This is a genomic window from Mucilaginibacter boryungensis (assembly GCF_015221995.1).
GTDB classification, from domain to species: Bacteria; Bacteroidota; Bacteroidia; order Sphingobacteriales; family Sphingobacteriaceae; genus Mucilaginibacter; species Mucilaginibacter boryungensis.
Map to the genome: position 1 here is coordinate 2,768,232 of NZ_JADFFM010000001.1, position 57,671 is coordinate 2,825,902.

The following is a 57,671-nucleotide window of genomic DNA, read 5'->3' on the forward strand; positions in this document are numbered from 1 at the left end:
ATGCCATTTTGCTTTATCTGGCCTTTAAGTAATGGCAATATGGCCAGGTACTCCTGCTGGTCTTTAACAAACAGGTGTATCATATCGTGCCCACCAGTTATCCGATCATCAAATGTCAAATCGCCGGGCAACTCATCAAACAGATCTAAGTATCCCGCTGGCGCATTAACCAGCGCTATATTAAAACCTGACTTAATACCCAGCTTTTTTGCTAATGGCGTACCCGAATATCCTGCAGGGTTCATTTCCATACCTGGTTTAAATGGTGACGCATATGGGCCACATAATCGTTAGCTAAAAACTCAACTGTATTCAAGCTTACACTATCCCGGTTATTATCACATTGTATCTCCCATCTGTCCACAGGATAATTATCAAGCACGCGCTGTATTTGCCTGTTCAGCAATTGCCAAAGTAATAGTATATCATTCGTATCAGCCTGCTGGTATTTTTGTACTTCCACCCATTCATTTTGAAAATAGACCAGCTTAAACCCTTCTTCATAAGTGCAGCGTATAAATCGTTGTAAATTAATCTGGGCACTATCGCATAAATGCCCCATAATTTCCTTAGCCGACCACTTGTCCGGTCCGGGTTTTACTTCCCAGTTCACCTGCTGATCTTTAATCCGTTTCATGAAGTCGTCTACAGTGATAAGTACAGGTATCATGATGTCTGTTTTATAATTAATATTGATATAAATATAAGCCTATCATAAATTTAATGTTCAAATGTTTATCTTTTTCTAAAAAAGGTTAACTTCAAACCCTCTAAAAGCGCTTATGACATTAAACTATATCTGGATATCGTTCTTCATTATTGCCTTTATACTCGGCCTGGTCAAATTGGTGTTTTTAGGTGATACCGAGATATTTAAAACGATGGTTGAAGGAATATTCGATTCTTCTAAATCATCGGTAATGGATATTGCATTGCCGCTTACCGGCGCTATGGCCTTCTGGTTGGGGATAATGAATGTTGGTGAAAAAGCAGGCGCTATCAATTTCCTGTCACGCATTGTCGGCCCTTTCTTTAACCGTCTGTTTCCTGAAGTCCCTAAAAACCACCCGGCTACCGGACAAATGATGATGAACTTTTCTGCTAACCTGTTGGGGTTAGATAATGCCGCGACACCACTCGGCTTAAAAGCCATGGGCAGCTTGCAGGAATTGAACCCTAATAAAGAAACGGCATCCAACGCACAAATTATGTTCCTGGTGTTGCACACATCGGGTTTACAATTGCTACCGGTAACTATTATTGCGCAACGGGCTATTTTAAACGCTACGGATCCTACTGATGTTTTTATCCCCTGTATTATTGCTACCTATGTAGCTACTGTGGTGGGTATGCTTATAGTCGCCATTAAACAAAAGATCAATTTGTTTGATCGGGTTATTATGCTTTGGCTGGGTGGCATGACCACTTTTATTACCCTATTGGTGTGGTACTTTACCGCATACTTAACAAAACAGCAAATTGGCGAATTTTCTAAAGTGGCCAGCAATGTAATGCTATTTGCAATACCCGTAGCATTTATTGTGGGCGCCATGGTAAAAAAAGTAGCCGTGTTTGAAGCCTTTATTGATGGCGCCAAAGGTGGTTTTGAAACATCCGTCAAAATAATCCCCTACCTGGTAGCCATGCTGGTGGCAATTAGTGTATTTAGAAGCTGCGGCGCGCTGGGCTACATTAACGATGGCGTGCGTTGGGTATTTACACAATTACATAGTGATACCCGCTTTATTGATGCAATGCCGGTGGCTTATATGAAGCCCCTGAGTGGCTCAGGATCAAAAGCGATGATGATAGATACCATGAAAACTTTTGGCCCTGATAGTTTTGCCGGGCGCTTAGGTTGTATTTTTAACGGCTCGGCCGATACTACTTTTTATATTGTGGCGCTTTACTTCGGTTCGGTAGGGATCAAAAAATCACGTTATGCTATCCCGGCTGGCTTAATAGCCGACTTTGCCGGGATTATTGCCGCCATATTAGTTGCCTATTTATTTTTTGGATAAAAAACCATGAAAAAACGCATTTTAATACTGCTTACAACAATTGTAATGATAAACGCCGACGCCCAGGTAAAGCAAAACCTTACGCCCGAAACTTTGTGGAAACTTGGTCGCCTGGGCAGCCAAAACATAACACCCGATGGCAAACGCATTTTATTTGGGGTTACGCAATATAACATGAACCAGAATAAATCGGAACTTAATTTTTATACAGTTCCGGTTGCTGGCGGGCCAATGCAGCAAATTACAAACGAGCCGGGCAGTAAATCTATACTCAAAATTGGTGTGGGCGGCCGGGTTACCTATATGTTTGAGGGCCGCATATGGCAAATGAATATCGATGGGGAGAACCTGACCATGCTGAGCGATAAGGCCATGGATGACATCGACAATGTTCGTTTATCACCTGATGGGAAAAAAGTAATATTCACCCGCGAGGTAGCAGCCGCGAAAATATTAGGTAAAGACAAATATAGTGACCTGCCTAAAAGCAACGCTATGGTATTTACCGATTTGAACTACCGTCACTGGGATAAATGGAATACAGGCAAATGCTCGCACGTGTTTGTGGCCGATATTAATGGCGGCAGCATCACCAACGAGAAAGATATTATGCCCGGCGAACCATATGATGTGCCTCAGCAACCAAGTGGAGGGTTAGAGGATATGATCTTTAGTCACGATGGGAAAAGTATCCTATACGTTTGCAAAAAGAAAACCGGCAAGGAATACGCCCAAAGCACCAACACCGATATCTATCAATACGATATAGCATCAGGCAAAACCACTAATTTAACCGAGGGCATGATGGGTTATGATACCAACCCAGCCTTCAGCGGCGATGGCAGTAAACTGGCCTGGCTAAGCATGAAAGAAGATGGTTACGAAGCCGATAAGAACGATATTATCCTGCGTGACAATAAAACCGGGGAAAAAATTAATCTTACCGAAAAATGGGACGAGTCAGTAAACTCATTCCTGTTTAGTAACGATAGTAGCAAGTTGTTTTTCCTGGCGGTGCATAACGGCACCGAGCAATTGTTCCAGATCGACCTGCATGGTACCTTAGGTTCGCCCACTGCCATAAAGCAGGTAACCAGTGGCCAGTGGGATATTACAAGCATAGTTGCACAAGCAGCTAATACCCTAATAGTAAACCGCACAGATATGAACCATGCGGCCGAGATATATGCGGTGAATTTATATGATGGGAGCATGCGCCAAATGACCACCATTAACAACGAAATTTATAACCGCACCCGCTTAAGTAAGATAGACGAACGCCACATTAAAACAACCGATGGCAAGGATATGCTGGCCTGGGTAATTTATCCGCCAAATTTCGACCCGGCTAAAAAATACCCAACCCTACTGTTTTGCCAGGGCGGGCCGCAATCGGCCTTATCGCAGGGCTATTCCTTCCGCTGGAATTTTCAGCTGATGGCGGCACAGGGGTATATTGTTATCGCGCCTAACCGCAGGGGTATGCCAGGCCATGGCGTGGAATGGAACCGCGAGATCAGCGGCGATTGGGGTGGACAGCCGATAAAGGACTATCTATCCGCTATTGATGATATTTGTAAAGAAAGCTATGTAGACAAGAACCGCCTGGGCTGTGTGGGCGCCAGTTACGGCGGCTACTCGGTATATATGCTGGCCGGGGTGCACAACAAACGCTTTAAAACATTCATTGCGCACGATGGATTGTTCGACCTGAAAAGTTGGTATGGCACTACCGAGGAACTTTGGTTTGCCAATAAAGATATTGGCGGTAACTATTGGAATAAAGATAATAAGACCGCAAAAAGATCATACGATAAATTTAACCCCTCAAATTATGTTGATAAATGGGATACCCCGATAATGGTGGTACAGGGCGGTAAAGATTTCCGGGTGCCTATTGAGCAGGGACTGCAAGCCTTCCAGGCGGCACAACTGCGGGGCATCAAATCAAAACTATTATACCTGCCCGAAGAAAACCACTGGGTGCTGAAACCCCAGAACGCCCTGGTATGGCAGCGCGAATTTTTTGACTGGCTGAAAGAGACGTTATAATCAAACCATGTAAGCGATGCGAATATCGCCTACATAGTTTTGACCAATTTAGGTTTATCTTTATATTTCCCTGCCGAACAAACCTTTTGCTTAAAAAGCACGTATAATAACCTGTATACCAAAAGCATACAGGCTGTTAATTATTAGGTAATTTTAGTATCTTCACAGCCCCAAATAACCGGATGATTTGAAATAGAAAAGGCTGCTGATTTGATGAAGTTTTACGCTCGATTTTCCCTTCTTGTACTCCTCTTTTTCAGCTTTATTGCCGTACCTGCTTTTGCGCAAACAATTGCGGTAACCAACAACTTTGATGCAACAATACCCTATTCGCGTGGCTCAAGCATAGCGGTACCCGTATATATAGACAATACCGCGGGTAACTGTGTAACCACTACCAATACTTACCAACTTTATTTATCTGACGCGTTGGGGAATTTTGCGCCGGCCGCTACGCCTATAGCTACTGTTTCCAATAGTTTCTATATTACCTATATTAATGCCGCTATACCGGCAGCAACTCCGGCGGGCACCGGCTATAAGGTAAAGGTGGTAGCTACTTCCAATCCATCGGCTACAATTATACCTTCAGCGTCTTTCACTATTACTACAGGTGCGGCCATCAACCCTGGAATCGATGGTCAAGCCGCGGGTGGTGGTGCCTTTGGTGTATGTAATACCACTGGTAATTTTACTTTTAATTATTTACACACCACAGGGCCTAATAGCGGTACTGTTGCATTTTTTAACGAATTATCCCAAACTACTGAAGCCACAAATAATTCGCTTAGCGGGACATTTAATGTCAGCCAATCCAATTATACCATTTTTGTAAAAGCTACCGATGGTACGAATTACGGCTCGAAAGCGTATACCTTAATTAATAATACTGCCAGCAATAGTATTACATCTACGGGTAGCAACTCTGCATGCTTACCCAACGGCGGAGGAGGGGGCGCAACGTTAACTTACAAAATCACACTTTCTGATTTGGTTAATAATTTCCCGGGTGATGTTTATTCGGTAACGTGGGGCGATAACAATTCAAATAGCTACACCTACTGCGACCTGGTAAAATCAGGAGGTATTATTAGCCATACCTACACTACGGCATCTTGCGGTAATATTACCAACGTAGGCAATAATATTTATGAGATAAATGTGCAGCCTGTAAATCCTTATTGCGGCGCAGTAGGCACACGGGTTACCAGCTACGCCAAAATTACTTTGCCAGCCTACAATAAATTTACGGGTCCATTGCAAAACGGACAGCTTGTGGCCTGTACCAATACCCCGGCAACTTTTATTAACCAGTCTTACCCCGGACAAGATCCCACCAATGGTAATTGCAACAACGCCCGGGCAAGATATACCTGGCTGGTTGATGGCGTACCTGCTAAAATCAACGCCACCTTAGCCGATCAGTTTACCACAACATTTACAACCGCGGGCGTACACCATGTGCGTTTAGAGTTACAAGCCGGAACGTCGGAATGCGGCGCTGTTTATCTTGAACAGGATATTTGCGTGCAGGACAGCCCTACACCGTCGTTCACGGTTCCGGCAGCAGTATGCGCAACCAGTCCTGTAACACCAGTGAATACCTTTGTTTTAGATAATAGTTGTTTTGCCAATACTATTAAATGGACGGTAACCGGTGGCACAGTTAGCTATGCGGGTGGAACAAGTTCGGCAAGTTTAAATCCACAATTTGTATTCAGCACACCTGGCATTTATAAAATAGACCTGGCTATAACCGATGCCTGCGGCGCTGTAAAAACCGCCCCGCAACAGCAAATCGTTGTAAATACAACCCCTGCGGCTTCGCTGTCACCAAATGCCTTTTACTGCGGCCCTCAAATATTAAATTTTAGTACTGCTGCGGGAAAAACACAAACTACATTTAGTGGTACCACTGTAGCACAGCCTACTACATACACGTGGACAGTTACCGGTGGTGCTTATACTTTTACTAACGGTACAACACTTAACAGCCAGTACCCGCAAATCAGCTTTACGAATTATGGCACTTATACAGTTTCGGTAACGCATCAAAATAATTGCGGCACGGTAACCAAATCGCAACAAATAACTATTCAAGATGCTCCATCACCTAATGCGGGTCCGCCTGCTACCATCTGCGTAGCACCCACCTACCAATTAACAGGAACAGTTACAGGAAATACGGCGAGTGTAACATCAACAACATGGACTAAAGTTAGCGGAGGTGATGGCTCCTTAACTAATGCCAATACATTGACACCCACTTATAATTTAGGGCCTAACGACATTTTGCACGGTGGAGCAATTCAATTCAAATTAACTGTCAATACCAGCCTGGGTGCACCGTGCGATGTTGTTAGTTCGTTAGTCACTATCACCATAACCCCGCCAGATGTACGGACATCAGCGGCTACGGGTACTTCGTGCTCAGGAGTCGCGCAAAATTACACCATTACCTCTACCAACTCGCCCACAGCAACATACACGTGGACCGCAACCCTTAGCTCAGGGTCGGCAACAGGTTTTACAGCCAACGGCTCAGGTAATAAGATTACCGATGCAATAGTTAATACCGATGCCAATACTGATGCTGTGATTAAATACACCATTACACCCACTACAAATACATGTGTAAGCGCACCATTTGATTACGTTGTTACCGTTCCTCCTACTCCTGTACTAACCGCCATAGCCGATGCTACAATTTGCAGTGGGTCAGCAACTAATATAGCACTATCAGCTACGCCAGCCGGCACTAAATTCACATGGACGGTTTCGGCTCCAGCCGGTACCGGTGCTACAGCACAAAACACAGCGGTTGCCGGGCCAATTGTTCAAACATTGGCAAATAATACAACACTCCCCGTAACTGTAACTTACAATATTACACCTATTGGAACAGGAGGATGTACTGGTACACCAGTTGCGGCCAAAGTTATCATTCAACCCAACCCAACTGTCGCGGACGCCAATATATCCGACCCTAGCCCTGCTCCGGTTGATGCGATCTGTAGTCAGGGTGCTACCAGCACTTATACTTTCAAAGGGAATGTCCCTACAGTTGGCACCGGCACCTGGGCACTACTTACAGGGCAATCCGGCATTGTAATTACAAACCCCCATCAATCAAACTCAACAGTTACAGGATTAATTGTTGGAGAAGTATATAAGTTCAGATGGTTTATTAATTACGATCCGGCTTGTACAACTACCAGCCAGGATATTACTGTAACAGTTGACCCGCCTTCTGTTGGTGGTACAGCATTATTTACCAACGGCACCGATAAATTGACTATTTGTAAAGGTAGTGGTGGCACTATCAATTTAACAGGTCAGGTTGGCAATGTTATTCGCTGGGAACAATCAGTAAATGGGGGATCAACCTGGACAACTATAGCCGGTGCTAATACCAATACTACCTACGTTTTTAATAATTTATCGCAAAGCACAAGCTACAGGGCTGTGGTATTGAATGGCAATTGCACTACGGCCAATTCCTCGCAGGTGGATGTCACTGTAACAGTCCCCCCGGTGCCAGCTGATGCGGGTGTCGACCAAACTTTGTGTAATGCACCTACCACTACTTTACACGGCAACACACCCCCTGCCGGCACAACAGGTAAATGGACGTTGAAAACTGCCCAAACAGCTGTAACGTTTGATAATGATACCAGTCCAAATGCTGTTGCAAGCGGATTAGCTGGAGGCCAAACCTACGTATTTACATGGACACTGGATAATGCGTCCGCCTGCGGCCCAAATACCGACGATGTAACAATAACCGATCAGCCCACGCTTGTAAATACAATTACCACAAGCAATGCCACGGTATGTCCCGGATCGAATGTTTTGTTAAGTAATGCTTCTGCTTCAGGCGGCGTATCGCCTTATAGTTACAGTTGGGAACAAAGTGTTGATAACGGCGCAACCTGGACTATTATAATTGGAGAAACCGGACCGGATGCGAACGTTAAAGTGAATCAAACATCATTATTCAGGCGGACAGTATACTCGGCGGGGAAATTATGTTCCGTGTTAAGCAACGAAGTTACTGTGACTACCCAACCGCCTGTTACAAACAATACAATAGCAGGTACCACTCCCAGTGTCTGCGGTAACGTTACTCCTGGTAGTATTACAGGCAGTACTCCTACAGGGGGTGACGGAACCGGGGTTTTCTTTTACCAATGGCAGCAAAGTATTGATAATGGGGTTACGTTTAAAGACATTAATGGCGCTACCGGGAAAGATTACCAACCACCAATACTTGCTACTGGTAAGGTTATTTTCCGCAGATTAGTAAGTACAGCCCTGTGCAGCGGCACATTTGGCAACACAAGTAACACTTATGCTATCACTACCAATGCCAATGTAACTGCTAAGTTTACAGCCACAAACCAGATAGGCTGCGCGCCGTTTAATATTACCAGCGCAAATATAGCTACCACTGCCGACCCCAACGCTTCAACCTATTCATGGTTTGCTAATGGCACACCAATTGGTACCGGTTTATCATTCCCGGGTTATAATATCCCAACCGAGGGTTCTACAGTTACCATAAAATTGGTAGTAAGCAGTGCGCTTGGTTGTGCCGATGCCAGCTATTCGTTGGATTTTACCACGCCAAAGGTAAGCTTCACCGTTAGCCCTAACAGCGGTTGCGCGGATGCAGCGACGAACAAACTGACAATAAAATTCACCAATACTTCCACCCCAACAAACGCTACGTATGTGTGGTCGTTCGGCGATGGTTCGGCTGATTATATTGGTTTTACCCCACCTGATCACGTTTTTGCGCCCGATCCGTTTGGGAATGATAAAGCTTATAAGATAACGCTTACCGCGCAGGGCTGTACCGCCTCGGCTATCAATACCACCATCACTGTATACCCCAATAAGCCCCTGGCCGCGCTTGATGTCCCCGCCACGGGATGTTCTCCTTATGCCATCAGGGTAAAAAACTTATCGTTGGGTACCAACAGCAGTTATAAATTTACCCTGCGGGATGAGAACGATAACCTGGTGCAAACTATCATTAAAACAGATAAAAGCGACGCGGTATTCAACCCGGTAAATGCCGATGTAGATATTAAAGTATACCATGTGGCGCTTGAGGCTACTAACCTATGTGGTACGCCAAGTTCAACGGGCGCATTCCCGGTAATTATTGCCCCTACAGGTATCCACCCCGCGTTAACTATAACACCGTTGAATAGCGCGGGTCAGCCAGCTGGCTGCGCGCCATTTTTGGCAAATTTCCATAACCTTTCAACAGGTGGCACCAGTTATGTATATAACGTTTATGATAGCAATTTCGCGCCGCTAAAAAGCATACCGGCTACTGGCGATATCAATTATAACTTTGATACACCCGGTACCTATTATGTTAGTGTAGGTGTATTCAGTAACTGCGCGGCGTTTTCCGAATCAGCAAAAATAAAAGTTGTGGTGTATCCTGTACCTGCGCCAGCTTTTACGTCGGATGCCAATAATACCTCATGTTCGTCACAAACCGTTACTTTCACTAACACTACGGCAGGTACGCCGGCATCGCCTGCGGCAGCAATGATATATACCTGGGATTTCGGCGATGGTACCAAATCAAATGATTTTTCTCCCACCCATACATACGATTATAAAAATTCGCCTTACACGGTTACACTCACCGCGGTAAATAGTAACGGTTGTACAAACACGGTTGTTAAAACAGGCTATGTGATTGTGCACCCACCGCCCGAAACAGAGTTTACGGCTACACCGGGATTGGTAGTAAGCATACCGGTTTATACCCTGCATTTTATTGATAAAACTAAAAACGCCCCCGTAGGCTGGACCTGGAATTTTGGCGATGGTGTAACATCTTCGCAGCAAAACCCATCTCATACCTATGCCGATACCGGGAAATACAGCGTAAAACTAGTGACCAGAACGGCTTTTGGTTGCATGGATAGTGTGACACGGCTTGTACAGGTCACCGGCGTGCCGGGACAGTTATATGTGCCAAATGCTTTTATGCCTACCAGCTTAACGCCAGAATTGCGGGTATTTATGGTAAAAGGTTCAGGGTTGGAAAGTTATACCCTGCGAATATTTAACAACTGGGGGCAGATGATATTCGAAACATCAAAACTAAATAGTAAAGGCGAACCTGTAGAGTTTTGGGATGGTAAATTTAAAGGGGTAGATTCGCCCCAGGGAGTGTACGCCTGGCAAATATCGGCGCATTTTATAAATGGTACCGATTGGGTAGGCATGTCGTACCATGGTTCGGCGCCCAGGAAAGCTGGTACACTTACATTAATACGGTAGTTATATTTAATGAAGCGTTTTAGAATTTTAACAGGGATAATAATGATACTAACAAGCTTGCACCTGCAAGCTCAGGATCATATGTATTCCCAGTTCTTTAATTCGCCGGTTTATCTTAACCCCGCGCTGAATGGTCAGTTTGAAGGCGATTTACGTATGAACCTTATTTACCGTAACCAATGGAGCAGTCTGCCGGGCGGCCCTACATACGTCAGCGGATCGATAGATTATAATATGCCGAGTTTCGGCGGCGGTGTGGGCCTTATTTTCACTCGCGGCAGCGAGGGTACGGCCTATCTTAATAAAACCAATATTTCAGGGATCTATTCCTATAGTGTAGGTTCGCAGGATTATGTGCTGTCGTTCGGTTTGCAGGCCGGTGTTACCAACCGCAGTTTAGATTACGGGAAACTGGTATTCAGCGATCAGATAGACCCGCGGTTAGGTATTGACCCAAGCCTGGTTAGTACTGCCGAATTACCGGCATATAACAATAAATTTTATTTCGATTCTGGTTTGGGTATAAACCTGGTAGCGGGTAACTTTATGCTTGGCGGTGCAGCTCAACATATGAATCATCCAAACGAATCTTTTACCGGTGACAGGGCTGCCTTGCCTATGCGTATTACCGCGCACGCCAGTTATATTTTCGATCTGAATAAATATGATAATTTGTATGATGACGAAAAATCATATATTATCCCGTCAGTAGTCGTTTATAAACAGCAGAATGTTCAATCCATCAGCGCAGGTCTTCAATATAAACGCCGCAGTGTAAATGCCGGCTTATCCTACCGCAGCAATGGCGGCGATGGGCCAAGCGCCGTGGTATTAACTTTAATTTTCGATCTGTTTATTAACCGCGAAGGGGGTGAAAAACTGCGTTTTGGGCTTAGTCACGATGTTCCGGCATCAAAATTAACTTACGGCAATACCAGCGGCACAACCGAAGGGAGCATAGGCTACGAAACAACCCTTCCAAACCGCGCCGATCCCTACAGAAAGTTTGAGGGCGCCCGCCGTTGTTACGATTTCTATTGAAATATTATTTCTATTTAGCATATTTGTTATCGTAAAAATTGACCCTAATGGCCAAAAACTATATTGATAATAAAAAAGGCAAAAAGAAATCGGCCAAAAGAGCGGCATGGGCTATTGTTATCCTTGGCCTCGCATTTATTTACATCGTTATTAAATTTGCATATAATGGCAATATAGGGATTACCGGTGGTGGCTTACCTACCGGCGAACAAGCCTATGAAGTGGCTAAAGGCTTTGTAAAATCAACTGTACGTTCAAGTAATATAGATTTTCCCGGCTCTGGTTTCCAAATGGCTAAGCGCAACGATTCTACCTACGTTATACGTTCGGTTGCAGAAATTACAAGCGATACCGGCGATAAAAGGCAAACCAATTTCAAAGTATTAATGGAATACAAAGGCGGAAAGCAGGACGAGATCAAAAACTGGTCGTTGCTGAATATTAGCGAAGAACAATAATATTCCATACCTTCCCTCCCTATGTCAGACAATCCCGAAGCCCTGGCCACAGTCCGGGCAATTATCACACATACTCAGTATCAAACTATTGTTACCAGCGGTAAACATACCGTTATTGCTGATGAGCCGGAAGATTTAGAAGGTGGCGATACCGGCATGTCGCCTAACGAGCTGCTTTTAGCCAGTTTAAGCAGCTGTACTGCAATAACTTTGCAAATGTATATTAAGCGCAAAATGTGGGTGGTTGATGATATTACCCTCGATCTTTCATTACACCAAACCGAAACAGGCATCCTGATTAAAACCGATATTAAAGTTAAAGGCCAGCTTAACGACGAGCAGATTAAACGCCTTACCTATATTGCCGATGTTTGCCCCGTTCACAAAATGCTGGTTGGCGAAATTGTGATAGCGACCAATCTTGTTAAGGCATAAAAAAACGGACCGGATATAAATCCGGCCCGCCTCAATCACTCTAAAACAATCACCTCTACTTTAGAAGTATTTTAAAACAATTATTCAGTTTTCCACTAATTAATTATTCTGATCAAAATTACTAATTATTCCAGGCTTATACTATGCTTGCATAGCTTTTGACGAAGCAATGACACATCAATTATCAGTATAGGCCACAGGGGTTTATTTAGACAGGCCTTTTACAAAAATCTCTATCAATAACAGGCGCTTATGATATATTTCTTCCAGATGTTCTTTTAGTGGGAAGCCGGTTTTTTTATGCGACATGGAACGCACTCTTACACCATGTAAAGCGTCAAGTATTAGGTCAATCATTGCCGCGGCATCATCAATAGGTTTTATCTCACCCTTTTCTACATCCTTCAATAAAGCAACTGTCAGCTGATCAATTTCAGTTTGATGAATATGCGCTATGATCTCCCATATAGTACCGGGCAGGTTTTGTTCGTTGAGCCTGAAAAAGTCGAAGAAATTATAGTTGCTAACCATAAATTCATGATGGGTATCTATCTGGGCCTTAAAGGCGCTCAGCAAATCGGTGGATTGCGCTACCCTTTCAGATAACATATCGATAAAACCCTGAGCCAGTTTTTGCATTACGGCAACGTATAGCTGACTTTTATCTGGAAAGTAATAATACAACAGAGCTTTCGACATGGAAAGATCGCCGGCTATTTCATTCATGGTTGTTTTTGAATAACCATAATGCAAAAAGCGTTGATAGGATGCCTCTAATATCTTTTCCTTTTTTATATCCTGGTGGTCGTTCCCTGAACTCATTTGTATAGATTCCTGACTTTTTAAACAAATTTATCAAATTTTCTATACAATGGCTGTTTTCAGCTCAGAAGTGACTTTGATGTTACATTTTAACTGTTATTTATACAGTTTCGGCAAGCCCTAAACCAGTACCTAAAACAATAGCATCTTCAATGCTTCCTATAATGGGGTCTATTAAATTAGCATGCTTTACCATTGTTTTACGCAAATAAAAACTACCAAATGTAGCAGCTACCGCTGTAACACTTCCTAAAATAGCCCCGGCATATAAATTCCCCCTGGAAGCCTTATAAATGCTGGCCCCCGCAATTGCGCCACTAATACTTCTGGATATGATTGCGGGTAAGGCAATACGGTCGGGCGCGGACGGCATTTTATCGCCTACAAATTCCCCTAATGCCATCACACTTAAAATATTAGCCGTTTTTGCCGATTGCATAAAATTCAATGACGATCTTTCCAATCGTTTAGAATGGTGATGGCTCAGCATTTTGCTGGTAATAGCCGGGGCGGACATAGAGCGCATACCTGCCAATATACCTAATGTAATAACCTGCCAATGCGGTTTAGTGATAACAATTTTCAAAGCGATGTATCTATTAAATCCCTGCTCAAATCTCATAATAATAACCAGCATCTGCAGGCTGTTGTTTTAGCCGGCTTATTTAATCTTAACGTTATCACTGATCAATTAAAACAAAAAGGCAGCTACGGGAATTGTTTATACAGCAACATCACGGTATATGAAAACACAGGAAAATGCCCTTGGTCAGTTGGGCAACGCCATAGGGAAAGGGTTATTAGCTGGTATTGCCGGCACAGCCGCTATTACGCTTTCTCAAATGATAGAGATGAAAATCACCAAGCGAAAACCCAGTGAAGCGCCGGTAAAAGTAGCCAAAGAGGTTACAGCTATAAAACCGTCAAACGCCGCGGCCAAAGAAAAGGTATCGCAGGAAATACATTGGGCTTATGGCACCGCCTGGGGTATAGCCCGTGGCATTGTAGGTTTAACGGGATTAAGAGGCCTCCCCGCAGCAGCCGTACATTTTGCTGCAGTATGGGGAACATCAATGATTATGCTGCCGAAATTTAAAGCTGCGCCACCGGTTACCGAAGAAGATGTCCAAACTATTGCCATTGATGGCGTGCATCATGCCGTATATGCTTTAGCCGCGGGTTTTGTTTATGACGCTTTAGACAATAGTTACCATGAAACCAAGCTGCACAAAGTAGTGAAGCAATTGAAACTGAAAGGCATACTAAAAAAGTAATTTACGGTTAAGCTATTTCACAATTATATGATATCATATTAATGCCTTTAGGTTTATATTTGAACATATAAACAGCTATCCTATGTCGCCATTAATTGAAATAACCGACCCGAAGGTTTTTGACCCTGAAACTATTATTATTGATGTACGTGCCGGTGCAGGGGGGCATGAGCGTTACCTGGCCGGACATTTACCAAACGCCATATTTGCAACGCTTGATGATGACCTTGCTGCACATCCTGAAGATCCCGCTTTTGGGGGGCGGCATCCCTTACCGGCTGTAAAGGATTTTACCGGCACTTTAACTAAGTGGGGAATTACCCCCGATAGCCATATAGTGATATACGATGATAAAGCTGCCGCTATGGGGGGCGCACGTTTATGGTGGATGTTAAAGGCTATCGGCCATAAAAATGTACAGGTATTAAATGGCGGCCTAAAAGCTGCTACCGACGCGGGGATTGTACTAAGCACTGATGATTATCAGCCTAAAGCTGCCGCAGCACCATACCCTACCCCTGCCGGTTACAACGGCACTGCCGATATTGACGAAGTGGGCGAAGCGGCCAAGAGTGACGATAAGGTGGTGATTGATGTACGCGAAAACGCACGGTACCTGGGCCTTACCGAGCCGCTCGATCTGATAGCGGGTCACATCCCTGGGGCAGAAAACCTGTTCTATGCTAAAAACATGGACGAAAATGGGAAATACCTTGCGCCTGAAAAACTTGCAGAAATGTATAGATCGGCAATAGGAAATGTAAAACCGGAAAATGTAATTGTGCATTGTGGTTCAGGAGTTACGGCCTGCCATACGTTGCTTGGCATGGCCAGTGCAGGAATTACTGAACCGAGGTTATATGTAGGTTCGTGGAGCGAATGGTCAAGGCGCGATTTGCCGATAGCTACAGATATTGTTTAAGATTGCTTAAAGCAGTTCATTTATAATGTTCAGGTCATTCCAGCCGTAGCCGCCATTAAATTCTCCGTTTTTTGTGTAAAGGCGCTTACCACCCATTATTTCGTGAAAATGGCACGAAGGGTTTTTATTATCGCCAAAAAATACCATGGAAGTGATACCCATATCTAAAAACCGGTTTGCTACCTGGCGAACCAGTCTGCGCCCAAGTCCTAAACACTGATATTGGCTTAATAGATATAGTTTGTTTAGTTCGCCTGTATAATCGGGGAAGTCATTGTGCGCATATTTTTGTCCTTTGGCAAACCCAACCAATTCCTTTTCAGGGTTCACTACCACATAACAAAACCAATCTATCTGGGCTTCTTTAAATTGATCGCGCCATTGCCATAAGCGGGTTTCAAGCGTGGGTTTGTATCTTACCATCCAATAAGTTTCATTCCATACCTGTACATGCAGGGCCGCCAAAGCCGGTATATCGCTTTCAACAGCAGCCCTTATCACAAAATCATCAGGCATGTAGCCATGCACGTTAAGCAGCCGCATGTTCTCGCGTTTAGACGACCTGTTCAACGAAAAAATAAGGCGCATAAATGCGGCTGCAGTATTTTTAACAATAGCTTTCACTTTGGTTATAATTGGCAGTATAGGTTAAAACCAATCTAAAGTTACAAATATACCCTGCTAATGTATCAAATGTGTCTATTGCAATTACTGGTATCCTGCTTTAACTATATTTACCTGTCTAAAAACCAATTTTGTAAACCTGGCAGGTGAAATTTATCCCTGTGTACACCATCAAATGAGTTTTATTTAATGAAAAACCGTTTCAAAGTCCTGCTATTTGCAGCAATATTACCAGCTTTTAGCACCTTAAAAGCACAATCTATAGATAATGGCCCGGCCGAGCGCGCCTATCTGGTAACTACGCTTACCAAAATTGCCGATCCGGTGCTGGATGCCTTAAGCAAAAATCAGTTAAAAAAACTGATGCCAGTAGAAGCTAAGGACCCTAAAGAGCGTGCATACAGCACCCATTTGGAAGCGTTTGGGCGGCTGCTGGCGGGTATGGCACCCTGGCTTGAACTTGGCCCGGATAATACGCCGGAAGGTAAACTGCGTAAAAAATATATCGACCTGGCTTTAATAAGCATTCATAATGCTACCGACCCCAAAGGGCCCGATTTTTTAAATTTCAGTCAGGGCCATCAGCCAGTGGTTGATGTCGCATTTTTTGCGCAGGCATTATTACGTTCACCAAACCAATTATGGGGTAAGCTTGATGCCGCTACAAAGGCTAATGTGATAGCAGCTTTAAAATCGTCAAGGGTGATTACCCCATCCTATTCAAACTGGCTTTTATTTAGTGCAACCATTGAGGCCGCATTATTAAAATACGATCATTACGGCGATAGGATGCGTATGGATTACGCCATAAAGCAACACTTAAATGTATGGTATAAAGGCGACGGCGCTTATGGTGACGGCCCTAATTTCCACTGGGATTACTACAACAGTTTTGTTATACAGCCGATGCTGGTTCAGACCCTGAAAACCATTGTTGATGTTGATGTTGATAGCGCCCAAAAAGCCCCTTATAAGTTGGCATTAGCACATATTAAACGCTACGCCGCTGTGCAGGAGCGCATGATATCGCCGGAAGGCACCTACCCTGTTATAGGCCGGTCCCTGGCCTACCGTTGCGGTGCTTTCCAGGCATTGGCGATGGTAGCCTTAATGCACGAATTACCCGAACATATTAAGCCGCAACAAGTGCGCGCGGCCTTGTATACTATAATTAAACGCCAAATGGAAGCACCGCAAACCTTCGACAACAAGGGCTGGCTGCAAATTGGCATTTATGGGCACCAGCCTACTATTGGCGAAACCTATATTTCTACAGGCAGCCTTTATTTATGCTCTGAAGGGTTTTTAACGCTCGGCTTACTGGCAACTGATAAGTTTTGGCAAGGAGCCGACGAAGACTGGACAAGTAAAAAAGTATGGAAAGGCATAGATGTACCTATTGACCATGCTATTGATGACAAAGAAAAATAAGTACAATGAAAAACAGCAAAGCAATTATATTATTATTAGCAGCAACGTTAACTGCACCATTTATAGCCACGGCACAGGTAAAAAATCATTTTAAACCAAAGCCTGAACTGGTAAAACTGATTGATAAAAACTTTATTGATGGGGCAAAACAGTATAAAATACTAATGAAGCATGTACCCGCTGACAGTTTACCTAATACCTATGAAAAAGGTAAATGGGTGATCATCCCATCGAACAATTGGGTGAGCGGTTTTTATCCGGGCACATTATTTCTGCTTTATCAGGCTACTAAAGACACTGCGCTTTATAACGAGGGCATGCGCAAGCTAAAAGTTATGGAGAAAGAGCAAACCATTAACTCGCATGATATTGGTTTTATGATGTACGATAGCTATGGTGTGATCAACCGCCTAAAACCTGATGCTGCTTATAAACAAATTTTGCTGACCAGCGCGGCCACCTTAGCCAAACGGTTTAACCCAACAGTGGGTTGTACCATGTCGTGGTCGTCACAGCCGGGACAATTCAGGGTGATTATTGATAATATGATGAACCTGGAACTGCTGATGTGGGCATCAAAGGTAAGCGGCGACCCCTCATACGCCAAAGTGGCCATATCACATGCTAACACCACCATGAAAAACCATTTCAGGCCCGATTATAGCTCGTATCACCTGGTAAACTACAACCCGGCAACTGGCGAGGTGATCAAAAAGCAAACCGTACAAGGCTATGCCGATTCATCGGCATGGGCGCGCGGGCAAGGCTGGGGCTTATATGGCTTTACGATGATGTATCGCGAAACTAAAGATCCTAAATACCTGGCCCAGGCCGAACATATTGCCAGCTTTATATTAAACAATCCTAACCTGCCGGCAGATAAAGTTCCCTATTGGGATTTCGACGCGCCCGGCAAACCCAATATCGAGCGCGATGCATCTGCCGGGGCAATTTATGCTTCAGCACTGATCGAGTTATCTCGTTATACATCTGCCGCCAATGCTAAGCGTTATATGGCAGCTGCCGAGACGATATTGCGCACGTTATCATCGCCAGCATTTAAGGCGGCGCCGGGTACCAATGGTGGTTTTATACTGGAACATAGCACAGGACATAAACCTAAAAAGCAATTAGTGAATGTGCCGCTAACCTATGCCGATTATTATTTTGCAGAGGCTATGCTGCGGTACAAAAACATGGATAAAAATATTGATTAGCGTAGAAACCATAGGCGTTCAGCTGGTTTCGCTAAAGTTAAAACGCTATCTTAGCACTACCAATCATATAAACATTTATCGGTGTAATTATTAAAAATGCGGTTATTGCTGAGATATATTTTAATGTGCCTTGCATTTTGCCCGCTGGTAACCAGCGGGCAAAATGCTGCTGTTAAATTCAAGCATCTCACCATAAACGAAGGCCTTTCGCAAAACACGGTTTATGGCACCTTGCAGGACAGCCAAGGCTTTGTTTGGATAGGTACTGAAGATGGACTGAACCGTTATAATGGATACGATTTTAACATTTACAAGCATACTAAAAGCCCTGCCAGTTTAACAAATAGCCAAATAACCTGCCTGTTTGAAGATAAAAACAAACAACTGTGGGTTGGTACCACCGATGGGCTAAACATTTACAACCGCGAGAAAGACAGTTTTAAAAGGCTGTATACGCAATCAAAAAAGACATCCGAGAATAACGATTATATCACTACTATCCTGCAGGATAAAGCCGGGGATTTTTGGGTAGCAACCTATGACGGCCTCAAACTATACAATCCGGCAAGTTATAGTTTCACTGCTTTCCTTATTCCTAACCCTGTTAACAACAAGCTAACTAACAAGATACAAACCATGACCTTATCCCATAATCAATTATGGATAGGTACCGGTAATGATTTAAAATTATTTGACATAGCAACTCGCAGGTTCGTCCCCCTGCCATCCCTGCTTACTGAAAATAATCTGCTTAGGAAAAGCGGGATACGTTGTATCAGGCAAGGCAAAAGGGATAATTATTGGATAGGTACCGAAACGGCAGGCCTGTTTAATTTCGACCGGCATAAAAATACGTGCATTAATTATCGCCAGCAGGCAGGCAACCCAAATAGCCTGTTAAGCGACATTGTGCGCGATGTGTTGGTAGTGGATACCAGCGAAATATGGATAGGTACGCGCGAGGGTTTAAGCATTTTGAAATCGGGGCGAATTAATAATTACACTTATGATAAATACAATCCCGAGGCTTTAACCCATAATTCCGTACGTCACTTTATGAAAGACAAGGCGGGCAACATTTGGGTAGGTACCTATGCAGGTGGCGTAGATATATTTTATGCGGAAAGTAAGAACTTCCTAAATATATCCGAACAGATAGGATTAAGACCAGGGTTAAGCCAGCGGGTAGTAAGCGCGGTTATTAAAAACCCCGACGGAAGTTTATGGATAGGCACCGAAGGCGGAGGCTTAAATTATGCCAATATTAGTAAAGGCGTATATAGGCATTATAATATTACCGATGAGCAGGCTTTAAGCGGCAGCAACATTATAAAATCACTCAGTAAAGACCCAGCAGGGAATTTATGGGTGGGTACCTATAACGGGCTTTATTATTTTGATGTAAACCGTAAACAGTTTAACCAAATTAAGTTATCAAAAACCGATAATTCTCCCGCCAGCAACCAAATCTATGCGCTTGATGCTACAACCGGTACTGTTTGCATTGGTACAAATGGCGCCGGATTACAATTTTTAACCAAAAACGGCCTGGAGGTGACGTATTTACACAGTCAGACCGATCCGCATAGCATCAGCAGTAATAATATCAGCACCATATTATCCGATAATGGCAATTACTGGATAGGCACCCAGCGCGGGTTGAATTACTTTAACAGCAATACTAAAAAGTTTACCCGGCTAAAGTTTAATGAAGGTAATGCTTATAGTTTAAGCAGCAATGCTGTTATCAGCTTGTTTATTGATTTGCGCGGGCGCTTATGGGTTGGCACCGAGGGCGGCGGGCTAAATTATTATGACCGTACCAATAACAGGTTTTATGCTATTGGCGAAAGCGAAGGAATGGGCAATGGGGTTGTACATGCTATTAACGAGGATTTGCAGGGCAATTTATGGGTAAGTACGAATAAGGGCTTATCAAAAATCGCGTTTAAGAATTTTAATTTACCATTCAATACACTAAACCTTAAAATAACCAATTACACCATTGCTGATGGGTTGCCAAGCAACCAGTTTTCTAACAATGCCACTAACCTGCACCCGGGCAGCCAGATGATCTTTGGCAGCATATCCGGCATAACGGTGTTCGATCCGGCGCATATCATTACCAATACCTATAAACCACCGGTGGTTATTACCGACTTCCTGATCCGGAATAAACCGGTTTTAGTAAGCGATGCGGATTCGCCTTTGCAAAGCCAGATCAATGAAACTAAGGAAATTACGCTAACGCACGATCAGGGTTTTATCAGTTTCCGGTTCGCCGCTTTAAATTTCATTAATCCTGATAATAACCATTATGCCTATAAGCTGGAAGGCTTTAAAGGTGATAACGACTGGCATTATGTAGATAATCAGCGGATGGCCACCTATACTAATTTGGATGCCGGTACGTATGTTTTCCGGGTAAAAGCAGCCAATAACGATGGGGTTTGGAACAACCAGGTAAAATCCATTAAACTAATTGTGCTGCCGCCCTGGTGGAAAACATGGTGGGCTTACTTAATTTATGTGGCCATTATTGGTATGCTATTATACCTGTTCTACTCCTATTCCATTAAAACGGCAAGGCTGACTAACGAATTGGAGTTTGAACATTTAAGTCACCAGAAAGACCAGGAGCTGGCCCAAAGGAAGCTGGCCTTCTTTACCAATATCTCGCACGAGATCAAGACCCCGCTTACGCTGATACTGGCCCCGTTGGAGAAACTCATCAGGCTGAATGAGAGTAATAATAAGGTGCAAAACCAATTGATGTTGATGCAGCGTAACGGCGAACGGTTGATCAGGCTGATCAACCAGTTGCTGGATTTTCGCAAGTTTGAAGAGGGTAATATGAAACTGCAGGCGGCTGAAGGGAATGTGGTGCGATTTATTAACGAGATCGTAATATCGTTTGAAGGGTATGCTCAATCGAAAAATATTACGCTTGTTTTCAAATCACAATCACCCGATATCCAGGTTTATTATGACAGGGACAAGCTGGAAAAGATATTTTATAATTTATTATCAAATGCTTTAAAATTTACTCCAGATGGAGGTAAAGTATCAGTAAATGTCAAGACGGAAAACGGTAGTTTATTGGTTGATGTAGAAGACAATGGCGTGGGCATCCCACCTGAAAATATTGAGAAGATATTTAACCGTTTCAACCATTTTAGCGAACCAGGCAGAAGTATTAGCGGCACAGGTATAGGCCTCTCGTTTTCACAGGGACTGGCAGAACTGCACAGCGGCAGTATTAGCGTTGAGAGTACCGTTGGCAACAATACCGAACGCGGGCACACATGTTTTACAGTGAAACTGCCTTTAGGTAAGTCGCACCTGAAACCCGATGAAATAGTAGCTGATTTTAAAGATAGTGAACGCATTGAACAATATCTGTTGCCATCAATCCACAAAAAGCAACCGATTGATGCTATCCTTCGCCCGGTAGCTGAAGATATAGATAAACCCGTGATGCTGATAGTTGAAGACAACGCCGAAGTGCTAAACTTTGTGGCAGCTAACTTTATGGCCGATTACAATGTCCATATAGCCCATGATGGCGTTGAGGGTTTAAAATTGGCAACAGAGCTTATACCCGATATTGTGATAAGCGATGTAATGATGCCTAACATGAACGGCATTACTCTTTGCAGCAAGATAAAGACCGATACGCGTACCAGCCATATCCCGGTAATATTGTTAACTGCCCGTACTCCGCTGATATTTAAGCTTGAGGGGCTGGAAACCGGTGCCGACGATTATATTACCAAACCTTTCAGTATTGATATATTGGAAACCCGCGTACGCAACCTGGTCGATTCCCGTAAAAAACTGCGCGACCGTTACCGCAAAGAAATTAGTCTGCAGCCGCAAAACGTAGCCATTACATCGCCAGATGAAAAATTCCTGGCTAAAGTAATGGCCTTTATTGAACGCAATATGGCCGAAACTACTTTAAGTGTGGAAGAGTTAGGTAAAGAAGTGGGCATGAGCCGGGTAACCCTATACCGTAAAATTAAAGCGCTTACCAACCAAACCGCTATTGAATTCATCCGTGGGGTGCGCATTAAACGCGCTGCACAGTTATTAGAGCAAAATAAATTTAACGTAAGCGAAGTAGCTTATATGGTAGGTTTTATTGATGTAGATTACTTTAGAAAATGCTTTAAAGAGCAATATGGCCACACCCCTAAAGAATATGCTTATTCGGCCGAAAAGTAAATCCTGGATTATTTCAGCAATGCCTTATTTATCTTACCAATTAAACCCGGCCCTTCATAAATAAACCCGGTATACAACTGCACCAGCGACGCCCCTGCATTCAATTTTTCTAAAGCATCTTCGGCAGAATGAATACCCCCAACCCCTATTATCGGGAATGAACCGTTTGACTTTTTATGCAGGTAACTGATCACCTCGGTTGATCGGTGTGTTAACGGCTTACCGCTCAATCCGCCTATTTCATTTTTTAATGTTTCAGGAGACGACAAACCTTCGCGACTGATAGTTGTGTTAGTGGCTATTACCCCTGCAATGCCGCTTTGCTGTACAATCTCTACTATATCGTCCAACTGTTCAGTGGTTAGGTCGGGCGCTATTTTAAGCAGTACCGGGCGAGTGATGCCATTTTTATGATTACGTTGTTGCAGTGTACTTAATATATTAAGCAGCGGTTCTTTTTCCTGCAAAGCGCGCAATCCCGGTGTGTTTGGTGAGCTAACATTTACCACAAAATAGTCTACCACATCAAACAGGCGGTCGAAACATTTAATATAATCGTTAACGGCTTCTTCATTGGGGGTTATCTTGTTTTTGCCAATATTTCCGCCAATTATAATGCGTTGTTCTTTGGAAGCGTGGCTTTTACGGTATTCGCTGATCTTTTCGGCCATGGCATCTACACCGTAGTTGTTAAAACCCATCCGGTTAATGAGCGCTTCATCAGCCGGCAACCTGAACATGCGGGGTTTAGGGTTTCCATCTTGCGGCAAAGGCGTAACGGTACCCGTTTCAATAAACCCGAAACCCAGGTTGGCCATTTCTTTTATCAATACGCCATTCTTGTCAAAACCTGCAGCTAAGCCAACAGGGTTTTTAAACGTCAGGCCAAATACTTCACGTTCCAGCCTTTTATCTTCTACATTCCAAATAGCGCGACTGATTGCGCTGCCGCCGGGTAGTTTATTAATCAGCTGCAGGCCGTCGGTTACAAAATAGTGGACATTTTCAGGATCGAACTTGAAAAGGATGGGCTTAATGAGCGAATACATCCCGCAAAGTTAAATTTATTTAAGTTTTAGCCAATAACTGATAGTCCGGAGTGCAAGGTTTTAAATATATTTGTTTATCCGGTAGTCAATCTTTCCTGACTATGATCTATAAACCATTTAACTATACCAGAATGAACAACACCCGCCGCTCTTTTATTACCAATGCTGCAATAGGCACACTTGCCGCTCTGTCTATACCTGAACTTGCTTCATCAGCTTTTGCGGAAGCTAAAGGTAAAAAAGTAAGATTAACTGAAAATGACATTGTCCTTTTCCAAGGCGATTCCATTACCGACTCGGGCAGGGACAAAAAGAAAACCGAGGCTAATAACGTAGCCTGTATGGGCAGTGGTTACGCGCTGGTGGCCGGTTCGCGCTTACTGGTTGATCATCCTGAAAAAAAACTGCAGATATACAACAAAGGCATTAGCGGTAATAAAGTATACCAATTGGCCGACCGATGGGACGAGGATTGCCTGAGCCTGAAACCAAACGTACTTAGTATTTTTGTTGGCGTTAACGATTACTGGCACACACTTAACCCAAAAACTCCGTATACAGGCACCATTGAAACTTACCGAACTGATTATAAAAAACTGATCGACCGCACTAAAGCCGCATTGCCCGACGTGAAATTGATCATTTGCGAACCGTATGCCATTAACGGCGTAAAATCGGTTACCGATGCCTGGTACCCAAAATTTCCGGAGTTCCAGGTAGCGGCGCGTGAAATAGCCGAACAGTACGGCGCTGCTTTTGTACCCTTTCAAACTGTAGTTGATAAAGCCCTGAAACAAGCCCCCGGCAATTACTGGAGCAACGATGGCGTACACCCTAACATGGCTGGCATTACACTACTGGCGCATGCATGGCTGGAAGCGGTGAAGGGTTAGAGGTTGAAGATTAGTTAATTAGAGATTAGTTACCACCCTTTAAACTAATCTCTAATTAACTAATCACCGTTTTTAAGCTCCGCTTAAAAACCGTATCTTTGCGCGCAAATGATCGCTATAAATAATCTTACGTTCGAGATAGGTGCAAGGGCATTGTATGATGAGGCTAACTGGCATATTAAACCTGGTGAAAAGATAGGCCTGATTGGGGCTAACGGTACCGGCAAAACCACTCTTTTAAAAATGATCGTAGGCGAATACAAGCCTACTTCGGGTACCATATCTATGGCTAAGGATTTAACCATGGGGTATCTTAACCAGGACCTGCTCTCCTACTCATCTGATAAAAACATTGTACACGTAGCTATGGAGGCTTTTGAGCGTCAGAACCAGTTACATGATGAGATAGAGGCTTTACTGCAAAAACTGGAAACCGATTATAGCGAAGACCTTTTACATAAACTAAGCGATAAGCAGCACGAATTTGAACTGCTTGACGGCTATAATATTGAATACAAAGCTCACGAAATTTTAGCCGGTTTAGGCTTTAGCGAGGCCGATTGCCATCGCAAGCTCAGTACCTTTTCAGGCGGTTGGCGTATGCGTGTAATGCTGGCTAAGATCCTGTTACAAGCCCCTGATATTTTGTTACTGGATGAGCCTACCAACCACCTTGACTTACCCTCTATCCAATGGCTGGAAGATTATCTGAAAGCTTTTAGCGGCGCTATTATCATCGTATCGCACGATAGATGGTTTTTGGATAAAGTAATTAACCGCACGGTTGAATCGCGTAAAGGTAAACTGAATGTTTATGCTGGCAATTACACTTTCTATTTAGAAGAAAAAGCGCTGCGTGCCGAAATACAACGCGGGGAGTTTAAAAACCAGCAGTCGAAAATAAAACAGGAAGAACGTTTGATCGAGCGTTTCCGGGCTAAGGCATCCAAAGCAAAAATGGCGCAATCGCGCATTAAAATGCTTGACAAAATGGAGCGCGTGGATGATGTGGATGATGATAATCCTGAAGTTAACTTTAGCTTCAAATTCAGCAAGCAATCCGGGCGTCACGTTGTGATGTTAGAGCATATCACCAAAAAATACCCCACTATCGATATTTTGAATGACGCCGAAGCCGTAATTGAAAAAGGCGACAAAATAGCTTTGATAGGCGCCAATGGTAAAGGTAAATCAACACTGTTGCGTATTGTAGCAGGCGCTGATAAGGATTTTACCGGTAAAGCCATTGTTGGCCATAACGTTACGCAAACATTCTTTGCGCAGCACCAGTTAGAATCGCTGCACCTGGAAAACCAGATATTGCAGGAATTGCAGGCCTTCGCGCCAAAGCATACCGATACCGAGTTACGCTCGATATTAGGCTCATTCCTGTTCACAGGTGATGATGTTTTCAAAAAGATCAAAGTGCTTTCGGGTGGCGAAAAATCGCGCGTGGCATTGGCGAAGGCACTAACTGCCGACGCAAACTTCCTGGTACTGGATGAGCCCACCAACCACCTGGATATGGCATCGGTTAACATCCTGATCCAAGCCTTGCAACAATATGAGGGTACGGTTATCGTAGTATCGCACGATCGATACTTCCTTGATAATATCGCTAACAAAATATGGTTTATTGAAGATCAGAAGATCAAACAATATCCGGGCACTTACCAGGAATACGAAGAATGGGCGGCAAAACGTAAGTTGGAACCCAAAGCTGCGCTACCTGCTCCCCAACCTAAAAAGGAAGAAAAGAAACCCGAACCGGTTAAGCAACAGCCCACTGAAAATAAATATCAACAGCTAAAAAAGCTGAATCAGGATCTTTCAAAAATGGAAGAGCAAATTTCTGCTTTGGAAACTGAGGTTAAACAATTGGAAGGAAAACTTGCTGACAGCGGCATCTACAACGATGCTAACAAGCTAAAGGAAACCAAAAGTGCTTATCAAGCAAAACAAGGCGAATTAAAATCGCTGCAAGCCAAATGGGAAACCCTGGCTGAGCAGATAATGGAGATGGAAGCGTAGTTACAGTCCGGAAGACCGAAAGTCCGGAAGTAAAAGCATCATCTCCGATATGTCATTGCGAGGAGCAGTGAAGATGTGTGTTGGGGCGACGCGGCCATCCCGTCGCTTGTAAACTTACTATGAGATTGCTACGCTATCGCTCGCAATGACAAGTTTTTTATTATTTTAGATTAATACATCAACATTATACCACACATGAGCAAGATCTGGCAAAAAACAACCGACGTTAACGCACTGGTAGAAAACTTTACCGTGGGGCGCGACCGTGAGTTTGACCAGCAAATGGCAGCCTTTGATGTACTGGGTTCATTAGCGCATACGCAAATGCTGCAAAGCATTGGATTAATGAGCGCCGATGACTTGCAACTGGTTCAGCAGGAACTGAAAAGCATTTATGCTGATATTGCTCAAAACGGCTTTGTGATTGAGGATGGTGTAGAAGATGTGCACTCGCAAATTGAATTGCTGCTTACCCGACGCATTGGCGAGGCCGGCAAAAAAATACACAGCGGCCGCTCGCGTAACGATCAGGTTTTGGTAGACCTGAAATTATTCTTCCGTAACGAATTACAACAGGTAGTACAGGAAGTAAAAGGCCTGTTCGATCTGTTATTAAGCCTGAGTGAAAAACACAAGGATGTGTTGCTACCGGGCTACACCCATTTGCAGATAGCCATGCCGTCATCGTTCGGGCTATGGTTTGGCGCTTATGCGGAAAGCCTGGCCGATGATCTGGAACTGGTGTTGGCCGCTTATAAAATCACCAACAAAAACCCTTTAGGCTCGGCAGCCGGTTATGGTTCATCATTCCCTTTAAACCGCACCATGACCACCCAACTACTGGGTTTTGGCAGCCTGAACCACAATGTGGTTTACGCGCAAATGGGGCGTGGTAAAACCGAGCGGATCATTGCGCAGGCGCTATCGGCTGTAGCTGCAACCATAGCTAAAATGGCTATGGACCAGTGCTTATACCTGAGCCAAAATTTTGCCTTTGTAAGCTACCCCGAAAACCTGACCACCGGCAGCAGTATTATGCCGCACAAAAAGAACCCCGATGTTTGGGAAATTATGCGCGGTAAATGTAACCGCCTTCAGGCCCTGCCAACCGACGTTGCCATGATGACCACCAATCTGCCATCGGGCTATCACCGGGAAATGCAATTGCTGAAAGAATTGTTATTCCCCGCTTTTGCCGAATTGAAACAATGCCTGCACATGGCTAATTTTATGTTGCAGCATATTACCGTGAAAACCGATATCCTAAACGATCCTAAATACGCTTACCTGTTTAGCGTAGAAGTAGTAAATCAAATGGTATTGGATGGCACGCCCTTCCGCGATGCTTATAAGCAGGTAGGGCTGGATATTGAACAAGGTAACTTCAATCCCGATAAAAAGGTAACACACACGCATGAAGGCAGCGTAGGCAACCTGCACAATGAACAGATAGCAGAAGCGATGGATGCCTTATTACAGCAATTTAAATTTCACGAGGTGGAAGAAGCGGTAGCCGCTTTAGTGAAATAACTTTGTGTGTGTGTGTGTAGGATAAATCAATAGTCCAGATACTTACTAACTTTTAATTGTACCGCATCGCCTTCGGTATATTTTCCAAAATGGGCATTCAGCACCCGGAGTGTTAGTTTATCGTGCGCTATCACCAATTCCTCGTAAAACCCTTTAAATAGTATTTGCTTAACCGTCCAGTGGTTCTCGGTGAAGCTGGGCGTAGTGGATGCCCACTCGGGATAGATCACTATATTATCTTTTTCAGTACTGATACCGCAAAGCTTTGCCTCGGCATTACTCAATACATTACAATTGGTAAGTAAACGCGCGGTATATAAATTTTCAGGATGTTGATATAACGATTTAGGGTCACCGTGCTCCAGTATTTCCCCGTCTTTTAAAACAATCAGTTCATCGGCCATAGAAAGTACTTCAGCGGGATCGTGCGAAACCATAATGACAGTTAAACCGGTTTCCCTTACCACCCTGCGGATATCCTGCTGCAAACCCTCGCGAAAAGAAGTATCTACCTGGTTAAAGGGTTCATCCAAAAGCAAAACCTGTGGCTGGGTAACCAGGGCACGGGCTATAGCTACCCGCTGGCGCTCGCCCCCGCTTAAGTCGGCTACGCGTTTGGTTTCAATACGCTTCATGTTTAGCTGTTGTAAAACAGCTTCGGTTTTGTTTCGCTTAGCCTCCAGGTCTGTATTGGGCAGCAGAATGGATATGTTGTCGTAAACCTTTGCAAAAAGGTTCATATCATCGGTTTGCTGGGTTACCATTTTCATGGCGTCATGCCCCGGTATCAGTTTTTCTTCGGGCCCCCAAACACGTTCGCCCTTAAAATATACCGTCCCACTATCAGGGGTAATTAAGCCGAACAACATATGCAGCAAAGTAGTTTTACCGCTGCCGCTGGCCCCAATTATAGCCGTGATTTTGCCCGGGGTAATGGTCAGGTCGGTTGGTTTTAAACCCGCCGTTTGCACGCCGGGATATATTTTACTGATAGCAGTTGCCTGTAGAAAAGAAACATTAGTCATTAAGACAAATGTAATGAATAGGGTTTATTCTACCGTGGCTACAGTTAATTATCTGTCGCGGGTATTACACAATAAAAAAGAGACAGATGATTTATCTGTCTCTAAGCTATGTAACTATATGGTGGGTCGGTTAAAAACCTACAGTGAAGCCGAATGATACGTTCTTCAGGCCTTTTTGAGCAGCGGTATCAAACATGTCATTAAAGTAGTACTTAGCAAATATGCCTATGTCACCATGGCCTACACGGGCTACCGCGCCGTAACGGAACTTGGTGAAGTGGTAGCCATAGTTCATTTTTTGTTTGCCATATTCATCGCTGATCTGTTTCATGCGGCCGGTAAGCAGCACCCCAAATTCAGGGCCTAACACATAATGCCATTTGGTGCCGTTGGCGTTATCTTTCGAACGAAAATCGAACATTAAAGGTACACGTAAGTAGGCAGATGAGAAGCGGTCTTTGCTGTAATGTACTGCATCATTAGTATACTTTAGGGCGCTTTGGTCGGGATCGCGGGTAATGGTGATGTCCTTACGTAAACGGATCAGTTCCCAATCGAAACCACCAGCCATATATATTTTAAACGAGCTGTTGAAGCGGTAACCAGCCTGGAACACATCGAAACCCACGTTACTAGTTTTCCACGAACGGTAGCTTAAGAAATCATTTGTTGGTGATAGTTTAAAACTGCCGTTATCAAGCAGGGTGGTTAAACCCAGATCAAACCTTGAGAAGGTCAATCCCATTGAAAATCCCGGCGCTTTCGATCTTCTTTTTGATGAACTATCGCGCAACGCTTTAGTGCCAAACGAGAAAGTATATTTTCCTTTTTTTGTAGTTGTACTATCAGTTGAAGCTGATTGAGCGAACACACTCATAGCTGCCGCGCTAAGTAAGGCGGTAAAAATTAAACGTTTCATATTAGGGTTATATTTAGATTGAGAATTTATTTTACTTTTTTCACTTTTAAAATACCCAGGTTTATCCCGGTAATGCTGTCACCTTCGTCGGTATCGGTAAACTCAATGATCTTGTCGTCGCGTTTATCTACAGCGGCTATTACTTTGTTTAAGAAGCTGCCTAAGCCGTGCGCTTTGTGCTTCTGAACAGGTTTTGCTCCACTATCGGTATCGGTATTATCTGATGCCAATATCGGCTTGCTAACAAATCCTTGTGTATCATCCGCAGGTTTCAAGGTTATCGGACCGTCAGGTACAACCGGCGTAGATACTGCTGGCTTCGTAGTAACAGTTGCAATTGTTTGTTGATTTGTATTTGGCACTATCACTTGCTCACCTGCTTTCGGTTCAGATTTTGTAACCGCAGGTTCGGTTGTTGTTTGCGGCACGTGGGTATGTTTCACTACCGCCGCTATTTGTTGTTTTGGCTGGACGTTTACAGCAGTTGCAACGTGTGTAGCCGGTTCAGTTACCTGCTGATTTACACTTGGCTGTTGTGTACCTGTTACCGGTTTAACCATTGTATTTTGTGCCAGCCTGTTATTTTTAGGTGGATTAGTAACCACTTCCTTCTTAGGCAAAAAGAACAATCCTGCCGATACCAGCACCAATACGCTGGCTGCTATCCTTAGCAATGGCACATAGCTTTTACGTTGTGCAGGTTGATGCATTTCACGGCTGATATTTGTCCAAACGTTTGCCGATGGTTCTATTTCGTAGTTATCCAGCTTTGCGCGGAATAAAGCATCCATCTCTTTATCTTGCATACTCATAGCGGTTGCCCTCCATTTTTTCTATCTGTTCTTTTAATATACTGCGCGCCCTTGACAGTTGCGACTTTGACGCCCCTTCTGTAATGCCTGCTATCTTAGCAATTTCCCTGTGGGAATAACCTTCCAAAGCATACAGGTTAAACACCATCCGGTATCCCGGTGATAGCTGCTGTATCAGCGCCATCAGGTCTTTCGCGTCCAGATTTTCGGCTGCCAAAGGATTTACAGATTGTTCATAGCCCGATTCTTCTATATCAACCACCTGCATCATTTTGTGGTGTTTGCGGTAATACTCAATCGAACTATGTACCATTATTCGTCTTACCCATCCCTCGAATGATCCCTCTCCCCTGTAATCCGCAAGTTTTTGGAACATCTTTATAAACCCGTTTTGCAGCATGTCCTCTGCCTCCATCCGGTCAGTTGCGTAGCGCATACAAACGGCAAGCATTTTTCCCGCAAACTGTTTATACAACAGTTCCTGCGCCTTGCCATCCCCCGCTTTACTGCGACTGATCAATTCATCCGTTGTGATATGTTTCGGTTTTAAAAACATCATTTGAAGGTAAGATGATGAAAGTTGCCGAATGGTTGCATGGGTTGCGAAATATTTTTTAATAATTTAATTATGCTAAATTTAAATCATTAAGCTGTATTATTCCCTACTTATGAGAAAAGCCTTTTTATCGCTGATGATTTGCTGTATTTCTGCATTGCAAACAATAGCCCAGCACGCATCTGATAACTATACGCTTTTAAAGCCCGACCGTGTTTTCGACGGCAGGGAAATGCACAATAACTGGTGGGTGCTGGTAAATGGCAGGCATATTATGTGGGTTGGCGAGGCTGCAAACGCAAAGTCTCCGGTCTCGACAAAAGTGATAGAACTTAAAGGCACAACGCTAATGCCGGGAATGATAGAAGGCCATTCGCATATGTTCCTGCATCCCTACAATGAAACCTTGTGGAATGACCAGGTGTTGGTGGAAAGTCGCGCGGAACGCACGGCGAGGGCTGTAAACCACGTTAAAGCTACTTTAATGGCTGGTTTTACCTCGGCGCGTGATTTGGGTACCGAGGGCGCCATGTACGATGATGTGGGCTTAAAAGACGCTATTGAAAAAGGCGTTATTCCTGGACCGCGATTAATGGTGGCTACCCGGGCCATTGTGGCTACCGGCAGTTATGGCCCCAAAGGGTTTAACGATCAAACCGAAGAAAGCATCCCCAAAGGCGCTGAAGAAGCGGATGGTATTGATGCCCTGACACGGGTCATCCGCTCGCAAATTGGGAACGGTGCTGATGTAATTAAGCTTTACGCCGATTACCGTTGGGGTTTGAATAACACCTCTGCAGCCACATTTACGGTTGACGAATTAAAACTGGCGGTGCATGTAGCGGGCAGCGCAGGCAGATATGTAGTGGTGCATTCAGGTACCGAAGAAGGCATGCGCCGATCTATCGCTGCTGGCGTACGCACTATTGAACATGGCGATGGCGGCACACCTGAATTATTTAAACAGATGAAGGAAAAAGGCATAGCGCTTTGTCCTACATTAAACGCTACGGAATCAATTAACACCTACCACGGCTGGCATAAAGGCACCGACCCGGAGCCTGACGCTGTAAGACAAAAGCACAAAATATTTACCGATGCTATGAAAGCCGGCGTTACTATTTGTATGGGTGGCGATGTGGGGGTATTCAGTCATGGTGATAACAGCCGCGAAATGGAACTAATGGTAGAATATGGCATGAAACCACTTGATGTGCTACGCTCTGCAACATCTGTAAACGCGGAAGTGTTTGGCATGAAAAATCTTGGCGAAATAAAACAAGGTTATTTAGCCGACCTGGTAGCCATTGACGGTAACCCTGCCGAAGATATTAAAACATTGAAGAATGCAAAGTTAGTGATGAAGGATGGTGTGATATACAAGCAACCTTAATATGAACACCAATTTCGATCCATTCCCGGTAATAAGCACCGAGCGATTGATCCTACGGGCACTTACTTTAACTGACAGCGGAGAATTATTTAAGCTACGTTCGGACGAGCAGGTTAACCGATATCTTGACAGGCCGCCTACCACTACCATTGAACAGGCTGAAGCTTTTATCCATAAAATAGCACAGGTCGTACAAAACCGGGATGGTATCTATTGGGTCATTAGTCGCAAGGATGAACCCTCGCTCATTGGCACCATATGCTACTGGAACTTCAATGTCGACAAAGCCTCGGCCGACATTGGCTACGAACTTATGCCCAAATATCAGCGACAGGGTTTAATGACTGAGGCGCTGCAAGCGGTAATTGATTATGGCTTTGACAATATGCGGTTGAAGATGATCATCGCCTTAACCCATCCTGATAATGCAGTTTCAGCTAAGCTATTAAAACGCACTGGGTTTGTTTTGGATGAGCGTTATGGGTTTGTGAGTGAAGATAATGCTGAAGGGCAGGTAGTTTATATATTCTCTAATTCAAATTAATATGAAAATAAGGTTAGTTATTTTCTTTTCCCTTTTTCTCAAAATGGCGCTATGTCAAAATTTAGCCGTGACAAAAAGGAGTTTAGTTAAATTGTTTAAATCAAGTATACAACAAGAATCCAGAAAAACTATTTCCATTGGTTCTGGGACCTGGACAATTTGCAACCAAGACAGTGCCTTTTTTAAATCGCCAATTATAAGGTTATATAGCAACAAAAACTATTTCTATCAATTAGACAAATGTTGCGAATTTATTAACTGGACCTTCTATCGAAAAGATCTTTTTCTTCAATCAGATTCTCAAATATGCAACGAACCAGCATCAGCTGGAGTAAAGTCCAAATACTATCAAACCCAAATAACCAATAAAAACGGAAATACAATTTTACTAATTAAGAGCCGTGAGGGTGAGGAACAAAAATTTGAAGTTATAGAAATAAATAAAATACCGTTAGCGCAAAACAATTCTACAGATGAAATAATTTTGAAAAGGATATAGCTACTTCTTCTCCCTTATACGCTTATACAGCTTCACAGCCAGCATCAGGATAATTGAGAGCAATACAATTCCAACAACGCCATATATCCAGTTTACCGCGCTTTTCAGCACCGCTAAAAACACAATGGCGAACAGGAATATAGTGGCTACTTCATTCCAAATGCGAAGTTGAGTTGACGTCCATTTGAAGACGCCATTACGCATTTCCTTCATTTTATTTTGACAGATATGCTGGTAAATACCCAAACCAACTACAAAACAAAGCTTTACATGCAACCAGGGTTGCTGCAGCCAATATGGGTTTAATATCAGCATAATAATAGCCGCCGCTACTAATAATATAACTGATGGTATAGTGATGATCCACCACAGCTTGCTTTCCATTACCTCAAACTGTTTAGAAAGGATGGTGCGGTCAGGTTCGGGCTTGTCCTGCGCTTCGGTGTGGTAAATAAATAGACGTACCATGTAAAACAGCCCCGCCATATAGCAGACTACAAAGATGATGTGTATGGCTAAAACGTATTGGTACATTTATTCAAAGTTTGTCATTGCGAGCGACAGCGTGGCAATCTCGTAGCTTGCAAATCATTCTACGAGATTGCCGCGTCGCTACGCTCCTCGCAATGACATTTATTAATATCTAAATTCCTTAATCACCTCTACCGCGTACTTTACATTATCAAATGGGATATCGGGCATAATGCCGTGGCCCAAATTAAATATGAAGCCGTTAGTGCCCTTCATCCTATCGAACAGGCGGTAGATGCGTTCTTTAATTACTTTCTTATCTGCGTATAAAATATGCGGATCAAGGTTGCCTTGTACAGCTATATTTTGCGGTAAGCGCTGCTTAATATCCAACAGGTCAACATTCCAGTCTATGGATATGACATCCGGCTTGGCTTCGGCCATTAGCGGCGCGAAAACCGAACTACCTTTGCAGAATGATATTACCGGGATATCCTTGCGGTTCAGTTTACTGATGATCTCGGCGATATAACGGTGCGAAAACTCTTTATAATCATCCCATGCCAAAGCCTGTGCCCAACTATCAAATATCTGGATGGCGTTTACACCAGCGGCAATTTGCAAGTTCAGGTAGTCAGCAGTAACTGTTGCTATTTTAGATAATAATTGATGCGCCATTTCAGGTTCGTTGTGCAGCATCAGCTTGGTCAGCTTAAAATCTTTTGATGACCCGCCTTCCACCAAATAACTCATTACCGTAAAAGGTGCGCCGGCAAAACCGATCAGCGGAATGCTGCCGTTTAAACGTTGCTGAATAACTTTAATAGCATCGGCCACATATTGCAGTTTATCACCTACATCAGTTTGTAAAGCGTCAATATCGGCCTGTGTACGTATGGGGTTAGCAAATTTCGGCCCTACCCCAGCAGTAAAGCTCAAGTCCCCACCCATGGCTTCGCCGGTAACTAAAATATCCGAGAACAGGATGGCAGCATCAATACCCAGCAAATCAACCGGCAGCATGGTAACATCGGCGGCAATCTCTGGCGTTTTGCACATTTCCAGGAACGAGTATTTGTTTTTTATTTCCCAGTACTGGGGCATAAAGCGTCCGGCCTGGCGCATCATCCATATGGGCGGGCGTTCTGTCTTTTCTGAAAATGCGGCTTTTATAAATAGTGAATCGTTCATGCTTCTTATTCGGGCGTCAAGAATTGAGCGTCAAGAATCAAAGGAAGTAATTTGAACTCTTCCCTGATTCCTGATTCTATTTTCCTGAATCTTCCTTATGGTGTTTTTTTAATACTTCTTCAATCTGCGAAATTACGCTTTTCATTTTAGCTGTCACCTGCTCCTCTTTATCTTTTGCCAGTTGCAGGTAAGCTTCAGCTTTTTCATATTTCCCGTTACGAATGCTGATGTTGGCTACATGTACCAACGCCGCTACATGGTCGTTCACTGTACGCAAAGGATATTGCGCAGCCAGTTCATAATGCTGCTCGGCTTCTTCAAAATCCTGTTTCTGCATGCAAATGCCGCCCAAAATAAACTCGTAAAAGCCGCGTCGTTTTTTGCTTAATAAGTTGGGGTTTGCTATCTGGCGTAATAAGCTTTCTGCTTTGGCATATTCCTTTTTATGGAAATATTTAGCAGCCAGGATGATCGGCCCTTCTTTAAAATACCCCCAAATTAAAAGGATAACAAACAGCAGGACAACGCCTACCAATTCATAGCTATGCTGATAAGCAAAAAAGCCCATCAGCAATAAAAAAACGACAATAACTAAAACCCGGGCTTTATTAGTGAACATTAATGCTGATTATCGGTAAACTTATAACCTACGCCACGGATAGAATGGAAATATACCGGGTTTTTAGGATCGGGTTCAAAATATTTACGGAAGGTCAGGATAAAATTATCAATAGTACGGGTTGATGGATAAACATCATAGTTCCATACGGTTTCCAAAATCTGCTCACGCGATACGGCATCATTACGGCGCTCTATCAGCAATTTCAGCAGCATGGTTTCTTTTTTAGTTAACGGGGTAATAGAACCGTCTTCGTTTACCAATTCAAACGAGTTGAAATGAATGGTTTTCCCGCCAATTTTATAGCTGTTAAACTCTTTCAGGTCTTCACCTTTCAGGCTGCGTTTCACCAGGTTATTTACACGCAGGATCAGTTCTTCCAGATTGAATGGCTTGGTCAGGTAATCATCAGCGCCTTTTTTTAGACCCGATATTTTATCCTCGTTAGTATTTTTTGCGGTAAGGAACATAATAGGCACCTCGGTATTTTCCAGGCGGATAGTTTCAGCAACTACAAAACCATCTACCTCGGGCATCATCACGTCCAGTATCACCAGGTTAAAACGCTCTTCTTTAAATATTTGCAGGGCTTTTTTGCCGTTAGTAGCGGTAGATACCTTGTAACCTTCAAGCTCAAGGTTTAATTTGATGGCTTCTAACAGATGCTCTTCATCTTCGGCCAGTAAAATTCTTTTTTTGCTAAGCATGGTATATAAGATTTAAAAGATTGAACAATGTATATTATTAATTTATACAGATCAATCAATTGCTATTCCGAACAGGTGTTTAAGGGGTTTATTTACATCGCAATGATAAAAACCCTTAAACCATTATTGTTTTGTGACAATTTGTCTTAATCTATGACAATTCGCTTAAAACACCACTTCAAAAATACTTCCCGCCGGGCGATTATCACGTACATGTATGGTAGCGTCGTGCTTATCCAATACCTGTTTAACTATGTATAAACCTAAACCCGTGCCTTTTGTGTTCCTTGTATCCTCGCTGCCTACACGGTAAAAACGTTCAAATATACGGTCTTTCTCATCATCGGATATACCGATCCCCCTATCAGCTACCTGTAAATAAATGCCGTCATCTTTCCTAAACAGTTTCACACTCACCTCTTCGCATGGTTGCGAATATTTGATGGCATTTTCTACCAGGTTAGTTACTACCGATGACAAAGCGAATTTATCCCCGGTGATCTCTATTTTAGGTTCAATCTCCGCATTGATCAATTGCTGGTTAAAATCGCATTTATTGATCTGCAAACGGTTCACTACACTATCCACCAAAGCCGACAGGCTGAACTTCTCTTTAGGAAAGGTGTACGATTGATTTTCAATTTTTGATGCCAATAGCATATTTTCCACCAGGTCATCCAGCCGCTCTACATCAAGCAAACATTTATCTAAAAAACTTACGATCTGCTGCCTGTTCAGATCGCGTTTGCTGATAGTTTGAAGATATAGTTTAATGGAGGCCAGCGGCGATTTTAACTCGTGCGTTACCGATAGCAGGAAATTCTTTTTCTGTTCGTGCAGCCTTCGTTCTTTGTTCACCGTTTTATGTAAACTCCAGGCGCCCAGGGCAAACACCATTAAAAACATCGAGCCCTCGCTCAACACCATGCCTATGCGGGTTGGCTGCAATATTACCAAACGATACCCCCACCAAAATAACTGCGCCAGCGCGTAAATGATGGTAGCATAAAATATCACAAATGGCTTCTTCATCGGTTTGCAGTTTTAAGTATCCAGTTCACAGCTATTTGTTAAAAACTATATCCAAACTATCAAATATAGCCAATTTTGTTTTTTCCATATCGTCGGCGGTATGGGCTGCTGATACAAAACCAACTTCGTAACCCGACGGGCCCAGATATACGCCACGGTTTAGCAGTTCGCGGTGAAATACTTTAAAGTGCGACATACTGCCGGCATTAATTTCATCGGCCCTGCGGATATGCTCCTGCCCTGTAAACGCGAACCAGAATATAGAACCGATCTGGAATATCTTAAAGCCGTAGCCTTTTTCGGCAACGTACTGTTGTATGGCAGAAACGAATGCTGTTGTCTTCGTCTCCAGATCCTGGTAAAAACTTGGTTTTAACAATTCTGTTAGCTGCGCAATGCCAGCGCCCATGGCTACCGGGTTACCCGATAATGTCCCGGCCTGGTAAACCGGGCCTTCAGGTGATATATTGCCCATAATGGCTGCCGAAGCGCCATACGCGCCAACCGGCATCCCGCCGCCTATAATTTTACCGTAAGTGATGATATCCGGCTGTATACCATATAATCCTGCCGCGCCTTCAAAGCCAACACGGAAACCGGAGATCACCTCATCAAATATCAGCATGGTACCGTTGGCAGTACATTGCTCGCGCAGGAACTGTAAAAACCCTTGCTGTTGTAACAGCAACCCATTGTTAGCCGGTATAGGCTCGATAATGACTGCGGCTATCTGATCTTTAAATTCTTCAAATGCTTTTTGTAAAGCTTCCCTGTCATTAAGCGCAATAACTATAGTTTCATCGGCAAATGCTTTGGGTACGCCTGCTGATGAGGTTTCGCCGAAAGTTACCAGGCCTGAACCTGCCTTAACCAGCAGCGCATCCACATGACCGTGATAGCAGCCTTCGAATTTTAATATTTTGTCGCGTTTGGTATATCCCCGCGCCAGCCTGATAGCCGACATTACCGCCTCGGTACCCGAACTTACAAAGCGTATCTTTTCAATGAATTTGTTGTTGGTCAGTATCAGTTCAGCCAGTTCATTTTCCAACGCGGTTGGCGCGCCGAAGGACATGCCGTTCTGCATCACTTCAATCACCTTCTCGCGCACAGCCGGATGGTTATGCCCAAGGATCAACGGCCCCCACGAGCAACAGAAATCGATAAACTCGTTACCGTCCGCATCCCAAATATGACTGCCATTACCCTTCTGGATAAACAGCGGTGTGCCATAAACCGATTTAAACGCCCGTACCGGCGAGTTTACCCCACCCGGGAAAAACGTCTTGGCCTTCTCATACAATTCCGCAGACTTGGTCCTGCTGATATCTTTTATTTCACTCATTGTATAGTTTCAATTGTCATTGCGAGGAACGTAGTGACGTGGCAATCTCGTAGTACGCTAATCAAATTACGGGATTGCCACGCTATCGCTCGCAATGACAAATATTATTTAGGTTTCCTTCTAATCTCTAATTAACTAATCTCTAATCTCTCACCTACAACCACTTATTCTCCAGCACTTCCTTAGCGTGATAGGTCAATATGGCACTGGCCCCTGCCCTGCGCAGGCTGGTCAGCACCTCGGCTACGGCGCGCTGTTCGTTCAACCAGCCACGTTCAGCCGCGGCTTTCAGCATGGCGTATTCACCGCTTACATTATAAGCTGCTATAGGCAGTTCGGTATTGTCTTTTAAAAGTTTTATTACGTCCAGGTAAGGCAAACCCGGTTTTACCATCAGGAAATCGGCACCTTCGGCTTCGTCAAGCTGGGCTTCAATTAAAGCTTCACGCTGGTTCGCCGGGTTCATCTGGTAAGTTTTCTTATCGCCAAACTTAGGCGCCGAATTTAATGCATCCCTGAAAGGGCCGTAAAACGCGCTGGCATATTTAGCACAATACGACATGATACTTACGCCGCTAAAGCCATTATCATCCAGCACCTGCCGTATATAACCTACTCTGCCATCCATCATATCGCTTGGCGCAATAATATCGGCACCCATGCGCGCATGTGCCAGGGCCATCTTACCCAACACCTCTAAAGTTTCGTCGTTCAATATTTCGCCGTTCTCCACAATCCCGTCGTGGCCATCGCTGCTATATGGATCCATCGCCACATCGGTAATTACACACGCTTCCGGAAAGTTTTGTTTTACCTGTTTAATAGCCCGCAAGTACAAACTTTCCTCGCGGTGGCTTTCAGTAGCATATTTATCTTTTAGCTCTTCGCTGATGTTCGGGAAAAGATCAAATGATTTTAACCCAAGCTTCATACAGCTTTCCACTTCGCGTAACAGATTATCTATGGAATATCGGAAGATACCAGGCATTGAAGCCACCTCGGTTTTTTGATTGTTACCCTCAATAATAAATAAAGGGAATATCAGGTTAGCCGCGCTTATGTGCGTTTCCTGCACCATTTGGCGTATTACTTCGCTTTTTCGGTTTCGTCTTGGTCGTTGTAGCATATGCCCCTCCTAAATCCTCCCCGGAAGGGAGGACTTAAACAATTTAAGTTTACAAATAGCCCTCCCTTCCGGGGAGGGTTGGGTGGGGCCTATAGCCCAAACACCGCCTCGGCCAGCCCAACTTCATCGGGCGAGAAAGGCAGCGTATATTTTAATCCTAATTCGGTTAGTTTATTCCCGGTTGATTTACCTATGGCTATCAGTTTTTGATTGAAGTCCGCCAGGTTATCACTGAAATAAGCTTCTACGTTTGAAGGGCTGGTAAACACCAACACTTCGGCATCTGAAGCCTTTACTTCATCAACCAGTACGGTTTCGTAAACCGGCAGGTCAATGATCCGGGTAGCAGCCGACATTTCCTTTTGCACACTGCGCATAGCGCTTTCCGAACCCGGAAACAATACGGTATGCCCATTGGCAAGTTTGGCAAAATCGCGACCTACCTGCGCAGTATCCCCGCTATCGCCCACATAATCGGCTAAGTGCCCGTTACGGCGCAGCATATCTTCCGAGCCGGTACCCATCACCCCAAATTTCACCTTTTTAGGGAACAATGGTTTCAGGTTAAAGAAATACTCTACGGCATTTTTACTTGTAAAAAATACCCAATCCACACTTTTCAATATGTACGAATCGAACCGGGTAATTACCGGTACAGTACGTATCAGCGACCGGCCTTCTATTTCTATCTTATGCTTTTCTAGCGCGCGGCGGAAATAGCTTTGTTCAGAAACATCGCGCGAGATAAATACCTTTTTAGGGAATTGCCTGTTTTTAGCATAATACGTTAATATGCGTTCTTCAATTCCTTTAATATCTTTTGTCTGGATAAACAACCGGTCGGGAAATTCATCGCCTTCATCGGCTTTCGAAACAAATATCTGGTACTCGCCATCGTGCTTACGGCAATAGCAGCCTAAAGGTAAATGACAGCCGCCGCCAAAGCTTTTTAGCACTTTGCGTTCTACGGAAAGCTCTTTAGCCACCTTTGGATGGTTCAATGCCTGCAAAGCTTCAAACAGTTCGCTATCTGTTTCGCGTATCTGTATAGCCAGCACGCCTTGTGCCGGCGCGGGGATAAATTCGGTTGGGGTTAGCTCTTCTACATGAAACTCGCTCAAATCGATACCTAACCGGCTAACACCGGCTTTGGCTATCATAATAGCGTCGTATTTTTCGTCACGTAGCTTGCCTATGCGCGTAGGTACATTGCCGCGCAATTCCTCAATTTCAAGATCGGGGCGTACGGCCAGCAGCTGGGCCTTGCGGCGGTTGGATGAGGTGCCTACCATCCCGCCAAACTTTACCGATAATTTATGTTTAACCTCTACGCAATCTTTCAGAATCAGCAACAGTTCAGCCGGGTCTTCCCGTTCTGAAACTGCCGCGATAATGAGTCCCGGAGGGTTTTCTGTGGGCAGGTCCTTGTGCGAGTGTACCGCCAGGTCAATAGTACCTGCCAATAATTCTTCTTCCAGTTCTTTAGTGAAAAAACCCTTGCCTTCCAGCTTATCAAAGCTCAGGTTCAGGATACGGTCGCCCTGGGTTTTTATAATTTTAAGCTCGGCAGTAATATTTATTTCTGCCAGCCTGTCCTTAACAAAATTAGCCTGCCATAAGGCCAATTCGCTTCCCCGTGTTCCTATAGTTAATTTTCTTTCCAAAGAGAGAGTTGTCATTTTCCAGCAAATTTAACTTTTATACGAGATTTATAGTAAACTTTGTTGTAATGTGAGGTTGGGTTGACGGAGGGTATTAATAGTTGTTATATAGTTGAGATATAATTTGATTAAGTTCATACTGTTCGCAGCCATATTCTGCAATTTCCCCAAACGTTTTGTAAGTCGATACGTTGAACCCTTCTTCTATATCATTATACCAAACCGCTTTCTTTCCATATATAGCAACCACCCAAAAACCACCGTTTTCATTACCATGTTCGTTTTCCATCCATTTTACCGGTTCAATGCTTATAAGTTGCCAAAATTTTTCTAATTCAGGTGACAGCAATTGTTCAGTATTACTTATTGTTTTTAACAACTCTTTCAATGTAATTGGAACCCACATATTGTAAAGATAACATTCTTTGAAAACGAGCGTTCAGTATTCCATCGCTTCCGACAGCCCCGCTTTCCGCTGCAAATCCTCCTTCGTCCGGGTTTTCCGCTACAATCGGGTTTAGGTTTGATGGTATTGAAGTAAATATTTGGCTAAAGCCGGTATTGATTTATTGTATTCCGTTGGCTGAAGCCAACGGCAATGTATGATAGGGATGAATGATTACATCAACAAATCGGGTTTATTGCTCTTTCATGGTAATGATTAAATGCATTTAAAATTGAATTCATTGCCGTCCCATTTATGGGGCGGATAAAAACAAACGCAAGCATGGCTTTAGCCAAACTTATCTACAGGAAAGTCTTCAGGATATATTACTGATTGATCAGTATCTCTTTAGCCATCACCATGGGTACGCTGATGTACTTTTTCTCCATGTAGTTCATCACTTTCTCCAGTATCTCGCGCGATTGCTCGTCCATGCCCTGCACTTCCTCGGCAAAAACAGAATTGATGGCCGTGTTGCGGATCTCTTTGATCTTTTCGGGTACCTGGCGCATGGCCAGTTCAATGCGGCGTTGTTTTAATTGCGGTAAAAACTCGTTGATATTTTGGTTGATGATCTTTTCGGCGTGTACCAGTTCCTGGTAGCGTTCCTGGATATTCTTTTGGGCAATCTCGTTTAGCGAGTGTACTTCTATAAAGTTAACCGCAAATTTTTCCAGTATTTCCGGGTCGGTATCGTTAGGGATAGCCAGATCGACGATAGTCTTCTTTTCGGTGCAGCCGTTTAATAACTGCGCGTAGATTTCGGGGGTAATAACCGGTTGTGTGGCCGATGTACAGGTAATAATTACATCAAAACCCTTGTTATAGGTTTTCAGCGCTTCCAGGTCGTACGCCTCGCCATTCAGGTCGGCAGCCAGTTCCTGTGCTTTTGATAGCGTACGGTTAAATACCGCGAAGTTGCTGAACTTATGCTTTTGCAGGTATTTGGAAATATTACGGTTGGTTTCTCCGGCGCCGATAATAATTACACGGGCATTGGTGCACAATTTCAGGTCGCGTAGTTTGCGGTAGGCTAACGATACTACCGAAATTGGGTTTTTGGAGATATTGGTATGGGTATAAACTTCCTTGGCAGCTTTAACAGCGCAACCCATTACCATACGCAGATGATCGCCGGTAAGGCCGGCCTCGCGGGCGCTTTCATAAGCTTTGCGTACCTGGGCAAGTATCTCTTTCTCGCCTACTACCAGGCTTTCCAGACTGCATGAAGTGCGCAGCAAATGGTTTAAGGCTTCCTGGTCTTCGTATATACTGGCAGCCTCTACAAACAAATTAGTGTGGTGGCTGCACAGACCCATTTCCATGGCTTCAATAAACTTGCAGGCAAAGGCTTTATCAACCACCTGTTCAGTTGCCATAATAAACGCTACGCGGTTACAGGTAGCCAGGTAAAAAATTTCTGGAATATTAAATTGATCTTTAACCTGCCTTAGTTTGGGTAATAGGCTGTCCTGACAAACTACCAGCTTTCCCAGTTCCTTCAACTCGACTTGTTTGTGCGTAAAAGCAATAACCTTTAGATACTTCAAAGCAGTTTAAATTATAACCCAACAAAAGTAACACGCCATATTGGTTGCAATGTCAACCCTTTGTCAAACACTTTAATTTAGAATGTTTTTAAATTGATAGTTAAAAAACTGGTTTACAATTTATTACAAATAAAATAAATCTAAAATTTGACCATTTTTGCATCTTGGTCAATACCCGTATCCAAAAAAGTAAGCTTAAAAGCCCTAATTATGGGTTACCTGTTAGCAGGCGATAATCATTTTGTACACCCAAGCTTTTACATTCCTATTATTCCCCTTTATATTTCCTTTTCCAAATTAATGAATGTACTGATGGATAGCATAGGAAGTAGAAGCCTCACCCTGCCCTCTCCTTTGGAGAGGATTTAGGTGAGGCTCCTGTGATAAACCTTTCGTTACCGTCCTAAAACCCGGCATCGGAATCGCCGGTTGCTACTGCCCCTGCCAAAGCACAACCCATACACAGGTGATTGCGCCAGCCGGCCAATTTCTTTTTGGTACTTTTTCTTTTTTGGCAAAAGAAAAAGTACATCCACTGGCTTTAATTATCTGATTTACCTGTGCTGATGAAATACTAAAGAACGACTTAGCATACCGGGGATAGTTCGCTCCGCTCACTATGACGCGGTGTATTTACCCACCCATCGCATAAACCACAATATTCACCCCAAACTTGGTGTTATCTTCAGCAAGGAAACGCTTGTTGCGGAAATCGTAATCCCATTCGCAGCCATAGTCTTTATTGCTGTATAGCACGCCAATACGGCCTTTTATTTCTATGGCCTTCAGGTAGTCGTGCACCAGGTCGTCGCCCCAACCGTTTAGTTCAAAAGTGGTATTGGGCGGACCTTTTTCAAACTTAAAAAAAGCGTTATAGATGTTGTGATTGTTAGGGATCTTCTTCAGCGCGGCAGGACCAAATAAGGCCGCCATCTGCGCTTCGAACGATTTGGCGAACAGGCCGTCAATATCATGGTTGCAATCATCTACAAACACAAAGCCGCCGTTCTCTACATACTTTTTAAAGTTGGCGCGCTCCTGGGCATCAAACTGCACCAGTTTATGCCCGCTCAGGTAAAAGAAAGGGTAATTAAAAATATCGCTGCTGCTTAGGGGCACAACCTTCTCCTTCGCGTCAAACGATATGGTAGTATATTCTAATAACGAGTTGAGGATATTCGACGGCATCCTTTGATCGGTATCCCAATCGCCGGAATGGTAGCTTAAACGGGCAAAAGTAAATTTCGGACTAACAGCCATGTTTGTTAAAACTCTAAAATTAGTATAAAATTTTATGCGGAAATCACTTTTCATTATTGGCGTTGTAATTTTTACGATACCTGCTTAAGTTTTTTACAATAACAGCCCTTTATTGTGTAAAAACAGCGCTATATTGTGCTATCTAACAATAAATGGCTTGTAAGCTTTAATTCATTTAAGCCTGCGTGCATAAAAATTAACTATGACTGCCGAACTGACGGAAAAAGAAATAAAATCACTGCTGGACAAACTTCCGCAATTAAAAACCGAGATACAGAAAGTAATTGTTGGGCAGGACCATATCCTGGATGAACTACTGGTAGCTTTCCTTGCCGGCGGGCATTGCCTGCTGGAGGGGGTACCCGGACTGGCTAAAACGCTGATCGTAAAAACCATGTCGCAGGCGCTGAAACTGGCTTTCAGGCGCATACAGTTTACTCCTGATTTGATGCCGACGGATATAATCGGTACCGAAATTTTAGAAGAAGACCATGCTACCGGTAAGCGTTTTTTCAAGTTCAATAAAGGCCCCCTATTCGCCAATATTATTTTGGCTGATGAGATAAACCGCACACCGCCCAAAACACAGGCAGCGCTGCTGGAAGCCATGCAGGAGTTTGAAGTAACTTACGGTGGGCAAACTTACCCGCTGGACAAGCCCTTCTTTATCCTGGCTACCCAAAACCCTATTGAGCAGGCTGGGACCTATCCCCTGCCTGAAGCGCAGCTTGACCGTTTTTTGCTGTTAATTAAGATAGGCTACCCTACCGACCAGGAGGAGTTTGATATACTGAACCGCACCACAGGCACTAAAAAAGCCGATGTGCAGGCTATTATATCAGCCGAAGAGATACAGCAGGCGCAGGCATTAGTGAGACAAGTAAATATTAATGAAGATTTGGTACGATACGTCAGCCAGATCATCCGTGCTACCCGGCCTGATACCACAACCGTACCTTATATAAAGGAATGGGTACGCTGGGGTGCTGGTCCACGCGCAGGGCAGGCGCTGATATTGACGGCTAAAGCGCGGGCATTACTAAAAGGCCGCTACGCCGTGCTACCCGAAGACATCCACGCCATGGCTTACCCGGTACTGCGTCACCGCATACTGATGAACTTTAAAGCTGAAGCTGAAAATATTACTTCGGACAGGGTGACTGAGGAACTGATAAAAGTAATTGAACGGCCGAAGGCTTTATAAATGTGCAAATATGCAAGTGTGCGGATGTGCAAATTAATTTTTTGATGATCTCATCTGCACATTTGCATATCTGCACATCTGCATATAAATAGACATAAACATATGCTCGATCCCAAAGTATTAATGACCATTAAGGATTTGCCATTACTGGCAAAAACGGTTATTGATGGCTTTATGAATGGGTTTAATAAAAGCACAGTTAAAGGCCCGGGGTTGGAATTTAGCCAATACCGCAGCTACCAGCCCGGCGATGACCTACGCTGGCTGGATTGGCGCATGTTTGCCCGGTCGGACAGGTATTATATCCGCGAGTCTGAGGTAGAAACGAGTATATCTGTGCGGTTTTTAATAGATGCCAGCGCCAGCATGAACCACGAGGACAATGGCCTAAAAAAGATAGATTACGCGCGTTTTCTGGCGGCATCGCTGGCTTATCTGGCTAACCTGCAGGGCGATTCGGTTGGACTTTACACTTTCCAGGATGGCGGTTTGTTCTCGTTGGCCTCTAAACCCGATCCGCAGCATTTAAAGCGTTTATATTATCATCTGGAGGAGATTAAACCCGCGGGAAAATTTACGCAACCGGTGCATTATAAAGAGCTATTTGCAGGCAACGGCCGAAAGGAGATGCTGATATTCATTACCGATATGTATCAGCAAAACGGCGAGATCAGTAAATTACTGGATTCCTTGTCGGCCCTGAAGCACGAGGTTATTGTTTTCCAGTTGATGGGCCAAAATGAGCTTGACCTTAATTTTAAAGGTCATTCTACGCTGGAAGACCTGGAAACCGGGGAAACCATACAGATCAGCACGCAACAGGCCAAAGCTTACCAGGAAAGTTTGCAGCAGCATTTATCCGGCATCAGGATGGAATTACTGGGCAAGCATATAGTGCACCGATTAATCAGCACCGCCGAACCGTTGGATAAAGCGCTAAGGGATTTTTTGGTACAGAGGAATAAAACATAAAGAAGAGTGTCATTTCGACCAGCGGGAGAAATCTTCTAAGAGCGATAAGTAAGCGTAGAAGATTTCTCTGTCGTTCGAAATGACAATATAAAAACTTAAGACTCAGAACTCAAGACTTGATACTTACCACCCCCATATGGCTTTTCGCGCTGGCTGCTATCAGCATCCCGGTGGTGATCCATTTGTGGAATATCAGGCCGGGCAAAACGCTGAAGGTGGGCAGCATTGCGCTGTTTACGGAATCATCGCCAAAAAGCAGCCGCAGTTTTAAGTTGATGGATCTGCTGTTGCTTTTGTTAAGATGTGTTTTGTTGGGATTATTAGCATTAATACTTGCAACACCCTTTTGGCAAAAGCAGCTAACAACAAGCAAAGCCAAAGGCTGGGTATTAATTCCCGAAGGAAATTACAGTTACGTTAAACAGCATTACAAAGCCGACCTGGATTTTTACGCCAGCAAGGGGTATGAGTATCATGTGTTTAATCCGTCGTTTGCTAAACTTGATACCGCAGCTGTCGGTAAAACAAAATCAGATACCATTTCAGACGATCATCTTAACTACTGGCAGTTAGTCAATCAACTTAACAATACCGTATCACCCAATACGCCTGTCGCGCTGTTTACACCGAATAGCCTCAGCCATTTTTCAGGTGAAAAACCAGCTACATCTTTATCTCTTAATTGGCATACTTATACCCCTGCCGATTCAGTTGATACCTGGCTGGCTGGCGCCTGGTTAAAAGCCAATGGCGATATCCGCGTGGTGCAGGGTACTTCAACCCCATCCGGTACTATTTATCAATACAACGATATTAAGAATGGTGGTCAAACAGGTTCAAATTACCAAATTGGGGTTGAGCATGGCACGCCAGTAGTCAGCTTTAAAAATTCTAAAATAGCCGTAGATACCGTCACGAAGCGCATTGCCGTTTATGCAGATAAAAACGCTCTCGACGCTAATTATTTAAAAGCCGCGTTGGATGCCGTCGCGCAGTTATCACAGCGTAAAACTGTTATCAGGATATATAATCAGCCCGAGGCTATTCCCGCCGGGCAAAGCTGGTTGTTTTGGTTATCGGAAAAGCCGATTGAACAAGCCATAATTGAAAAAAACAGCAATGTATTTTGTTACCAGGGGCGCCAGGCGTTCAGCGTTAATTCGTGGATGAGCAATGCGGATAGTTATACCATAAAACAGGGGCTATCAAAAATTGCCTTGTATAAAACCACAAGCCAGTCCCCGTTTGCTGATGCCATATGGACGGATGGGTTCGGCAACGGCATCCTGAAAAAAGAATCTGGTAAAACCAATGTTTACCGTTTCTTCAGTCGCTTTAACCCTGCCTGGAACGATTTGGTATGGAGCGAGGAATTCCCTAAATGGCTAATGCAGTTGATGAATACCCAGTCGTTTAATACAATTGGGCACGATCGTCGCGCGCTAAGCGCTGATCAAATAAAACCCGCATACGTAACAGGCACAAATAAACTGATTACAACGCCCAGAACAGCGATAGACCTGTCACACTATTTATGGTTGGCGTTGATGGTAGTATTTTTCACCGAGCGCTGGCTGGCGCACAAAAACAAACAGGTATTGGCAAATGGCTGAACAAGGCGCACATAAAATAAATAGCTTAAAGCAAAGGTACATTGGCTACCAAATATTGGCCGATGTAGTTTTGTCGCTGGCTATTGCTTTGCTGTTGTTGGCCATAGCAAATTACAGGGCGGCCGTGTCACCGTGGTGGGGTTTATTGGCTTTTGTAGTGATATTAATTGTTTTATTATTTATCCATAAACCCTGGCAGATAACACCGATATCCGTAACCACATTCTTAAACCAGCATTACCCCGAACTGGAAGAAAGCGCCGAACTAAGCCTGAAGCGTGAAGGTGAGTTAAGTTTACTGCAACGCCTGCAATTAGCAAAAGTTGAATCAGCTTTAACGACTATCCCGGCTACGCCGAGGCCTTTTATTCGCAAAGCAAAGGATGCGGGGCGGATACTATTGATATCGTTAGTCATATCCGCATTTATTCCCCGCATCCGGACAACGATCTTTGCCGATCCGATACCGCCATTGTCTGAACTTAACAGCAAAGCAGAAAAGGTGCTGCCACAGATATCGGAACTGAAATTAACCATCCATCCCCCTGCGTATACCGGCAAGGCCGCGCGTGAGCAGGATAAATTTACCATCCTGGCCGAGGAAGGCTCGACCGCGCAATGGCATATCAGCACCACCATCGCGGTAAAGCAAATGAGTTTGCTGTTTAACGACCATGACCGCATCGCCCTGATACCCGGTGCCGATAAAACAAGCTGGACTGCGCAACGCAGCATTGATAAACCCGGCTTTTACCAGGTGATTATTGATGGTAAGGCATCAGACCTGTATCAAATAGAAACTATAAAAGACAACGCCCCGCAAATTCATATTAAAACACCCAAGCAATACATTTATATTGATGCGGGTGAAAAACCGCTGGTTAACCTGACTACTACCGTTACCGATGATTATGGCGTCAGTAACGCGCTAATCTATGCCACCGTGGCCAAAGGCAGCGGTGAGGGTGTAAAATTTAAAGAGTATCAAATACCGTTCGGGCAATCATTTCAAAGCCACAGTGCGCAGTACAGTTTGCAGCACTTATTCGATCTTCCTAAGTTGAATATGGAACCGGGCGATGAACTATATTTTTATATTGAAGCGCAGGATAACCACCAGCAAAAAAGCCGTACCGATGTTTATACCGTTTCCATTCAAGATACCGCGGCTTTGCTGAGTATGGATGGTATTGTGAATGGTTCGAACCTGAAACCTGAATATTTCCGCAGTCAGAGGCAGATTATTATGGATACGGAGAAACTGCTGAAAAGTCGGGATACGCTGGGTAGAGACAAATTCAACAGTATGTGCGGCGACATTGGGGCCGACCAAAAAATGCTGCGCTTGCGTTACGGTAAGTTTTTGGGCGAGGAAGAAGAATCCAATGTAGGCGGCATGGGCGAAAATGCCGAGTTATCCAAAGCCGAAAATTTCAGCAATGCGGCTATGATATTGGATGCCATGACCGACAAACACGATAACGCCGAGGACGCTACTTATTTTGAGCCGGCTATTAAAGCCCAATTAAAAGCTACCCTTACGGAAATGTGGAATGCCGAACTGCACCTGCGCATGTACAAACCCCAGGAAGCCTTACCTTTTGAATACAAGGCCCTTCGCTTGCTGAAAGACCTGCAGCAAAAATCGCGCGCTTATGTGGCTAAAACGGCTTACAAACCTACCCCGCTAAAAATGGAAAAACGCCTAAGCGGCGACCTGAGCAAGATCAACCAGCCATTAAATCAACAGGAAATAAAACCGGGTAGCGATGCTTACGAAACGCTTAAAAACGCGGTGCAATTGCTGGAACAAATAAAACTAACCCGTACCTACAGCGATGCTGATAAACACCTGTTACAACTGGCCAAACAACAATTAAGTTTAAAAGCATCAGCGCAGCCGGGCGTTTATTTAACGGCCGTAAGCGCCATGAACCGGATTATCAGCAACACGCAGCCGAACATGCAGGATATTGACCTGGTTGAACGCGCCATACAGCGCACATTACCGCAAACCGCGCAAATGCCGCAAAGCAAATCCATCGCGCCGGATATGGGCTTATCGCAACACTATTTCCAAAACTTAAAACGCAGGCAGTAATGAATTGGAATAGTGTTGTAATAATCGTCTGTATTTTAATAGCCGCTTTCGCGATCTACCGGGAATATTTGCGGGCAAACAAAGCGCATTTAGTTTGGCGTGTGGTTGCTGCTTTGGTTGCCATAGTTGCGTTAGCCTGCATTGCCCTACCCCTCACTTACAATGCCGATCCTCAAAAAACAACCGCTAACGGCAAAATATTACTTACGGAAGGTTTTGATCCTGATAGCCTGAACAGAATTGATAGCCTTTACACCTTGGATAAAAGCATCCATCAGCAATACCCTAAAGCCAAACTGCTGTATAATATAGACCAGTTATTTACGGATAGCATGCACATAGCGCCAATAAATGTTTATGGATATGGTTTAAATGAGGATGAATTGAAACAGTTATCTGGCCGACCCATTAATTTTCATAATTCGCCAATTCCGGATGGATTTACCGCTGTGGGCTGGACAGAAAAGTTAAAAGCAGGACAACAATTTACAGTACAGGGGCATTACAAAAACACCTCGGTAAAACCTTATCAATTGGTGTTAAAAGGATTAAATACTACTTTAGATTCCGTAACCATTCCCGCTAAAGCTGAACCTGCATTTACCTTGGCTACTACGCCAAAAAGCACAGGCCGGGTTATTTACCAGTTAATAGTCCTAAATGGTAAGGATACTATTAGCCATGAACAGGTGCCGGTAATTATAGATAAAACCGAACCCTTGAAAGTTCTAACCTTATCCTCATCGCCTGATTTTGAGAGTAAATTCCTACGTAATTGGCTGGGAGCTAATGGTTATGGGGTATCATCACGGGCCCTTATCACCAAAGGGAAATTCGGGCAGGAATATCTGAACATGGATAAGCCCGATCTTACCCACATTAACACCGCGTTACTCAACAAATTTGATGTTGTTATCGGCGAACTTTCTGAATTAAAAAACCTAAGTCCGGCTGAAAGTGCCGCTTTGCAGCAGGAGGTTACCCAAAAAGGATTAGGACTGATTGTGCGCGCTGATAGTTCCGATAAAAAAGCATCATGGGTACAAAGCGGGTTCCCGGTAACATATATGGCAGGTAAACAAGCGGCCCTGTCCCCCCTATTTGTGCAGGGCAAAGGGAAAACAGGTAAGTTAAATATCGACCCCGTTTATATTAACCAGCAAAGCAATACGCAATCGCTGGTTACCGATCAGGCCGGACATTTGTTGGCTGGCGTAACGCTGAACGGCGCGGGGAAAATTGTTTTCACTACCGTTAATAATACGTATAGCTGGATGCTATCGGGCAATAAAAATGATTATACAGCTATATGGTCGCTGCTGATAGATAAGGCCGCGCGCAGGCTACCAGCTATGGAAAACTGGTCGGTTATTACCTCCCCATCATCGCCCGGTCAGGCTGCGGAACTGATCGTTGAAGGCGGGGTACCTTCCGGCGGGATCGCGCTGAATAAAACAACTGTTTACCCGGCACAAAATCCGGCAATACCGTTTCAGCGGTCAATTACTTACTGGCCATCTGCTTATGGTTGGCAACAGGCTTCGCAACAAAATGGCAAACTGTATTGGTGGTATGTGTGGAAAAACAAGGATTGGCAAAGCCTTAAAGCGGCAAAAAAGATAGCGCTGACCAGTCGATATGTAAAGGCTAATTTGGCTGGCACAGCTGTAACAAAACAAATACATCAAAAAACCCGTGCCGCAGTACCAAAAATGTATTTTTATATCTTATTTTTAATCGCAGCCACTTTTTTATGGGCCGAAAGCAAATTCGTCAACTAAGAAAACTCAACTATACAAACTAACTAAAACTAAAAAACAAAAGGAGGACAACCTTGAAACGCAGAGATTTTATTTACTTATCAGGCCTTGGGGCCGGCGCTATGATGCTGCCGGACCTGTCTGCTTTTGGCAAGTCTATTAATGCCCAGGATTTACTGGCACCTATAGATGCAAAGGCAAAAAAGGCATTAGCCGATGTGGCGCTTAATGCGGCCCGTTCGGCAGGCGCCAGTTACGCCGATGTGCGCATTGGCCGTTACTTATCGCAATTTGTGGCCACCCGCGAACAGCGCGTGCAAAACGTATCCAACAGCGAGTCGTTCGGTGTGGGTATCCGTGTTATTGCCAACGGCTGCTGGGGCTTTGCCGCAACTAATGATGTTACTAAAGAAGGCATGGCCAAAACAGCTGCGCGCGCGGTTGCTGTGGCTAAAGCCAATGCCAAAATTGGCGGTAAACCAGTAGAGCTGGCGCCGCAAAAAGGCTATGGCGAGGTAAGCTGGAAGGCACCGATAGAGAAGAACGCCTTTGAAGTGCCTATCAAAGAAAAAGTAGAATTACTGTTGGCAGCTAATGCCATTGCTACCAAAGGCGGCGCTAACTTTGTTAATTCGGCCATAGCTATGATCAATGAGCAAAAGTACTTTGCTTCAACCGATGGTTCTTACATCGACCAGGATATCCACCGCATATCGCCAAATTTCCAGGTCACCCGGATAGATCCGGATACCCGTGAATTCCAGTCGCAGCCATCGTTAAGTTCGCCAATGGGCATGGGTTATGAATATCTTACCCCGTTAGCTTCTGAAAAAGTGACCGGCGTAGTGACCCGTTACAAACAACGTTACGATATGCTGGAAGATATTAAACAAGCTACAGTTAACGCCGGCGAGAAATTAAAAGCACGTTCGGTTGAACCGGGTAAATATGACCTGGTGTTAGACCCATCGCACCTGTGGTTAACCATTCACGAATCTGTAGGCCATCCTACCGAGCTTGACCGTGTACTGGGTTACGAAGCTAATTTTGCAGGCACCAGCTTTGTATCATTGGATAAACTGAATTCAAAATCGTTTAAATACGGCAGCGAACATGTAAACATCCATGCCGATAAACTGCAAAAGGGCTCGTTAGGCGCGGTTGGTTACGATGATGAAGGCGTAAAATGCGGCGAATGGGAAATTATTAAAGATGGTGTGCTGGTGAACCTGCAGGCCATCCGCGACCAGGCCAAAATGATCGGTCTAAACCAATCGCAAGGCTGCTGTTATGCTGATAGCTGGGATTCGGTACAATTTCAGCGTATGCCTAACGTATCGTTAAAGCCCGGCAAAAACCCGCTTTCGCAGGAAGATATGATCAAAAACGTGGAGAAAGGCATCTTCATTGTCAATAACGGTTCCTTCTCTATAGATCAGCAACGCTACAACTTCCAATTTGGCGGTCAGCTATTCTATGAAATTAAGAACGGAAAAATTGTCGGTCAGATAAACGATGTGGCTTACCAGGCCAATACGCGCGAATTCTGGAATTCATGTGCAGCCGTGTGCGATGAGCGCGATTACCGCTTAGGCGGCTCGTTCTCTGATGGTAAAGGCCAGCCACAACAGGTAAGCGCCGTATCGCATGGTTCGGCTACCGCGCGTTTTAATGGGGTAAATGTTATAAACACTAAAAGAAGGATCGGGTAATAAATATGGCAATGTATACTAAAGAAGAAGCACAGGCTTTATTAAAGAAAGTGCTTAGTTATTCAAAAGCCGACGAATGCGAAGTTGGTTTAAATTTTCGGATGGGCGGTAATATCCGCACGGCGCAAAACGCCGTTTCAACAGCAGGCGAAACCGATACAACTAACATATTTGTAAGTTCAACCTTTGGCAAAAAAACCGGTTCGGCAAGCATTAACGAGTTTGACGATGCATCGCTTGAAAAAGTAGTACGCCGGTCTGAAGAATTGGCGCAATTGGCGCCCGAGAACCCCGAGCACATGCCATTGTTGGGCCCGGCTACATTTAAGCCTTCGGCAACATGGAACGCGGATACCGCAGCGATGACGCCGGATACCCGTGCCGAATTAATAGCCCAAAGCATGAAGGCAACCAAAGAGGCTGGCCTGGTACAGGCGGGTTTCCTGGAAAATTCATCAGGCGGGGCGGCAGTAATGAATTCAAAGGGCTTGTTTGCCTACAATAAATCATCGGATGTTACTTTCTCTGTTACCACCCGTAATGATGCAGGTACCATCTCAGGTTACGCGGCCCGCGGTTTTACCGACATTAAAAAACTGGATACTTACGGCGCTACTAAAATTGCTACTATGAAGGCCAACGCTTCGAAAGATGCCAAAGCCATTGAGCCGGGTAAATACACCGTAATTTTAGAGCCTACCGCCGGCGCCTACATGCTGGAGAATATGTTCCGTTTTGATGCGCGCAGCGCCGAAGAAGGCCGCAGCTTTTTAAGTAAAAAAGGCGGTACCCGTTTAGGCGACCAACTGATGGATGAGAAAGTAACCATTTATTCAGACCCATTCGACCCGGACTTGCCCAGCGCTACCTGGGACAGGGATGGCCTGCCTCTGGAAAAAACTTATTGGATTGAAAAAGGTGTGGTTAAAAACCTTAGCTATTCGCGCTACTGGGCTGAAAAGAAAGGCGTTAAACCGGTACCCGGCCCAAGCAACATTATTATGCAGGGCGGCAATACCAGTCTTGAAGAGATGATTGCCAGCACCGAGCGTGGGATATTAGTATCCCGATTATGGTATATCCGTATGGTCGATCAGCAATCGTTGTTACTGACCGGGCTTACCCGCGATGGTACGTTTTATATCGAGAACGGTAAGATCAAATACCCGGTTAAAAACTTCAGGTTTAACGAAAGCCCGGTTATTATGCTGAACAACGTGGAAGCCCTGGGCAAACCCGAGCGCGCCATCAGCGTAGAAAGCTACCGCAGCTACATGATCCCGCCAATGAAAGTAAGGGACTTTACCTTCAGCTCGCTAAGCGACGCGGTTTAAGTTCTATTAAAAGCAAAAAAGCCCGAATGGGCTTTTTTGCTTTATAACCGTTTGTCATTTCGACCGGAGGGAGAAATCTTATACGATATAGGTGTGCGTGTAATTTCTACCGACCATATCAATTATTTCAAACAAACACATGTGGAACTACAATTTCTACGTTTATATACTTACTAATCCTGAAAGAAAGTTTTATATGTTGGCGTTACAAAAGATCTTAAGGTAAGAACCCAGCAACACTATGAAAACAGGGGTGATAAAAGCACATTCGCGGGCAAATTCTACTGTTATAATCTTGTTTATTATGAGCATTTCACTCACATAGAACATGCTATAGCGAGGGAAAAAGAGATTAAAAAATGGCGCAGAGAAAAGAAGGCTGCTCTGATTGAATCTGTTAATCCTGGATGGAGATTTTTAAATGAAGAGATAGATCAGTAAATTATTCTCATCATACGTATAAGATTTCTCCTCACCTCGTCTACACATCCCCTACGTGGTTCGTCGAAATGACAGGGTGATGAGTAGCGAGTATGTGAGATACACTACTTCACCTTCCATTCACCAAACGGCTTCACCGTAGCGCAATTAGGGCCGCCATCCTTTGCCTTGCCGGGTACCTGGGTTTCCAGGCATAAACTTGTATCGCTTAAAACTTGTTCAACCATATCCCAGCTAATGTCCCGCAAGGGCACCTTTAACCGGCGCGACCATTCCGAATCCAGTTGCCCGGCTATGGTACCAATATCCAGATAGATAAACTTTTCCGACACCGGCCCCTGCACAAACTTACCGACGAAACCCGGCGTCGGATCCTTCTGCTTGTCACCCTTAATTTGTATGATCATGGTAAAAGTGAGGTCGCCTGTGCCCGAGCGTTGCTTTTGTACGGTTTCAAAGTTATTGCCCGAACCTTTTTGCAATCCAAAGTCTACTCCGGCGGGTGGGTCTTGTAGTACGATACGAAGTTGTAGTTCGTTATTCATTGCGCATTTTGAAATTACATTACTACCCCTTCAACAGAATGCAGGGCCACGCGGTTACCTTCGGTATCAATAAACACGGCCATATAGCCATATTCGGGAGCGATATGTGTTTTTGGGACTACGATCTTACCGCCCGCCGGCTCAATCCTGTCAACTATGGTTTGAATATTAGGATTAGCATTCAAATAAATTAACGTGCCCTTATCTTCAGATGGTGTGTGGAAACCGCCTGAATCGCAAAGGGTACCGCCTACACCTTTCATCGGGTCGGTTAACGGGAAAAAGCACATCTTCATGCCGGGCATATCCATCCGCTGCATGGTGATATCGAAAACTGCTTCGTAAAATTTTTGTGCGCGTTCCATATCCGTAACCGGGATCTCGAACCAGCTGATGGCATTGTCAAAAGTCATATCGTTTTAGGTTTTACTTTACCCGAAGATACTGTTTTCCTTCGATTTATAAACCTATCCATTGTGATCTCAGGGTTATTAA

The 57,671-nt window shown here is 44.2% G+C and carries 47 protein-coding genes and 1 pseudogene (1 of these 48 only partly in view); 25 read left to right on the top strand and 23 right to left on the bottom strand.

Translation table 11 applies throughout. From position 1 onward, the window contains the following. Positions 1–245: the 5' portion of a DUF3052 family protein gene (locus IRJ18_RS11685; protein WP_194106380.1), read on the bottom strand. Its footprint begins 169 nt before the window's first position; the window shows 245 of its 414 coding nt (coding positions 1–245); its start codon is at positions 243–245; the stop codon falls past the left edge of the window. Then, positions 242–670, bottom strand: a complete 429-nt coding sequence (locus IRJ18_RS11690) for a DinB family protein (protein WP_194106381.1) — start codon at positions 668–670, stop codon at positions 242–244. Before IRJ18_RS11690 ends, IRJ18_RS11685 begins: the two co-directional genes overlap by 4 nt. A gap of 112 nt (positions 671–782) precedes the next feature. Here IRJ18_RS11690 and IRJ18_RS11695 point away from each other — a divergent pair, with 112 nt between their 5' ends. From IRJ18_RS11695 to IRJ18_RS11720, 6 genes are all read left to right on the top strand, one after another. Continuing rightward, positions 783–2,021: a nucleoside recognition domain-containing protein gene (locus tag IRJ18_RS11695; protein ID WP_194106382.1), complete on the top strand. Its 1,239-nt coding sequence runs from the start codon at positions 783–785 to the stop codon at positions 2,019–2,021. A gap of 6 nt (positions 2,022–2,027) precedes the next feature. Next, positions 2,028–4,073, top strand: coding sequence for a S9 family peptidase (locus tag IRJ18_RS11700; RefSeq protein ID WP_194106383.1), 2,046 nt, complete (start codon positions 2,028–2,030; stop codon positions 4,071–4,073). 213 nt (positions 4,074–4,286) lie between these two features. Next, on the top strand, positions 4,287–10,385 hold the full coding sequence (locus IRJ18_RS11705; protein WP_194106384.1) for a PKD domain-containing protein: 6,099 nt from the start codon (positions 4,287–4,289) through the stop codon (positions 10,383–10,385). A 9-nt stretch (positions 10,386–10,394) separates the two neighbouring features. Further along, positions 10,395–11,426: a PorP/SprF family type IX secretion system membrane protein gene (locus IRJ18_RS11710; protein WP_194106385.1), complete on the top strand. Its 1,032-nt coding sequence runs from the start codon at positions 10,395–10,397 to the stop codon at positions 11,424–11,426. Positions 11,427–11,473: 47 nt separating this feature from the next. Continuing rightward, a complete protein-coding gene (locus IRJ18_RS11715; RefSeq protein ID WP_194106386.1) occupies positions 11,474–11,884 on the top strand; it encodes a hypothetical protein in 411 nt (136 codons plus the stop codon). A gap of 21 nt (positions 11,885–11,905) precedes the next feature. Continuing rightward, positions 11,906–12,319, top strand: coding sequence for an OsmC family protein (locus IRJ18_RS11720; protein ID WP_194106387.1), 414 nt, complete (start codon positions 11,906–11,908; stop codon positions 12,317–12,319). 204 nt (positions 12,320–12,523) lie between these two features. On the opposite strand, the gene IRJ18_RS11725 is transcribed toward IRJ18_RS11720, so the two are convergent. Both IRJ18_RS11725 and IRJ18_RS11730 read right to left on the bottom strand, forming a co-directional pair. Then, the gene (locus IRJ18_RS11725) at positions 12,524–13,141 is read right to left on the bottom strand and encodes a TetR/AcrR family transcriptional regulator (protein WP_194106388.1); all 618 of its coding nucleotides are present in this window, start codon (positions 13,139–13,141) and stop codon (positions 12,524–12,526) included. Between the two features lie 100 nt (positions 13,142–13,241). Then, positions 13,242–13,727 (bottom strand): DUF4126 family protein, encoded by a 486-nt coding sequence (locus IRJ18_RS11730; protein ID WP_194106389.1) that lies wholly within the window; start codon positions 13,725–13,727, stop codon positions 13,242–13,244. A gap of 157 nt (positions 13,728–13,884) precedes the next feature. Between IRJ18_RS11730 and IRJ18_RS11735 the strand changes: the two genes are divergently transcribed. Further along, positions 13,885–14,415: a hypothetical protein gene (locus tag IRJ18_RS11735; RefSeq protein WP_194106390.1), complete on the top strand. Its 531-nt coding sequence runs from the start codon at positions 13,885–13,887 to the stop codon at positions 14,413–14,415. Positions 14,416–14,497: 82 nt separating this feature from the next. Beyond that, entirely contained in the window at positions 14,498–15,337 is an 840-nt protein-coding gene (locus tag IRJ18_RS11740; protein ID WP_194106391.1) for a sulfurtransferase, read from the top strand. Between the two features lie 6 nt (positions 15,338–15,343). On the opposite strand, the gene IRJ18_RS11745 is transcribed toward IRJ18_RS11740, so the two are convergent. Beyond that, positions 15,344–15,961: a GNAT family N-acetyltransferase gene (locus tag IRJ18_RS11745; protein ID WP_194106392.1), complete on the bottom strand. Its 618-nt coding sequence runs from the start codon at positions 15,959–15,961 to the stop codon at positions 15,344–15,346. 189 nt (positions 15,962–16,150) lie between these two features. Between IRJ18_RS11745 and IRJ18_RS11750 the strand changes: the two genes are divergently transcribed. The 3 genes from IRJ18_RS11750 to IRJ18_RS11760 all read left to right on the top strand — a co-directional run bounded on the left by IRJ18_RS11750 (position 16,151) and on the right by IRJ18_RS11760 (position 22,836). Further along, positions 16,151–17,392: a DUF2264 domain-containing protein gene (locus IRJ18_RS11750; RefSeq protein ID WP_194106393.1), complete on the top strand. Its 1,242-nt coding sequence runs from the start codon at positions 16,151–16,153 to the stop codon at positions 17,390–17,392. 5 nt (positions 17,393–17,397) lie between these two features. Further along, the gene (locus tag IRJ18_RS11755; protein WP_194106394.1) at positions 17,398–18,609 is read left to right on the top strand and encodes a glycoside hydrolase family 88 protein; all 1,212 of its coding nucleotides are present in this window, start codon (positions 17,398–17,400) and stop codon (positions 18,607–18,609) included. A gap of 123 nt (positions 18,610–18,732) precedes the next feature. After that, positions 18,733–22,836 carry a hybrid sensor histidine kinase/response regulator transcription factor gene (locus IRJ18_RS11760; protein ID WP_194106395.1) on the top strand — a complete coding sequence of 1,368 codons (4,104 nt, stop codon included), beginning with the start codon at positions 18,733–18,735 and terminating at the stop codon, positions 22,834–22,836. 8 nt (positions 22,837–22,844) lie between these two features. Here the strand turns inward: IRJ18_RS11760 and IRJ18_RS11765 are convergent, their stop codons facing one another. Beyond that, on the bottom strand, positions 22,845–23,885 hold the full coding sequence (locus IRJ18_RS11765; protein WP_194106396.1) for a quinone-dependent dihydroorotate dehydrogenase: 1,041 nt from the start codon (positions 23,883–23,885) through the stop codon (positions 22,845–22,847). Positions 23,886–23,986: 101 nt separating this feature from the next. Between IRJ18_RS11765 and IRJ18_RS11770 the strand changes: the two genes are divergently transcribed. The 3 genes from IRJ18_RS11770 to argH all read left to right on the top strand — a co-directional run bounded on the left by IRJ18_RS11770 (position 23,987) and on the right by argH (position 28,339). Beyond that, complete coding sequence (locus tag IRJ18_RS11770) at positions 23,987–24,778, top strand: SGNH/GDSL hydrolase family protein (protein ID WP_228072714.1); 792 nt, start codon at positions 23,987–23,989, stop codon at positions 24,776–24,778. A gap of 108 nt (positions 24,779–24,886) precedes the next feature. Further along, positions 24,887–26,809, top strand: a complete 1,923-nt coding sequence (locus tag IRJ18_RS11775) for an ABC-F family ATP-binding cassette domain-containing protein (protein ID WP_194106397.1) — start codon at positions 24,887–24,889, stop codon at positions 26,807–26,809. Positions 26,810–27,004: 195 nt separating this feature from the next. Further along, entirely contained in the window at positions 27,005–28,339 is a 1,335-nt protein-coding gene (gene argH / locus IRJ18_RS11780; protein WP_194106398.1) for an argininosuccinate lyase, read from the top strand. A 26-nt stretch (positions 28,340–28,365) separates the two neighbouring features. On the opposite strand, the gene IRJ18_RS11785 is transcribed toward argH, so the two are convergent. From IRJ18_RS11785 to IRJ18_RS11800, 4 genes are all read right to left on the bottom strand, one after another. Beyond that, positions 28,366–29,364, bottom strand: coding sequence for an ABC transporter ATP-binding protein (locus IRJ18_RS11785; RefSeq protein WP_194106399.1), 999 nt, complete (start codon positions 29,362–29,364; stop codon positions 28,366–28,368). A 130-nt stretch (positions 29,365–29,494) separates the two neighbouring features. Further along, the gene (locus IRJ18_RS11790; protein WP_194106400.1) at positions 29,495–30,283 is read right to left on the bottom strand and encodes an outer membrane beta-barrel protein; all 789 of its coding nucleotides are present in this window, start codon (positions 30,281–30,283) and stop codon (positions 29,495–29,497) included. Positions 30,284–30,309: 26 nt separating this feature from the next. Then, complete coding sequence (locus IRJ18_RS11795) at positions 30,310–31,095, bottom strand: hypothetical protein (RefSeq protein ID WP_194106401.1); 786 nt, start codon at positions 31,093–31,095, stop codon at positions 30,310–30,312. Further along, positions 31,079–31,651 (bottom strand): RNA polymerase sigma factor, encoded by a 573-nt coding sequence (locus IRJ18_RS11800; RefSeq protein WP_194106715.1) that lies wholly within the window; start codon positions 31,649–31,651, stop codon positions 31,079–31,081. The genes IRJ18_RS11795 and IRJ18_RS11800 overlap by 17 nt, the downstream gene beginning before the upstream one ends. A 112-nt stretch (positions 31,652–31,763) precedes the next feature. Here IRJ18_RS11800 and IRJ18_RS11805 point away from each other — a divergent pair, with 112 nt between their 5' ends. Genes IRJ18_RS11805 through IRJ18_RS11815 form a run of 3 tightly spaced genes read left to right on the top strand, consistent with a single transcriptional unit; the run spans position 31,764 to position 34,087 of the window. After that, positions 31,764–33,044, top strand: a complete 1,281-nt coding sequence (locus tag IRJ18_RS11805) for a metal-dependent hydrolase family protein (RefSeq protein WP_194106402.1) — start codon at positions 31,764–31,766, stop codon at positions 33,042–33,044. Position 33,045: 1 nt separating this feature from the next. Further along, positions 33,046–33,588 carry a GNAT family N-acetyltransferase gene (locus tag IRJ18_RS11810; protein ID WP_194106403.1) on the top strand — a complete coding sequence of 181 codons (543 nt, stop codon included), beginning with the start codon at positions 33,046–33,048 and terminating at the stop codon, positions 33,586–33,588. Position 33,589: 1 nt separating this feature from the next. Then, on the top strand, positions 33,590–34,087 hold the full coding sequence (locus tag IRJ18_RS11815) for a hypothetical protein (RefSeq protein WP_194106404.1): 498 nt from the start codon (positions 33,590–33,592) through the stop codon (positions 34,085–34,087). Here the strand turns inward: IRJ18_RS11815 and IRJ18_RS11820 are convergent, their stop codons facing one another. From IRJ18_RS11820 to IRJ18_RS11870, 11 genes are all read right to left on the bottom strand, one after another. After that, the gene (locus tag IRJ18_RS11820; protein WP_194106405.1) at positions 34,088–34,621 is read right to left on the bottom strand and encodes a CopD family protein; all 534 of its coding nucleotides are present in this window, start codon (positions 34,619–34,621) and stop codon (positions 34,088–34,090) included. 102 nt (positions 34,622–34,723) lie between these two features. Then, positions 34,724–35,749, bottom strand: coding sequence for a uroporphyrinogen decarboxylase (gene hemE / locus IRJ18_RS11825; RefSeq protein WP_194106406.1), 1,026 nt, complete (start codon positions 35,747–35,749; stop codon positions 34,724–34,726). 76 nt (positions 35,750–35,825) lie between these two features. Then, positions 35,826–36,368 (bottom strand): tetratricopeptide repeat protein, encoded by a 543-nt coding sequence (locus IRJ18_RS11830; protein WP_194106407.1) that lies wholly within the window; start codon positions 36,366–36,368, stop codon positions 35,826–35,828. Further along, a complete protein-coding gene (locus IRJ18_RS11835; protein WP_194106408.1) occupies positions 36,368–37,075 on the bottom strand; it encodes a response regulator transcription factor in 708 nt (235 codons plus the stop codon). The genes IRJ18_RS11830 and IRJ18_RS11835 overlap by 1 nt, the downstream gene beginning before the upstream one ends. A gap of 165 nt (positions 37,076–37,240) precedes the next feature. Beyond that, positions 37,241–38,107: a sensor histidine kinase gene (locus tag IRJ18_RS11840; RefSeq protein WP_194106409.1), complete on the bottom strand. Its 867-nt coding sequence runs from the start codon at positions 38,105–38,107 to the stop codon at positions 37,241–37,243. A 31-nt stretch (positions 38,108–38,138) separates the two neighbouring features. Further along, on the bottom strand, positions 38,139–39,452 hold the full coding sequence (hemL, locus tag IRJ18_RS11845; protein WP_194106410.1) for a glutamate-1-semialdehyde 2,1-aminomutase: 1,314 nt from the start codon (positions 39,450–39,452) through the stop codon (positions 38,139–38,141). A 154-nt stretch (positions 39,453–39,606) separates the two neighbouring features. Then, positions 39,607–40,578: a porphobilinogen synthase gene (gene hemB / locus IRJ18_RS11850; RefSeq protein WP_194106411.1), complete on the bottom strand. Its 972-nt coding sequence runs from the start codon at positions 40,576–40,578 to the stop codon at positions 39,607–39,609. A gap of 89 nt (positions 40,579–40,667) precedes the next feature. Beyond that, positions 40,668–42,257, bottom strand: a complete 1,590-nt coding sequence (gene hemC / locus IRJ18_RS11855; protein ID WP_194106412.1) for a hydroxymethylbilane synthase — start codon at positions 42,255–42,257, stop codon at positions 40,668–40,670. Positions 42,258–42,333: 76 nt separating this feature from the next. Next, a complete protein-coding gene (locus tag IRJ18_RS11860) occupies positions 42,334–42,645 on the bottom strand; it encodes a hypothetical protein (RefSeq protein WP_228072715.1) in 312 nt (103 codons plus the stop codon). Positions 42,646–43,010: 365 nt separating this feature from the next. Next, complete coding sequence (hemA, locus tag IRJ18_RS11865) at positions 43,011–44,234, bottom strand: glutamyl-tRNA reductase (protein WP_194106413.1); 1,224 nt, start codon at positions 44,232–44,234, stop codon at positions 43,011–43,013. A 633-nt stretch (positions 44,235–44,867) separates the two neighbouring features. Beyond that, the gene (locus tag IRJ18_RS11870) at positions 44,868–45,494 is read right to left on the bottom strand and encodes a DUF4159 domain-containing protein (protein WP_194106414.1); all 627 of its coding nucleotides are present in this window, start codon (positions 45,492–45,494) and stop codon (positions 44,868–44,870) included. A 202-nt stretch (positions 45,495–45,696) separates the two neighbouring features. Here IRJ18_RS11870 and IRJ18_RS11875 point away from each other — a divergent pair, with 202 nt between their 5' ends. The 8 genes and pseudogenes from IRJ18_RS11875 to IRJ18_RS11910 all read left to right on the top strand — a co-directional run. Next, positions 45,697–46,698 carry an AAA family ATPase gene (locus tag IRJ18_RS11875; protein ID WP_194106415.1) on the top strand — a complete coding sequence of 334 codons (1,002 nt, stop codon included), beginning with the start codon at positions 45,697–45,699 and terminating at the stop codon, positions 46,696–46,698. Positions 46,699–46,800: 102 nt separating this feature from the next. Beyond that, the gene (locus tag IRJ18_RS11880; RefSeq protein ID WP_228072716.1) at positions 46,801–47,670 is read left to right on the top strand and encodes a DUF58 domain-containing protein; all 870 of its coding nucleotides are present in this window, start codon (positions 46,801–46,803) and stop codon (positions 47,668–47,670) included. A gap of 116 nt (positions 47,671–47,786) precedes the next feature. Next, positions 47,787–49,283: a BatA domain-containing protein gene (locus IRJ18_RS11885; RefSeq protein WP_194106416.1), complete on the top strand. Its 1,497-nt coding sequence runs from the start codon at positions 47,787–47,789 to the stop codon at positions 49,281–49,283. Then, positions 49,276–51,384 (top strand): hypothetical protein, encoded by a 2,109-nt coding sequence (locus tag IRJ18_RS11890; RefSeq protein ID WP_194106417.1) that lies wholly within the window; start codon positions 49,276–49,278, stop codon positions 51,382–51,384. Before IRJ18_RS11885 ends, IRJ18_RS11890 begins: the two co-directional genes overlap by 8 nt. Next, complete coding sequence (locus IRJ18_RS11895) at positions 51,384–53,165, top strand: hypothetical protein (protein WP_194106418.1); 1,782 nt, start codon at positions 51,384–51,386, stop codon at positions 53,163–53,165. Before IRJ18_RS11890 ends, IRJ18_RS11895 begins: the two co-directional genes overlap by 1 nt. Positions 53,166–53,218: 53 nt before the next feature. Further along, positions 53,219–54,856 (top strand): TldD/PmbA family protein, encoded by a 1,638-nt coding sequence (locus tag IRJ18_RS11900; RefSeq protein WP_194106419.1) that lies wholly within the window; start codon positions 53,219–53,221, stop codon positions 54,854–54,856. Positions 54,857–54,867: 11 nt separating this feature from the next. After that, the gene (locus IRJ18_RS11905; RefSeq protein ID WP_228072717.1) at positions 54,868–56,190 is read left to right on the top strand and encodes a TldD/PmbA family protein; all 1,323 of its coding nucleotides are present in this window, start codon (positions 54,868–54,870) and stop codon (positions 56,188–56,190) included. A gap of 246 nt (positions 56,191–56,436) precedes the next feature. Continuing rightward, positions 56,437–56,631: pseudogene (locus tag IRJ18_RS11910) on the top strand (GIY-YIG nuclease family protein); the annotation flags it as partial. A 104-nt stretch (positions 56,632–56,735) separates the two neighbouring features. Here the strand turns inward: IRJ18_RS11910 and IRJ18_RS11915 are convergent. Together IRJ18_RS11915 and IRJ18_RS11920 are read right to left on the bottom strand one after the other, a co-directional pair. Then, complete coding sequence (locus tag IRJ18_RS11915; protein WP_194106421.1) at positions 56,736–57,176, bottom strand: DUF5990 family protein; 441 nt, start codon at positions 57,174–57,176, stop codon at positions 56,736–56,738. Between the two features lie 14 nt (positions 57,177–57,190). Further along, positions 57,191–57,589: a VOC family protein gene (locus tag IRJ18_RS11920; protein WP_194106422.1), complete on the bottom strand. Its 399-nt coding sequence runs from the start codon at positions 57,587–57,589 to the stop codon at positions 57,191–57,193. Between the last annotated feature and the right edge of the window lie 82 nt (positions 57,590–57,671).

Excerpts from the sequence above, each read along its gene's own strand:
- IRJ18_RS11690 (WP_194106381.1), bottom strand. The coding sequence starts at position 670 with ATGATACCTGTACTTATCACTGTAGACGACTTCATGAAACGGATTAAA.
- IRJ18_RS11695 (WP_194106382.1), top strand. The coding sequence starts at position 783 with ATGACATTAAACTATATCTGGATATCGTTCTTCATTATTGCCTTTATA.
- IRJ18_RS11700 (WP_194106383.1), top strand. The coding sequence starts at position 2,028 with ATGAAAAAACGCATTTTAATACTGCTTACAACAATTGTAATGATAAAC.
- IRJ18_RS11705 (WP_194106384.1), top strand. The coding sequence starts at position 4,287 with ATGAAGTTTTACGCTCGATTTTCCCTTCTTGTACTCCTCTTTTTCAGC.
- IRJ18_RS11710 (WP_194106385.1), top strand. The coding sequence starts at position 10,395 with ATGAAGCGTTTTAGAATTTTAACAGGGATAATAATGATACTAACAAGC.
- IRJ18_RS11715 (WP_194106386.1), top strand. The coding sequence starts at position 11,474 with ATGGCCAAAAACTATATTGATAATAAAAAAGGCAAAAAGAAATCGGCC.
- IRJ18_RS11720 (WP_194106387.1), top strand. The coding sequence starts at position 11,906 with ATGTCAGACAATCCCGAAGCCCTGGCCACAGTCCGGGCAATTATCACA.
- IRJ18_RS11725 (WP_194106388.1), bottom strand. The coding sequence starts at position 13,141 with ATGAGTTCAGGGAACGACCACCAGGATATAAAAAAGGAAAAGATATTA.
- IRJ18_RS11735 (WP_194106390.1), top strand. The coding sequence starts at position 13,885 with ATGAAAACACAGGAAAATGCCCTTGGTCAGTTGGGCAACGCCATAGGG.
- IRJ18_RS11740 (WP_194106391.1), top strand. The coding sequence starts at position 14,498 with ATGTCGCCATTAATTGAAATAACCGACCCGAAGGTTTTTGACCCTGAA.
- IRJ18_RS11750 (WP_194106393.1), top strand. The coding sequence starts at position 16,151 with ATGAAAAACCGTTTCAAAGTCCTGCTATTTGCAGCAATATTACCAGCT.
- IRJ18_RS11755 (WP_194106394.1), top strand. The coding sequence starts at position 17,398 with ATGAAAAACAGCAAAGCAATTATATTATTATTAGCAGCAACGTTAACT.
- IRJ18_RS11760 (WP_194106395.1), top strand. The coding sequence starts at position 18,733 with ATGTGCCTTGCATTTTGCCCGCTGGTAACCAGCGGGCAAAATGCTGCT.
- IRJ18_RS11765 (WP_194106396.1), bottom strand. The coding sequence starts at position 23,885 with ATGTATTCGCTCATTAAGCCCATCCTTTTCAAGTTCGATCCTGAAAAT.
- IRJ18_RS11770 (WP_228072714.1), top strand. The coding sequence starts at position 23,987 with ATGATCTATAAACCATTTAACTATACCAGAATGAACAACACCCGCCGC.
- IRJ18_RS11775 (WP_194106397.1), top strand. The coding sequence starts at position 24,887 with ATGATCGCTATAAATAATCTTACGTTCGAGATAGGTGCAAGGGCATTG.
- argH (WP_194106398.1), top strand. The coding sequence starts at position 27,005 with ATGAGCAAGATCTGGCAAAAAACAACCGACGTTAACGCACTGGTAGAA.
- IRJ18_RS11785 (WP_194106399.1), bottom strand. The coding sequence starts at position 29,364 with ATGACTAATGTTTCTTTTCTACAGGCAACTGCTATCAGTAAAATATAT.
- IRJ18_RS11790 (WP_194106400.1), bottom strand. The coding sequence starts at position 30,283 with ATGAAACGTTTAATTTTTACCGCCTTACTTAGCGCGGCAGCTATGAGT.
- IRJ18_RS11795 (WP_194106401.1), bottom strand. The coding sequence starts at position 31,095 with ATGAGTATGCAAGATAAAGAGATGGATGCTTTATTCCGCGCAAAGCTG.
- IRJ18_RS11800 (WP_194106715.1), bottom strand. The coding sequence starts at position 31,651 with ATGTTTTTAAAACCGAAACATATCACAACGGATGAATTGATCAGTCGC.
- IRJ18_RS11805 (WP_194106402.1), top strand. The coding sequence starts at position 31,764 with ATGAGAAAAGCCTTTTTATCGCTGATGATTTGCTGTATTTCTGCATTG.
- IRJ18_RS11810 (WP_194106403.1), top strand. The coding sequence starts at position 33,046 with ATGAACACCAATTTCGATCCATTCCCGGTAATAAGCACCGAGCGATTG.
- IRJ18_RS11815 (WP_194106404.1), top strand. The coding sequence starts at position 33,590 with ATGAAAATAAGGTTAGTTATTTTCTTTTCCCTTTTTCTCAAAATGGCG.
- IRJ18_RS11820 (WP_194106405.1), bottom strand. The coding sequence starts at position 34,621 with ATGTACCAATACGTTTTAGCCATACACATCATCTTTGTAGTCTGCTAT.
- hemE (WP_194106406.1), bottom strand. The coding sequence starts at position 35,749 with ATGAACGATTCACTATTTATAAAAGCCGCATTTTCAGAAAAGACAGAA.
- IRJ18_RS11830 (WP_194106407.1), bottom strand. The coding sequence starts at position 36,368 with ATGTTCACTAATAAAGCCCGGGTTTTAGTTATTGTCGTTTTTTTATTG.
- IRJ18_RS11835 (WP_194106408.1), bottom strand. The coding sequence starts at position 37,075 with ATGCTTAGCAAAAAAAGAATTTTACTGGCCGAAGATGAAGAGCATCTG.
- IRJ18_RS11840 (WP_194106409.1), bottom strand. The coding sequence starts at position 38,107 with ATGAAGAAGCCATTTGTGATATTTTATGCTACCATCATTTACGCGCTG.
- hemL (WP_194106410.1), bottom strand. The coding sequence starts at position 39,452 with ATGAGTGAAATAAAAGATATCAGCAGGACCAAGTCTGCGGAATTGTAT.
- hemB (WP_194106411.1), bottom strand. The coding sequence starts at position 40,578 with ATGCTACAACGACCAAGACGAAACCGAAAAAGCGAAGTAATACGCCAA.
- hemC (WP_194106412.1), bottom strand. The coding sequence starts at position 42,257 with ATGACAACTCTCTCTTTGGAAAGAAAATTAACTATAGGAACACGGGGA.
- IRJ18_RS11860 (WP_228072715.1), bottom strand. The coding sequence starts at position 42,645 with ATGTGGGTTCCAATTACATTGAAAGAGTTGTTAAAAACAATAAGTAAT.
- IRJ18_RS11870 (WP_194106414.1), bottom strand. The coding sequence starts at position 45,494 with ATGGCTGTTAGTCCGAAATTTACTTTTGCCCGTTTAAGCTACCATTCC.
- IRJ18_RS11875 (WP_194106415.1), top strand. The coding sequence starts at position 45,697 with ATGACTGCCGAACTGACGGAAAAAGAAATAAAATCACTGCTGGACAAA.
- IRJ18_RS11880 (WP_228072716.1), top strand. The coding sequence starts at position 46,801 with ATGCTCGATCCCAAAGTATTAATGACCATTAAGGATTTGCCATTACTG.
- IRJ18_RS11890 (WP_194106417.1), top strand. The coding sequence starts at position 49,276 with ATGGCTGAACAAGGCGCACATAAAATAAATAGCTTAAAGCAAAGGTAC.
- IRJ18_RS11895 (WP_194106418.1), top strand. The coding sequence starts at position 51,384 with ATGAATTGGAATAGTGTTGTAATAATCGTCTGTATTTTAATAGCCGCT.
- IRJ18_RS11905 (WP_228072717.1), top strand. The coding sequence starts at position 54,868 with ATGTATACTAAAGAAGAAGCACAGGCTTTATTAAAGAAAGTGCTTAGT.
- IRJ18_RS11915 (WP_194106421.1), bottom strand. The coding sequence starts at position 57,176 with ATGAATAACGAACTACAACTTCGTATCGTACTACAAGACCCACCCGCC.
- IRJ18_RS11920 (WP_194106422.1), bottom strand. The coding sequence starts at position 57,589 with ATGACTTTTGACAATGCCATCAGCTGGTTCGAGATCCCGGTTACGGAT.